This window comes from Microbacterium sp. NPDC007973 (genome assembly GCF_042958465.1).
In the GTDB taxonomy this organism is placed as follows: Bacteria; Actinomycetota; Actinomycetes; order Actinomycetales; family Microbacteriaceae; genus Microbacterium; species Microbacterium galbum.
Window position 1 is genome coordinate 737,408 of sequence record NZ_JBIBJJ010000003.1, and the last position, 55,379, is coordinate 792,786.

The 55,379-nt window shown below is 70.5% G+C and carries 56 protein-coding genes and 1 tRNA gene (2 of these 57 running past the window's edge); 23 read left to right on the plus strand and 34 right to left on the minus strand.

Going from position 1 to position 55,379, the window contains the following annotated elements:
* Positions 1-556, minus strand: the 5' portion of a protein-coding gene (locus ACFZA2_RS12465; protein WP_391405319.1) for an ABC transporter ATP-binding protein. 1,382 nt of this gene lie to the left of the window's left edge; only the first 556 of its 1,938 coding nucleotides appear in the window; it begins with the start codon at positions 554-556; the stop codon falls past the left edge of the window.
* A gap of 200 nt (positions 557-756) precedes the next feature.
* Between ACFZA2_RS12465 and ACFZA2_RS12470 the strand changes: the two genes are divergently transcribed.
* Positions 757-2,250 carry an MDR family MFS transporter gene (locus ACFZA2_RS12470; protein WP_391405133.1) on the plus strand — a complete coding sequence of 498 codons (1,494 nt, stop codon included), beginning with the start codon at positions 757-759 and terminating at the stop codon, positions 2,248-2,250.
* Between the two features lie 555 nt (positions 2,251-2,805).
* Complete coding sequence (locus tag ACFZA2_RS12475) at positions 2,806-3,354, plus strand: type 1 glutamine amidotransferase domain-containing protein (RefSeq protein ID WP_391405137.1); 549 nt, start codon at positions 2,806-2,808, stop codon at positions 3,352-3,354.
* Positions 3,355-3,812: 458 nt separating this feature from the next.
* Here ACFZA2_RS12475 and ACFZA2_RS12480 read toward each other — a convergent pair whose 3' ends face one another.
* Both ACFZA2_RS12480 and ACFZA2_RS12485 read right to left on the minus strand, forming a co-directional pair.
* The gene (locus tag ACFZA2_RS12480; RefSeq protein ID WP_391405140.1) at positions 3,813-4,640 is read right to left on the minus strand and encodes a DNA-formamidopyrimidine glycosylase family protein; all 828 of its coding nucleotides are present in this window, start codon (positions 4,638-4,640) and stop codon (positions 3,813-3,815) included.
* A 13-nt stretch (positions 4,641-4,653) separates the two neighbouring features.
* Positions 4,654-6,063, minus strand: a complete 1,410-nt coding sequence (locus ACFZA2_RS12485) for an SPFH domain-containing protein (protein WP_391405143.1) — start codon at positions 6,061-6,063, stop codon at positions 4,654-4,656.
* 173 nt (positions 6,064-6,236) lie between these two features.
* On the opposite strand from ACFZA2_RS12485, the gene ACFZA2_RS12490 reads away from it, so the two are divergent.
* The gene (locus tag ACFZA2_RS12490; RefSeq protein WP_391405146.1) at positions 6,237-6,647 is read left to right on the plus strand and encodes a glucose-6-phosphate dehydrogenase; all 411 of its coding nucleotides are present in this window, start codon (positions 6,237-6,239) and stop codon (positions 6,645-6,647) included.
* A 64-nt stretch (positions 6,648-6,711) separates the two neighbouring features.
* Here ACFZA2_RS12490 and ACFZA2_RS12495 read toward each other — a convergent pair whose 3' ends face one another.
* Positions 6,712-7,680 carry an aldose 1-epimerase family protein gene (locus tag ACFZA2_RS12495; protein ID WP_391405149.1) on the minus strand — a complete coding sequence of 323 codons (969 nt, stop codon included), beginning with the start codon at positions 7,678-7,680 and terminating at the stop codon, positions 6,712-6,714.
* Between the two features lie 98 nt (positions 7,681-7,778).
* The gene (locus ACFZA2_RS12500; protein ID WP_391405152.1) at positions 7,779-7,949 is read right to left on the minus strand and encodes a CsbD family protein; all 171 of its coding nucleotides are present in this window, start codon (positions 7,947-7,949) and stop codon (positions 7,779-7,781) included.
* A 172-nt stretch (positions 7,950-8,121) separates the two neighbouring features.
* On the opposite strand from ACFZA2_RS12500, the gene ACFZA2_RS12505 reads away from it, so the two are divergent.
* A complete protein-coding gene (locus ACFZA2_RS12505; protein ID WP_391405155.1) occupies positions 8,122-9,438 on the plus strand; it encodes a D-alanyl-D-alanine carboxypeptidase family protein in 1,317 nt (438 codons plus the stop codon).
* A gap of 141 nt (positions 9,439-9,579) precedes the next feature.
* Here ACFZA2_RS12505 and ACFZA2_RS12510 read toward each other — a convergent pair whose 3' ends face one another.
* Positions 9,580-10,329 (minus strand): hypothetical protein, encoded by a 750-nt coding sequence (locus tag ACFZA2_RS12510; RefSeq protein WP_391405158.1) that lies wholly within the window; start codon positions 10,327-10,329, stop codon positions 9,580-9,582.
* 517 nt (positions 10,330-10,846) lie between these two features.
* On the opposite strand from ACFZA2_RS12510, the gene ACFZA2_RS12515 reads away from it, so the two are divergent.
* From ACFZA2_RS12515 to ACFZA2_RS12525, 3 genes are read left to right on the plus strand one after another with little or no spacing between them, the layout of a single operon-like run.
* Positions 10,847-11,467, plus strand: coding sequence for a hypothetical protein (locus ACFZA2_RS12515; RefSeq protein ID WP_391405160.1), 621 nt, complete (start codon positions 10,847-10,849; stop codon positions 11,465-11,467).
* Positions 11,464-11,868 (plus strand): type II toxin-antitoxin system Phd/YefM family antitoxin, encoded by a 405-nt coding sequence (locus ACFZA2_RS12520; RefSeq protein ID WP_391405163.1) that lies wholly within the window; start codon positions 11,464-11,466, stop codon positions 11,866-11,868. Before ACFZA2_RS12515 ends, ACFZA2_RS12520 begins: the two co-directional genes overlap by 4 nt.
* Complete coding sequence (locus ACFZA2_RS12525; protein WP_391405166.1) at positions 11,865-12,131, plus strand: Txe/YoeB family addiction module toxin; 267 nt, start codon at positions 11,865-11,867, stop codon at positions 12,129-12,131. The genes ACFZA2_RS12520 and ACFZA2_RS12525 overlap by 4 nt, the downstream gene beginning before the upstream one ends.
* Before the next feature lie 206 nt (positions 12,132-12,337).
* Here ACFZA2_RS12525 and ychF read toward each other — a convergent pair whose 3' ends face one another.
* Positions 12,338-13,411 carry a redox-regulated ATPase YchF gene (ychF, locus tag ACFZA2_RS12530; protein ID WP_391405169.1) on the minus strand — a complete coding sequence of 358 codons (1,074 nt, stop codon included), beginning with the start codon at positions 13,409-13,411 and terminating at the stop codon, positions 12,338-12,340.
* 40 nt (positions 13,412-13,451) lie between these two features.
* On the minus strand, positions 13,452-14,201 hold the full coding sequence (locus tag ACFZA2_RS12535) for a class I SAM-dependent methyltransferase (protein WP_391405173.1): 750 nt from the start codon (positions 14,199-14,201) through the stop codon (positions 13,452-13,454).
* A gap of 236 nt (positions 14,202-14,437) precedes the next feature.
* On the opposite strand from ACFZA2_RS12535, the gene ACFZA2_RS12540 reads away from it, so the two are divergent.
* Both ACFZA2_RS12540 and ACFZA2_RS12545 read left to right on the plus strand, forming a co-directional pair.
* The gene (locus ACFZA2_RS12540) at positions 14,438-15,031 is read left to right on the plus strand and encodes a 3'-5' exonuclease (RefSeq protein ID WP_315995313.1); all 594 of its coding nucleotides are present in this window, start codon (positions 14,438-14,440) and stop codon (positions 15,029-15,031) included.
* A 133-nt stretch (positions 15,032-15,164) separates the two neighbouring features.
* Positions 15,165-16,553 carry a DNA recombination protein RmuC gene (locus ACFZA2_RS12545; RefSeq protein ID WP_391405176.1) on the plus strand — a complete coding sequence of 463 codons (1,389 nt, stop codon included), beginning with the start codon at positions 15,165-15,167 and terminating at the stop codon, positions 16,551-16,553.
* 73 nt (positions 16,554-16,626) lie between these two features.
* Here the strand turns inward: ACFZA2_RS12545 and ACFZA2_RS12550 are convergent, their stop codons facing one another.
* Together ACFZA2_RS12550 and glpX are read right to left on the minus strand one after the other, a co-directional pair.
* Complete coding sequence (locus ACFZA2_RS12550) at positions 16,627-16,839, minus strand: UDP-N-acetylmuramyl pentapeptide phosphotransferase (protein ID WP_083708993.1); 213 nt, start codon at positions 16,837-16,839, stop codon at positions 16,627-16,629.
* Positions 16,840-17,091: 252 nt separating this feature from the next.
* Complete coding sequence (glpX, locus tag ACFZA2_RS12555) at positions 17,092-18,081, minus strand: class II fructose-bisphosphatase (protein WP_363392232.1); 990 nt, start codon at positions 18,079-18,081, stop codon at positions 17,092-17,094.
* Positions 18,082-18,258: 177 nt separating this feature from the next.
* Between glpX and fbaA the strand changes: the two genes are divergently transcribed.
* Positions 18,259-19,287 (plus strand): class II fructose-bisphosphate aldolase, encoded by a 1,029-nt coding sequence (gene fbaA / locus ACFZA2_RS12560; RefSeq protein WP_391405181.1) that lies wholly within the window; start codon positions 18,259-18,261, stop codon positions 19,285-19,287.
* Between the two features lie 65 nt (positions 19,288-19,352).
* Here fbaA and ACFZA2_RS12565 read toward each other — a convergent pair whose 3' ends face one another.
* The 6 genes from ACFZA2_RS12565 to ACFZA2_RS12590 form a co-directional block, all read right to left on the minus strand.
* The gene (locus ACFZA2_RS12565) at positions 19,353-20,642 is read right to left on the minus strand and encodes a hypothetical protein (protein ID WP_391405184.1); all 1,290 of its coding nucleotides are present in this window, start codon (positions 20,640-20,642) and stop codon (positions 19,353-19,355) included.
* 206 nt (positions 20,643-20,848) lie between these two features.
* Entirely contained in the window at positions 20,849-21,394 is a 546-nt protein-coding gene (locus tag ACFZA2_RS12570; RefSeq protein WP_391405187.1) for an MOSC domain-containing protein, read from the minus strand.
* A 42-nt stretch (positions 21,395-21,436) separates the two neighbouring features.
* The gene (locus ACFZA2_RS12575) at positions 21,437-22,138 is read right to left on the minus strand and encodes a zf-HC2 domain-containing protein (RefSeq protein ID WP_391405190.1); all 702 of its coding nucleotides are present in this window, start codon (positions 22,136-22,138) and stop codon (positions 21,437-21,439) included.
* Positions 22,135-22,641 (minus strand): sigma-70 family RNA polymerase sigma factor, encoded by a 507-nt coding sequence (locus ACFZA2_RS12580; protein WP_315995307.1) that lies wholly within the window; start codon positions 22,639-22,641, stop codon positions 22,135-22,137. Before ACFZA2_RS12580 ends, ACFZA2_RS12575 begins: the two co-directional genes overlap by 4 nt.
* Before the next feature lie 52 nt (positions 22,642-22,693).
* Positions 22,694-23,281 carry a DUF6264 family protein gene (locus ACFZA2_RS12585; RefSeq protein ID WP_391405194.1) on the minus strand — a complete coding sequence of 196 codons (588 nt, stop codon included), beginning with the start codon at positions 23,279-23,281 and terminating at the stop codon, positions 22,694-22,696.
* Positions 23,278-24,339, minus strand: a complete 1,062-nt coding sequence (locus ACFZA2_RS12590; RefSeq protein ID WP_363579539.1) for a 4-hydroxy-3-methylbut-2-enyl diphosphate reductase — start codon at positions 24,337-24,339, stop codon at positions 23,278-23,280. Before ACFZA2_RS12590 ends, ACFZA2_RS12585 begins: the two co-directional genes overlap by 4 nt.
* 127 nt (positions 24,340-24,466) lie before the next feature.
* On the opposite strand from ACFZA2_RS12590, the gene xseA reads away from it, so the two are divergent.
* From xseA to ACFZA2_RS12625, 7 genes are all read left to right on the plus strand, one after another.
* Positions 24,467-25,819 carry an exodeoxyribonuclease VII large subunit gene (gene xseA / locus ACFZA2_RS12595; RefSeq protein ID WP_363392242.1) on the plus strand — a complete coding sequence of 451 codons (1,353 nt, stop codon included), beginning with the start codon at positions 24,467-24,469 and terminating at the stop codon, positions 25,817-25,819.
* Positions 25,820-25,829: 10 nt separating this feature from the next.
* Positions 25,830-26,060, plus strand: coding sequence for an exodeoxyribonuclease VII small subunit (locus ACFZA2_RS12600; protein WP_391405199.1), 231 nt, complete (start codon positions 25,830-25,832; stop codon positions 26,058-26,060).
* Positions 26,060-26,692 (plus strand): DUF4245 family protein, encoded by a 633-nt coding sequence (locus tag ACFZA2_RS12605; RefSeq protein ID WP_363392244.1) that lies wholly within the window; start codon positions 26,060-26,062, stop codon positions 26,690-26,692. Before ACFZA2_RS12600 ends, ACFZA2_RS12605 begins: the two co-directional genes overlap by 1 nt.
* Positions 26,689-27,345 carry a carbonic anhydrase gene (locus tag ACFZA2_RS12610; RefSeq protein ID WP_391405203.1) on the plus strand — a complete coding sequence of 219 codons (657 nt, stop codon included), beginning with the start codon at positions 26,689-26,691 and terminating at the stop codon, positions 27,343-27,345. Before ACFZA2_RS12605 ends, ACFZA2_RS12610 begins: the two co-directional genes overlap by 4 nt.
* 74 nt (positions 27,346-27,419) lie before the next feature.
* A complete protein-coding gene (locus ACFZA2_RS12615) occupies positions 27,420-28,814 on the plus strand; it encodes a class II fumarate hydratase (RefSeq protein ID WP_391405206.1) in 1,395 nt (464 codons plus the stop codon).
* Positions 28,815-28,860: 46 nt separating this feature from the next.
* Positions 28,861-30,276, plus strand: a complete 1,416-nt coding sequence (locus ACFZA2_RS12620) for a sensor histidine kinase (RefSeq protein WP_391405209.1) — start codon at positions 28,861-28,863, stop codon at positions 30,274-30,276.
* Entirely contained in the window at positions 30,273-30,929 is a 657-nt protein-coding gene (locus ACFZA2_RS12625) for a response regulator transcription factor (protein ID WP_363392250.1), read from the plus strand. The genes ACFZA2_RS12620 and ACFZA2_RS12625 overlap by 4 nt, the downstream gene beginning before the upstream one ends.
* 313 nt (positions 30,930-31,242) lie before the next feature.
* Here the strand turns inward: ACFZA2_RS12625 and ACFZA2_RS12630 are convergent, their stop codons facing one another.
* Complete coding sequence (locus tag ACFZA2_RS12630) at positions 31,243-32,604, minus strand: PhoH family protein (protein ID WP_391405213.1); 1,362 nt, start codon at positions 32,602-32,604, stop codon at positions 31,243-31,245.
* A gap of 247 nt (positions 32,605-32,851) precedes the next feature.
* Positions 32,852-33,625 carry an isoprenyl transferase gene (locus ACFZA2_RS12635; protein ID WP_391405323.1) on the minus strand — a complete coding sequence of 258 codons (774 nt, stop codon included), beginning with the start codon at positions 33,623-33,625 and terminating at the stop codon, positions 32,852-32,854.
* A gap of 164 nt (positions 33,626-33,789) precedes the next feature.
* Between ACFZA2_RS12635 and ACFZA2_RS12640 the strand changes: the two genes are divergently transcribed.
* The gene (locus ACFZA2_RS12640; RefSeq protein ID WP_363392295.1) at positions 33,790-34,482 is read left to right on the plus strand and encodes a hemolysin III family protein; all 693 of its coding nucleotides are present in this window, start codon (positions 33,790-33,792) and stop codon (positions 34,480-34,482) included.
* Between the two features lie 90 nt (positions 34,483-34,572).
* Here ACFZA2_RS12640 and ACFZA2_RS12645 read toward each other — a convergent pair whose 3' ends face one another.
* Positions 34,573-34,848: a hypothetical protein gene (locus ACFZA2_RS12645; protein WP_315995297.1), complete on the minus strand. Its 276-nt coding sequence runs from the start codon at positions 34,846-34,848 to the stop codon at positions 34,573-34,575.
* 63 nt (positions 34,849-34,911) lie between these two features.
* Here ACFZA2_RS12645 and ACFZA2_RS12650 point away from each other — a divergent pair, with 63 nt between their 5' ends.
* Together ACFZA2_RS12650 and greA are read left to right on the plus strand one after the other, a co-directional pair.
* A complete protein-coding gene (locus ACFZA2_RS12650) occupies positions 34,912-35,307 on the plus strand; it encodes a DUF4307 domain-containing protein (RefSeq protein WP_391405217.1) in 396 nt (131 codons plus the stop codon).
* A 106-nt stretch (positions 35,308-35,413) separates the two neighbouring features.
* Positions 35,414-35,905, plus strand: coding sequence for a transcription elongation factor GreA (gene greA / locus ACFZA2_RS12655; RefSeq protein WP_295840371.1), 492 nt, complete (start codon positions 35,414-35,416; stop codon positions 35,903-35,905).
* Positions 35,906-36,345: 440 nt separating this feature from the next.
* Here greA and ilvA read toward each other — a convergent pair whose 3' ends face one another.
* Positions 36,346-37,575, minus strand: coding sequence for a threonine ammonia-lyase (gene ilvA, locus ACFZA2_RS12660; RefSeq protein WP_363392254.1), 1,230 nt, complete (start codon positions 37,573-37,575; stop codon positions 36,346-36,348).
* On the minus strand, positions 37,572-38,762 hold the full coding sequence (locus ACFZA2_RS12665; RefSeq protein WP_315995294.1) for an AI-2E family transporter: 1,191 nt from the start codon (positions 38,760-38,762) through the stop codon (positions 37,572-37,574). The genes ilvA and ACFZA2_RS12665 overlap by 4 nt, the downstream gene beginning before the upstream one ends.
* Before the next feature lie 69 nt (positions 38,763-38,831).
* On the opposite strand from ACFZA2_RS12665, the gene ACFZA2_RS12670 reads away from it, so the two are divergent.
* Positions 38,832-40,073, plus strand: coding sequence for a winged helix-turn-helix domain-containing protein (locus ACFZA2_RS12670; RefSeq protein WP_391405223.1), 1,242 nt, complete (start codon positions 38,832-38,834; stop codon positions 40,071-40,073).
* Between the two features lie 45 nt (positions 40,074-40,118).
* Here ACFZA2_RS12670 and ACFZA2_RS12675 read toward each other — a convergent pair whose 3' ends face one another.
* The 11 genes from ACFZA2_RS12675 to ACFZA2_RS12725 form a co-directional block, all read right to left on the minus strand.
* Positions 40,119-40,688, minus strand: a complete 570-nt coding sequence (locus tag ACFZA2_RS12675; RefSeq protein WP_315995292.1) for a LemA family protein — start codon at positions 40,686-40,688, stop codon at positions 40,119-40,121.
* A gap of 102 nt (positions 40,689-40,790) precedes the next feature.
* A tRNA-Leu gene (locus tag ACFZA2_RS12680) sits at positions 40,791-40,863 on the minus strand.
* A gap of 213 nt (positions 40,864-41,076) precedes the next feature.
* Positions 41,077-42,477 carry an NAD(P)/FAD-dependent oxidoreductase gene (locus ACFZA2_RS12685; protein WP_391405227.1) on the minus strand — a complete coding sequence of 467 codons (1,401 nt, stop codon included), beginning with the start codon at positions 42,475-42,477 and terminating at the stop codon, positions 41,077-41,079.
* Entirely contained in the window at positions 42,474-43,793 is a 1,320-nt protein-coding gene (locus ACFZA2_RS12690; protein ID WP_391405230.1) for a S8 family serine peptidase, read from the minus strand. The genes ACFZA2_RS12685 and ACFZA2_RS12690 overlap by 4 nt, the downstream gene beginning before the upstream one ends.
* Positions 43,790-44,308 carry a DUF501 domain-containing protein gene (locus ACFZA2_RS12695; protein WP_315995289.1) on the minus strand — a complete coding sequence of 173 codons (519 nt, stop codon included), beginning with the start codon at positions 44,306-44,308 and terminating at the stop codon, positions 43,790-43,792. Before ACFZA2_RS12695 ends, ACFZA2_RS12690 begins: the two co-directional genes overlap by 4 nt.
* 101 nt (positions 44,309-44,409) lie before the next feature.
* On the minus strand, positions 44,410-45,027 hold the full coding sequence (locus ACFZA2_RS12700; protein WP_391405234.1) for a septum formation initiator family protein: 618 nt from the start codon (positions 45,025-45,027) through the stop codon (positions 44,410-44,412).
* Positions 45,028-45,282: 255 nt separating this feature from the next.
* Complete coding sequence (gene eno / locus ACFZA2_RS12705) at positions 45,283-46,563, minus strand: phosphopyruvate hydratase (protein WP_391405237.1); 1,281 nt, start codon at positions 46,561-46,563, stop codon at positions 45,283-45,285.
* Positions 46,564-46,625: 62 nt separating this feature from the next.
* Entirely contained in the window at positions 46,626-47,306 is a 681-nt protein-coding gene (locus ACFZA2_RS12710; protein ID WP_391405240.1) for an O-methyltransferase, read from the minus strand.
* 31 nt (positions 47,307-47,337) lie between these two features.
* On the minus strand, positions 47,338-48,129 hold the full coding sequence (locus tag ACFZA2_RS12715) for a cytochrome c oxidase assembly protein (protein ID WP_391405243.1): 792 nt from the start codon (positions 48,127-48,129) through the stop codon (positions 47,338-47,340).
* A 123-nt stretch (positions 48,130-48,252) separates the two neighbouring features.
* Positions 48,253-49,062, minus strand: a complete 810-nt coding sequence (locus tag ACFZA2_RS12720) for an SGNH/GDSL hydrolase family protein (RefSeq protein ID WP_391405246.1) — start codon at positions 49,060-49,062, stop codon at positions 48,253-48,255.
* Between the two features lie 115 nt (positions 49,063-49,177).
* Positions 49,178-50,620 carry an MFS transporter gene (locus ACFZA2_RS12725; RefSeq protein WP_391405249.1) on the minus strand — a complete coding sequence of 481 codons (1,443 nt, stop codon included), beginning with the start codon at positions 50,618-50,620 and terminating at the stop codon, positions 49,178-49,180.
* Between the two features lie 122 nt (positions 50,621-50,742).
* On the opposite strand from ACFZA2_RS12725, the gene ACFZA2_RS12730 reads away from it, so the two are divergent.
* Positions 50,743-51,600 carry a helix-turn-helix transcriptional regulator gene (locus tag ACFZA2_RS12730; protein WP_363392271.1) on the plus strand — a complete coding sequence of 286 codons (858 nt, stop codon included), beginning with the start codon at positions 50,743-50,745 and terminating at the stop codon, positions 51,598-51,600.
* A gap of 45 nt (positions 51,601-51,645) precedes the next feature.
* Here ACFZA2_RS12730 and hisS read toward each other — a convergent pair whose 3' ends face one another.
* Both hisS and ACFZA2_RS12740 read right to left on the minus strand, forming a co-directional pair.
* Positions 51,646-52,893 (minus strand): histidine--tRNA ligase, encoded by a 1,248-nt coding sequence (hisS, locus tag ACFZA2_RS12735; protein ID WP_391405327.1) that lies wholly within the window; start codon positions 52,891-52,893, stop codon positions 51,646-51,648.
* Between the two features lie 127 nt (positions 52,894-53,020).
* A complete protein-coding gene (locus ACFZA2_RS12740; RefSeq protein WP_391405330.1) occupies positions 53,021-53,626 on the minus strand; it encodes a MazG family protein in 606 nt (201 codons plus the stop codon).
* A gap of 335 nt (positions 53,627-53,961) precedes the next feature.
* Here ACFZA2_RS12740 and ACFZA2_RS12745 point away from each other — a divergent pair, with 335 nt between their 5' ends.
* Positions 53,962-55,379, plus strand: partial view of a phosphoenolpyruvate carboxylase gene (locus tag ACFZA2_RS12745; RefSeq protein ID WP_391405253.1) — the 5' portion only. Its footprint extends 1,255 nt past the window's final position; only the first 1,418 of its 2,673 coding nucleotides appear in the window; it begins with the start codon at positions 53,962-53,964; the stop codon falls past the right edge of the window.

Below are 55,379 nucleotides of genomic sequence, written 5' to 3' on the forward strand. Positions count from 1 at the left end.
TGAGGATCATGGCCACGAGCGACGCGATGACGGTGACGGCGTTGCCGAGGATGCTGGTGACGGTGTTGGTCAGCACACCCGACACGCCGCCCACGTCGTTCTGAAGACGCGATTGGATGACGCCCGTCTTCGTGCGGGTGAAGAACCCGAGCTCCATGTTCTGCAGGTGCTCGAACAGGCGGGTCCGCAGGTCGCCGGTGACCCGGTTCCCCACGGTGGCCGTGAGCCAGGTCTGACCGACGTTGAGAGCCGCGGAGACGAGGAAGAGCCCGATCATGAGGCTCACGAGGATCGCGAGAAGGCGCAGATCGGGGCTCGAGCCGTCGACGGGGAACAGCGCGTCGTCGAAGATACGCTGAACGAGCAGCGGCGGGATGACCGCGACGGCCGCGCCGACGACGACCAGCAGCGCCGTGAAGGCGATGCGGGCGCGGTAGGGGCGGAAGAGCTCGACGACCCGACGGCCCAGATTCGCCACCCGCGGCGCCTGGGCGTTGCGCTTGCGCTGCACGTCGGCATCCACGCCGCGGAACATGCTCCCGCCCATTCCGCCCATGCTCATGCGGGCCAGCCTACGTCCGCCCACCGACATCGAGCCCCGGACGGCGATGTCGGAGCCCCTCGGTAGGGTCGCTACCGGATCGTCTTCGATCCGATCGTCTCGATATCGGAATACCTCGGGCCGCGGGCCCGTTGTGTCCGACGCAGTCGCCCTCCGTGGCGCCACGAAGCCCCCCGCGCGTAAAGGACCTCGTCATGGCCGCCACCGGCACCATCCCCGTCTCCCGACCGACGACCGCATCGACCCCGTCGATGCCGGCGCATCGCCCCGGCCCGGTGATCGCGCTGCTCGTGGTCGCCGCCTTCGTCGTCATCCTGAACGAGACCACGATGTCGGTCGCGCTGCCGGCGATCATGGCCGACTTCGGCGTGAGCGCGGCGACCGGCCAGTGGCTCACCTCCGCGTTCCTGCTGACGATGGCCGTCATCATCCCCCTGACCGGCTTCCTCCTCGAACGCTTCCCGATCCGCGTGGTGTTCTTCAGCGCGATGGGCGTCTTCGCCGTCGGCACGTTCGTCGCCGCGGTCGCGCCGGCGTTCGGCGTCCTGCTCGCGGGACGCATCATCCAGGCGATGGGCACGGGCGTCATGATGCCCCTGCTGTTCACGACAGTGCTCAACCTGGTCCCCGCCAACAGGCGCGGTCGGGTGATGGGCGTCGTCACCATCGTCATCGCCGTCGCACCCGCGGTCGGGCCCACGGTCTCGGGCCTCATCCTCTCGGCCCTCACCTGGCACGCGATCTTCTGGCTCATCCTGCCCATCGCGCTCGTGGCCATCGCTCTCGGTGCGCGCTGGGTCCGCAACGTGACCGAGACCCGCCCCGATGCACGTTTCGACGTCCTCTCGGTCGTCCTCTCGGCGATCGGCTTCGGCGGTCTGGTCTACGGCCTGAGCGCCATCGGCGAATCGGCCTCCGGCCACGCGTCCGTCCCGGTGTGGATCCCGCTCGCGGTGGGCGCCGTGTTCGTCGCGGTCTTCGTTCTGCGCCAGCTCCGCCTGCAGCGCTCGGACTCCGCTCTGCTCGACCTGCGCGTCTTCCAGAGCCCCTCGTTCCGGCTCGCCGTCCCCCTGGTCGCGATCGTGATGGCAGCTCTCTTCGGGTCGCTCATCCTGCTGCCGATCTTCCTGCAGCAGGCGCTCGGCCTCAGCAGCCTGACCGTCGGACTCATGCTGCTTCCGGGCGGCGTGCTCATGGGGGTCATGGCACCCGTCGTCGGTCGCCTGTTCGACCGCTTCGGCCCGACTCCCCTCGTCATCCCCGGGATGCTGATCGCCGCGGCCGTGTTGTGGACGATGGCGCTCACCTTCGGCCAGGGCACCCCGATCTGGTGGATCGTCACGGTCTACCTCGCCCTGAACCTCGGGCTGGGCCTCGTGTTCACGCCTCTGATGACCTCCGCGCTCGGTTCGCTCCCCCGCCGCCTGTACTCGCACGGCAGTGCCGTCGTCGGCACCGCTCAGCAGGTCGCCGGTGCCGCCGGCACGGCCGGCTTCGTGGCGATCATGACCGTGTTCTCGAGCATCGCCCTCGCCGGTGGCACCGACCAGGCCGGTGCCGTCGCGTCCGGCGTGCACGCGTCCTTCCTCGTCGGCGCGGTGATCGCCACGGCCGCGGTCGTCCTCGCGTGCTTCGTGCGCAAGCCCGCGGAGGCGGAAGAAGCCGGCGCGGCCATCGTCGCGCACTGACCGGCATTCGAGGCGGGCGCGCACCGCAAAGGCGAGCGCCCGTCTCGCGGACTGCGCTGGCAACCGGCGCCATCGACGTCGCAGCGAGACACCGCGCGGGCCCCGGCTCACGACCAGAGGGGGCGATCGACATCGCCGCGCGGGGCGCGGACGCGTCGCGTCAGAAAGACGTCAGCGAGCGCTCAGAGAGAGCACGAGCCGCCACCGCAGCACTGCGAGGCGGAAGGAGCATCGTCGTCGGAATCGACAGCGGGGGCGTTCAGCAGCGTGAGAAGCGGCGTGGACGCGGGGGTCGTGTCAGACGTGGAGTCACCGGACATGCGCTCCATGCTACGCCTGCGCGTGCGGGCGAGGGCCGGTGTCGCCCCGCCCTCCCGTCCCGCCGGGAGCGACCGGACCAACGCACGTGCGGGCACGCCCCGGCGCCCGCCGTCGTTCGACACGGCCGGCCCGCTTCGCGGTTAACCCCTGCGCGGGGCATCCGCAACCCCCGCCCTGTCCTCGTGTCTCGTTCCTAGCGTGGATAACCCCACGACAACGAAGAGAGGCGTATCCATGACCGATCTCAGCGGCAAGCGCATCGCATTCCTGGCCACCGACGGTTTCGAAGACAGCGAGCTGACGAGCCCGTGGGAGGCCGTGACCTCCGCCGGCGCCGAAGCGGTGCTCGTCTCGCCGAACGAGGGCAGCATCAGCGGCGAGAAGGGGCATGAGCAGAAGGTCGACCTCGCCGTTTCGGGCGCCTCCGCCGGCGACTTCGACGCGCTCGTCCTTCCGGGCGGCGTGCAGAACGCCGACGACATCCGCATCGTGAAGGATGCCGTGTCCTTCGCCCGCGACTTCTTCGACCAGCACAAGCCGGTCGCCGTCATCTGCCACGGCGGGTGGATCCTGACCGAGGCCGATGTGCTGAAGGGGCGCACGCTCACCAGCTACCCCACGCTGCAGACCGACCTCCGCAACGCCGGCGCCACCTGGGTCGACGAGGAGGTCCACGTCGACCAGGGCCTCGTCTCCAGCCGCAACCCCGACGACCTGCCGGCCTTCAACGCCAAGCTCGTCGAAGAGGTCGCCGAAGGAAAGCACTCCGGCCAGACCGCCTGAGCGCGATCGTTTGCAGGGCCCTGGACCGCGGTTCGGGGCCCTTTCGCGTGCCGCCGGGCTCTCGCATCCTCCGCGTTCGGCGCACAGTCAGCCCGGATGCTCGGTAACCGGCTGACCCTGCGCAGATCCCCAACCCTGCGCACATCCTCAACCCTGCGCAGATCCCCAACCCTGCGCAGATCCCCAATCCTGCGCACATCCTCAACCCTGCGCAGAGACCTGGCCCTGCGCAGATCCCCGACCCTGCGCAGATCCCCGACCCTGCGCAGATCCCCGACCCTGCGCAGATCCCCGACCCTGCGCAGATCCCCAACCCTGCGCAGATCACCGAATCGGTGCCGATCGCCGCGAGCGTCACGCGGGCACGGCGCCGATCTCGGCACGCACCGACCGGATGACGCCCCTCCGGGAACTGACCGAAACGCCCCCGGTCGGACACCCCGCTCCCGCTCCGCTCCTCAGCCGCCCTGACACGACGGGCACCACTGGCCGCCGCCCTTCGTCCCGGGGATGTCCTCGATCACGCCGCCGCACCCCGGACACGGCTCACCCGTGCGACCGTGCACCTTCATCGCCGCCACCTTCGCGGCCTTCTGCTCGGCGATCGGCACTCCGCGACGCGACGCCACAGCCTTGCCGAGCGTGTCGCGCAGTGCCCCGAACAGCCGCATCACCTCATCGTCCGTCAGCGACGAGGCGTGGGCGACCGGCGAGAGTCGCGCGGCGAAGAGGATCTCATCCGAGTACGCGTTGCCGATCCCGGCCAGCGTCTCCTGTTCCTGCAGCAGGGCCTTGAGCTGCTTGCGGCGTCCGCCCAGCGCCACCCGGAGCATCTCGAGCGAATAGTCCGGGTCGATGGCCTCTGGTCCGAGCTTCGCCACCGAGGGCACCTCGCGCGGCTCGTCGACGAGGTGCAGCTGGACGGACAGCCACTCCCCCGCATCCGTGATGCCCAGCTCGCCGTCGTCGAATACGACCCGCGCGATGACGGCGGCGGCAGGGGATGCCGCGGCCTCGGCGAGCTGTGGTGCGGCGTCGGCGTCGGTCCACGTCGCCCACCCCGCCCGGCCGAACCCGAGCGAGAGATGCGCACCGTCCAGGTCGAGGTCGATGTGCTTGCCGAATCGCGTCACGGCGATCACCCGGTGACCCACGAGCTGGTCGAGGGGACGGCCGCGGGTCTTCCACGCCCTCCCCTCGACGAGCTCGGTGCCGACGACCTCGCGACCGATCAGGCGCTCGCGCAGGAACAGCGCGAGCGCCTCGACCTCGGGGGCTTCGGGCATCGGCGGGTGCCGCTCAGACCCCGAGGTCCGACGCCGCGGGCGGCGCCGCGGGGGCGCTGGATACCGGCGCCTCGGACGCGGGGCGACGCGCCGACTCGGCGAATGCGTCGGCCACGGCGCGGCCCTGGATGATCTGCGTCAGGTCGATCCCCGTCGCCGCCTTCACGGCCTCGAACGAGGAGCGCAGGCCCGTCGCCGACTCGGTCGCGAGGTGGCCGCTCGCGCCCTCGCCGCCGAGAACGGTGACGTTGCCGACGCGGTCGTAACCCTTGGCGAACTCGGCCATCATCGGCACCAGCGCCTCGAGAGCGCGCTGGGCGAGCAGGGCTTCCTGGTTCTGCGACAGGGCCTCGGCCTCGGCGCGGATCGCCTCGGCGCGCGCCTCACCGGCCAGGCGCACGGCCTGCGCGTCGGCTTCGGCGCGCACGCGAACGGCGGAGGCCTCCTGCTCGGCGATCTGAGCGCGAGCCTCTGCGGCCTTGATCTGCGCGTACGCCTCGGCGTCGGCATCCTTCTGGCGCTGGTACAGGTCGGCGTCGGCCACGCGGGAGACCTCGGACTCGAGGCGCGCCTGCGTGTTCTGCGCCTCCTGCTGCAGAACCGCCTGACGACGCTCGGCGCGGGTGAGGGCCTCGGCCTGCTCGGCTTCGGCGTTGGCCCGACCGACCTCGGCCTTGGCCGCGGCGCTGTTCTTGTCGAGCTTCGTCTGCTCGATCAGGTTCGCCTCGTCGGTGGCGATCTGGCGTGCGCGGATCTCGCGAACCGCGTTGATGCGGGCGACCTCCGCCTCGCGCTTCACGCGCTCGACCTCGGTCGCACCGAGGGCGGCGATGTAGCCGTTGCCGTCGGTGACGCCCTGGATCTGGAAGGAGTCGAGGATGAGGCCCTGCGACGACAGGTCGCCCTTGATGCCCTCGGCGATCTGGTCCGACAGCCGCTGCCGGTCGCGCATGAGCTCCTCGACGGTCAGCGTCGCGACGACGCCGCGGAGCGCACCCTCGAGCTGCTCGGTCGTGAACTGCTCGATCGCCTTGTCCTGCGAGGCGAAGCGCTCGGCTGCGCGGCGCACCGACTCGGGGTCGGAGCCGATCTTGACCAGCGCCACACCACTGACGTTCACGGTCACACCGTTGGACGATTGCGCGGTCGGCTCCATCTTGATCTGACGCGCGCGCAACGAGATCATCTCGCCGCGCTGCGTGAGCGGGTTGACGATGGCACCGCCGCCGGTGATGACGGTGATGCGCGACGATTCTCCGTCCGCGCTCTTCTGGCGCTTGCCGACGATGACCAGGGCTTCGTCGGCCTTGGCGACGCGGTACCAGCCGCGGATCAAGCCCGCTATGACGAGAAAGACGACGATGACGACGACGAGTGCGATGACCACGACGATGCCGATCGCCCCCAGAGCAGCAAATTCCATGGTTCTCCTTCGACAGGCACCGCTGGAGGCGGCGCGGGGGAATTCCTTCCAACCTATCCGGGGTCCCGCGGGCGCTGTCCAGCCCCGGAGCGCACGATCGGCGTCCCCGAGGGGCTGGGGAGGAGCGTACCGTTGAGGGTGAGGCGGCCCGAACCGCCGAAGAAGGGTCCCCCATGAAGATCGTTTCGTCGCAGGACTGGCGGGATGCCATCCGCTTCGACGCCCCCGTCCTCGTCGCCGACGTCGTACCGGGCGAAGCCACCCGGTGCGTCGCGTGCGGCACCGACGGTCCGCTGTACGAGCGCACCGAGCTGTGGGCGGTCAAGCACCGCCACCCGAAGCACCACGGCGGATTCGTCCGCTTCTACTGCGAGGCGCACAAGCCGGTCGCCCCGCCCCCGCCGCCCGCCCCGACCATCGAGATGCGTCGCGTGCGTGCGGCCGCGCCGAAGGCCGAGCGCCGCAGCACGAGCCCCAAACCCACCCCGATCACCGACCGCCCCACGCGGGCGATGTGCCCGGACTGCTTCGTCGAGGTCTCGGCGGGCGGCGACTGCGGCATGTGCGGCGCGCAGGTGGTCTGACCCGCGGTCTTCACCAAAGAACCGCCCCGGAGCACTCCGGGGCGGTTCTTTCGTTTGCAGGGTCTCAGCGGGCCGAGATCGTCCAGCCGGCCTCGTGCGACGCGCCCGGATCGAGCGAGACCACGCCGGTGGCGAAGTCGTAGGCGTCATCGTTGAAGGCGTCGGGCGCGCAGGTCATCGGCTCCACCGCCAGCCCGGCGCGGTGCCCGGGCGTCCCGGGCCCGGCCGGGAGGTCGGCGGTGTGGATCTGCACCCACGAGCAGTCCTCGGCCCAAGTCATCGCCACTCCGGTGCCGGCGGGGTCGGTGAGGGTGACGGTGGCGCGGCCGTCGGCATCCCGGATCAGCCCGGTGTAGGCGTGGTCGATCTCGACGGCGCCGAGCACGCGCTCCTCGCGGTAGTCGAAACGGTCGGCGTCGACCTCGACGGATGCCAGGGCCACCGGCGCGAGACGATCGGGCGTGACCTCGAGCACGGTGTCGGCCGGGAGCGAGAGCGACCACTCGTCGAGCGCGGCCGGACCGGCGACGAGGTAGGGGTGCGGGCCGGTGCCCCATGGCGCCGGGGTGTCGGACAGGTTGGTCGCTCGAACGGTCTGCGTCAGGCCGTCGGCTCCGAGGCGGAACGTGGTGGACACGACGAGCCACCAGGGGTATCCGGCCTGAGCGGTCACGGTCGCGGTCAGGGTGACGGCGTCGTCGGAGGCGTCGAGCACGTTCCAGTCCACCCACGACAGCAGACCGTGCAGGGCGTGGCCGCGGTTCGGCTCGGTGAGCGGCAGCTGGTGCTCCTCGCCGTCGAAACGATGGATACCGTCCACCACCCGGTTGGGCCAGGGCGCGAGCGTTGTGCCGCGATAGGCGGGTCGCAGTTCGTCGGCGTCGAAGGGGACCACGAGGTCACGGCCGTCGAAGGTGAGCGAGCGGAGGGACGCGCCGACACTGGCGATCGCGGCTTCGTAGCCGTGGGCGCGGAGGACGACGGGGGTGCCCGAGACGAGCGTGGGCGTCTCGGTGGGAACGGCAGCGGTCATTCCGCCATTATCGCGAACGCGGGCGCCTGTCCCCGGCATCCGTTCCGGAAACGACGAATGCCCCGACCGCGAGGGTCGGGGCATTCGGGGAGGGCGACTTACTTGAAGGCGTCCTTGACGTTCTCGCCGGCCTGCTTGGCGTGGGCCTTGGTCTGGTCCGCCTGGCCCTCGGCTTCGAGGCGCTCGTTGTCGGTAACCTTGCCCGTCGCTTCTTTCGCCTTGCCCGCGATGTTCTCAGCGGCGTTCTTGATTTTGTCGTCGAGTCCCATGTCGGCACCTCCCGTTAGGTTTCCGGGTATCTCCCGATGTGCGTCCACGCTAGATCTGCGCGCCCGACGCGGCGGGGGGCTTGAAATTCATGTGCGTGTGAGGCAAGCCGACGGGATAGGTTCGAGGCATGCGCCGGGGGGAAGCATCATTCGCGACGGGCGGTCGCATCTCATGACCGCGCCCGACACGCTCGCCGATTTCTCGAGTCTCCTCGACGAGGCACCGCGCGAGCCGGCACCGCCCGGGCGGGCCGGGCGGGTCGCGCTCATCGTCTTCCTCGTCGTTCTCCTCGCCACCCTCGGCGGTGGCGGCGGCTACGTCTGGTGGGCGTCGTCGGCGGCCCTGCCCGCCCCGACCGTCACCTCGCAGACGCCGAGCGTGAACGCGGCGGGCCCGGCATCCTTGGTCCTGCCCTCCTCCGGCTCGGTGCGGATGAGCATCGACGGCGGCGAACAGTATCTCGGACCCGACGCGGCCGGGGTCTTCGCGTCGTCGGGGGGCGACGACGCCCGTCCCATCGCCAGCATTGCGAAGCTCATGACGGCTCTGGTCGTGCTCGATGCGCACCCGCTGGGTGACGCCGCCGACCCCGGACCCACCATCTCCTTCACCGAGGCCGACACCGACCTGTACGACCGCTTCTACGTGCAGGGCGTCACGATCGCGAACATGCCCGATGGCACGCGCATGCCGTTGCACGACGCCCTGGCCACGATGCTCCTGCCCTCGGCGAGCAACTACGCGGTCGCGATCGCCCGCTGGGGCTTCGGATCGGAGGGCGCGTACGTCGACGCCGCTCGGTCCTGGCTGACCCGCAACGGCCTGAACGACACCCGCATCGTGGATGCCACGGGCATCGACGCGCGCAACACCTCCACGCCCGGCGATCTGATCGCCATCGCCCGCTTGGCCGCGGCGAACCCCACGATCGCCGCGATCACCGCGATGCGTTCGATCAGCGTGACCGGTGCGGGCACCGTGACCAACACGAACGACCTGCTGGGCACGCTCGGGATCGACGGACTCAAGACCGGCAATCTCGGCGACGGCACGTTCAACCTGCTGTTCACGGCGTCCCTCGATGTCGGCATCGGCAGCCCGCTCGAGATCACGGGCGTGCGCCTGGGCGGCGAGACCCACGACAGCACCGACGACGACGTGGCCCGCCTGCTGCAGAGCATCGCCGACGGGTTCCACGATCTGCAGGTCGGCAGCCTCGGCGAGACGATCGGTACGATCAGCACGCCCTGGGGGTCGCAGGCGGAGCTCGTGCTCGCGAAGAATGCGGAGGTGCGCACCTGGTCGGACACCCCCGTGACCGTGACCCTCGACACCGAGACGCCGCGCACCTACGCCGATGGCGAGACGGTCGGGACCGTCACGTGGACGGCGGGTCCGCAATCGACCTCGGCCGACGTGAAGATCTCCGGCGCCATCGAGGAGCCCACGCTGCTGTGGCGTCTGACCCACCCGGGCGAACTCGGCTGACACGCGTCACCGCAGGTGGTCGCCCGCCCACAGCGCCGCCGGATGGCCGGGGGCTCTGTCGTGTTCCGCGCGGGGCGCTTTCCGTGATCCCCGCTCCGCCGGCGGACTGCGGCGTCGTCGGTCGCCTGCCACCGTCCGCGGTCAGGAGCCGGCGACGCCCTGCGGCCCCACCGTCGTCGGCGCGAACCCGGCGAATCCGTCGATGCGCTGCTGGGCCGCGGTGGTCCCCAGCTCGGCGCGCAGATGCGGGTGCGTCCAATAGAAGTGGGCCGCGGCGTATACCGCGCGGGGCGCCGCGTCGAGCGCGAACGTGGCGATCTGCCACGACCGCAGCTCGCCCGAGGCGAGGTCGACGTCGCGCTCGATGCGCAGGACCGGGATCTTCACCGGGCGCGCCTGCTGCACCCCGGAGTCGTTCGTTGTCGTCGCGACGACGGCCTTCACTTCGGACCACGGGATGTTCGTGCCCACGCCCTGGAACCGCACCGCGATGCCGCTGCGCCCGACCGCCACGCACTGACGGTTTCCCCACGATGAGCGGCTCCGCGAGGCGAGGAGCAGGCTGATGAACGAGATGAGGAAGAACAGCCCGATGAGCCCGAAGACACCCGCGATCACGTACGGGATCGGGCCCTCCATCGCCGGGGTGGTGCCGGCCTGCATCAACACGGCGACGACCACCCACCCGAGGAACAGGGTGATGACACCGGTCACGACGGTCAGGAACAGCGGAGGTTTCTTCAGCGGGGCGACGTGCAGCCAGTCGTCGGGCGCGCGCTCGAAGGTGCGATTGAACATTTCCGCGGGCAGAAGCGACAACCGCTTCTTGGATGCCGCCGGCCACACCCACCCGGGCGGAACATAGGCGATGCGGGCGTCGGGGGTGTCCATGGAGCCCAGTGTAGGGAGCGAGCCCCGGGCTCAGATGTGCTCGCATAGCGCATCCAAGACGCAGGGCACCCCGCCGCGCATCGCGATGGCCGCGATGAGTGTCACGGTGAGCAGCACCGTCCAGTAGACGATGAAACCGGGGCCGCCGCCGGCACCGGTCGCGTGACAGACCAGGGGCGCCGTGCCGCCGCACAGAGAGTTGCCTGCTGCGAAGCCGAATCCGACCCCGAGCGCCCGGGTGTCGACACGACGAACGCGGCAAGGACGACGCCGCTGGTGGCGCACTCTGCTCCCGCTCCCCCGGCCCCGAACGCGGCCTCCCACACGATGTACGGCACGGCTACCGTCGCCGTGTAGAACGCGGCGCTTCCTCTGGTGGTGAGCAGGATCACCCTGCAGGCGTTCAACACGGATCCTGCCAGAATGGTCCGCTCCGCCGAGTGATTTTCGTCGCTGCAGGAGCGAAAGCGCTGTTCGCGCCGACCGTGTCCTGTCGTCCCGTGCCTACGTTCGATCCGTGAACATCTTCAATCTCGAATGGGGAACGATCGCCGACTGGGTCGCCGCGGTCGCCGCAGCCCTCGGTGCCGGTCTCAGCATCGCCGCTCTTCGACATGCGCTCGCTGCAAACCGAACGGCGGAGCAGACACGGCTGGATGCGGTGCGAGCCGCCGCTGCCACCGACGCTCGCGAGCGTGCCCGCGACGACACCGACCGCAACCGTGAGCGGCGTGCCCTGGCGGGGAGTGTCGCCGCCTGGTGGGCGGCGGACCGCGCGGAGACGGGGCGTCGCTACGTCGTCGTCGTCTCCAATCAGAGTCCGACCTCGGCTGTTTTCCACGACGTGGACGTGACGGTCGCTGGCTGGCGCGGCACGACCCATGTCATCCACATGAACATCCTCCCGCCGGGGAAGTTCTTCATCGAGCAGAGCATGGACGGCGGTCAGCCACGATGGACGCGCATCCCGCTACCTGTCGGCCGCGACGACGTTCTCGACCCCTTCACCGTGGCATCCGATCGATCCATCGTGCAGCTCGAGTACAACGATGGGCTCGGGACCCGTTGGCGGTGGACTCCGCGCGACGGACTCGCCGAGATCGAGCGCGTCGACGTTCCCGCAGTGCTAGGCGGATGACCCACCTGCAACGAGTGCCGAAGGGCCCCGAAACGCGTGCTGCCGTCGCGACCGCCCGCTGCCCGCAGGTCAAGACCACCTTGTCACGCGGCGGACCCGTTACTCGGCATACGGCGAGTGGTACGCTTTTTGGTACAACTCCGGGAGGACTCATGGCCATTACGACGAGCGAGGCACGCCGCGACCTGTTCGGCCTCATCGAGCGGGTCAATCTCGACCACACGGAGATCGAAATCACCTCCAAGCGCGGCTCCGCCGTGCTCATGTCGAAGGACGAATACGACTCCCTCGTCGAAACGAGCTACCTGCTCCGCTCCCCCGAGAACGCCCGCCGCCTCCTGAGCGCCCTCGCAAGCGTTCGCGACGGCAAAATCGAAGAACACGACCTCCTCGAACCGTGAGCGAACGCAAGCTCGCCTGGACAGCCGAGGGGTGGCACGACTACCTCTACTGGCAGACCCAGGATCGCAAGACCCTCCGCCGGATCAATCAGCTCATTGCCGACACGCTGCGCGGCGATCCATTCGAGGGGATCGGCAAGCCCGAAGCCCTCAAGCACGCCCTCGCCGGCGCCTGGTCGCGCCGGATAGACGAGGCGAATCGCCTCGTTTACGTCGCGAGTGACACCCACATCACGATCGTGCAGGCGCGCTACCACTACTGACCCCGCTACATGCGCTTCATGGCGCTTACCTACTCAGCTCGAGAAGGGGCGGCCACAACGCTGAACCCGTACAGCCATTCGTGGCCCACGGCCGACGACAGCACGGGCCGCGACGAGCACTCTCGTCGAGAGCGTTCTGCGGACCTTCATGGGCTCGGGCGGACGAGCTCGCCACCCTCCGCGTAACTCCGAGGCAGAAATCCCGCTCAATTGTTGAACCGGAACTCCACCACGTCGCCGTCCTGCATGACGTAGTCCTTGCCCTCGAGGCGCGCTTTGCCCTTCGCGCGGGCCTCGGCGACCGAGCCGAGCTCGACGAGGTCGGCGAACGAGATGACCTCAGCCTTGATGAAGCCCTTCTCGAAGTCGGTGTGGATGACACCGGCCGCCTGCGGGGCCTTCGCGCCCTGCGGGATCGTCCACGCGCGGGCCTCCTTGGGGCCGGCGGTGAGGTAGGTCTGCAGGCCGAGCGTGTCGAAGCCGATACGGGCGAGCTGGTCGAGGCCCGACTCGTCCTGACCGGTGGATGCCAGAAGTTCGGCGGCATCCTCGGGGTCGAGGTCGATCAGCTCGGACTCGATCTTGGCATCCAGGAAGACGGCCTTCGCGGGCGCCACCAGCGCCGACAGCTCGTCCTTGCGAGCCTGGTCGGTGAGCACCGCCTCGTCGACGTTGAAGACGAAGATGAAGGGCTTGGCGGTCAGCAGACCCAGCTCGCGGATGGGCGAGAGGTCGAGACCGGATCCCGAGAGCAGCACGCCGCGCTGCAGGGCGTCCTGCGCGGCCTTGGCCGCGTCGAGGACGGAGGGGTCGAGCTTCTTGCCCTTGACCTCCTTCTCATAGCGCGTGATGGCCTTCTCGAGGGTCTGGAGGTCGGCGAGCTGCAGCTCGGCGTTGATCGTCTCCATGTCGCCGGCGGGGTTGACCGCACCGTCGACGTGGACCACGTCGTCGTCGGCGAACCCGCGGACGACCTGTGCGATGGCATCCGCTTCACGGATGTTCGCGAGGAACTGGTTACCGAGGCCCTCGCCCTCGCTCGCGCCGCGCACGATGCCGGCGATGTCGACGAACGACACCGCGGCCGGCACGAGCCGCTCGCTGCCGAAGACGTCGGCCAGCTGCTGCAGGCGTGCATCGGGAAGGTTCACGACCCCGACGTTGGGCTCGATCGTGGCGAACGGATAGTTCGCGGCGAGCACCGAGTTCTTGGTCAGGGCGTTGAAGAGGGTCGACTTTCCGACGTTGGGAAGGCCGACGATTCCGATGGTAAGAGCCACGGGAGTCCAGGTTACCCGGCCCGGGCGGCGCCCACCCGCCTCACGGCCGCCGCGCGCGGAACGCGTGAGTGACGTACGGCAGCGCGACCGTGGCCCCGTCGGCCAATCCGGGGACGGATGCCACGACCCCATCGACCGCGGCATCGATCCGCGCGCGGGTCTCGGGGTCGGCCGTGATGACGTCGCTGCGCGAGGAGACGAGCTCGCGCAGCAGGGGAAGGGTGATGGGCCGCTCCCAGCGCCACTGCTCGTGCTCGAGCGGCGCGAAGGGCTCCGCGACCCGTGGGCCGGTGGTCGCGAGGAGCACCTCGGCGTTCGACCCGCCCATCGCCGCGGTGAGACGGCGCACCCAGTCGACGGCGTCGTCGCGGATGTTCCAGATCAGACCGAGGGACCCGCCGCTGCGCAGCACCCGCCCCATCTCGCGCGATGCCGCGTCGACGTCGACCCAGTGCCACGCCTGACCCATCACGACCGCATCGAGACCGGCATCGGGCAGCGGCAGACGCTCCGCCGTGCCGGCGAAGGTCGGCACGCCGTGGACGGAGGAGCGCAGGGCGGCGAGCATGTCGGCATCCGGGTCGATCGCCACCACGTCGGCGCCGAGCTCGACGACCGCCCGCGTGAGCTTTCCCGTGCCCGCCCCCACGTCGGCCACGCGCAGGGCGCGCCCCTCTTCGCGCACCGGAGCCAGCAGCCAGGCCACGGCTTCGGCCGGGTATCCCGGGCGGCCCGACTCGTACGCGGATGCCGCCTGCCCGAACGACGTCGACTTCTCACTCCCCGTCATGGCCTCGACCCTACGCCGCCCCTCCGACACGCACTCCATGCTCCCGCGCGCCGGCCTGCCCGGGAGCCACGGCCCCCACCGCGGCCCCGGATGCCACGGGCTGGCATGTCCGCCACGATCCTTGTGCGGCGCCAGCGACGCGCGGTCGCGCCACGAGGACGTCTCCGCACGCCCGTGCGACGCCGACCGCGGCGCGCCTCCCTCCCGACGCGGTCCCGGCGGCGCAGGGTAGATGCGTGGCTCTGGATTTCACCGCGATCGACTTCGAGACGGCGAACTCCAGCGGTGCGTCCGCGTGTGCCGTGGGCCTCGCCCGCGTCCGCGGAGGACGCGTGGTTGCGACCGCGGCCTGGCTCATCAAGCCGCCGCCCGGGCACGACCACTTCGCGCCGATCAACATCGGCATCCACGGCATCCAGCCCGCCCACGTCGTGGACGCGCCGTCGTGGAGCGCCCAGCTCGCACGGCTCACGGCCTTCGCCGGCTCCGACGTGCTCGTGGCGCACAACGCCGGGTTCGACATGTCGGTGCTCCGACGGGCGTGCGCGGCGACCGGCGACGAATGCCCGCCGTACCGCTATCTCTGCAGCGTGCAGATGTCGCGCAAGACCTACACGCTCGACTCCTACCGGCTGCCGCTCGTCGCCGCCGAAGCGGGATGCTCGCCGTTCGCGCACCACGACGCGCTCGCCGACGCGGTGGCGTGCGCGGAGATCACGATCGACTGCGCCCGCCGCGCCGGGGTCGACGACGTGCAGGGTCTCGCGGCGCATCTCGGCGTGCGCATCTCGCAGATCGCCGTCGAACCGGCCGAGCGCGCCGTCGCCTGACCCTGTCCGGACAACGCCCTTCGGTCAGCCGCACGCGCGCTCGCGGCCCGAGACCGCCCGCCCACTCCGCTCCACCCGAGACCGCCCGGCCCGTCTTTCCGGCGATGTCGGAGGTGTGGGGCATGCTGACCCCATGGATGCCATCACCCTCGTCCTCGTGATCCTCGCCCTGGCGCTCGGCGTCGCCGGCGGCTGGTTCATCGCCGGTGCCCGCACGTCCGCGCGGAGCGCCGCTGAGCAACGCGGTCTCGAGGCTCGCGCGGTCGCGGCCGAAACCGCGCGCGCCGGGTTGCAGCAGCAGCTCGAGCATCAGGCGGCGATGTATCGCGAGCTCGTGGGCCAGTCCCGGGCCGATCAGGCCGCACGCGAAGAACGAGAGCGTCGCGAGCAGACCGTGCTGCGCGCCCTCGACCCCGTCCGCGAGACCCTCGACGCAATGCAGCGCAAGGTCGACGGGCTGGAGCGCGACCGGGTCGAGCAGTACTCCGCGCTCGGCGAGCAACTGCGACTCTCCCGCGAGGCGGACGAAGCGCTGCGCGCCACCACCGAATCGCTCGCCTCGGCGATGCGATCGGGCACGACGCGCGGAGTGTGGGGCGAGACGCAGCTGCGACGCGTCGTCGAGGCCGCCGGGCTCACCCGCTACGTCGACTTCGACCTGCAGGCGGCGATCTCGAGCGACGCCGGCGCGGGCCGCCCCGACATGGTGGTGCGTCTTCCCGGCGGCAAAGCCCTCGCGGTGGATGCCAAGGTCCCCCTCGAGGCCTACCTCCAGGCCAGCGCGATCGCGGTCACCGCGCACGGCGACGAGGGCGCGCGCCGCGCCGCCCTCCTCAGCAAGCACGCCCGAGCGGTGCGGGCGCACGTCGACGCCCTCGCGAAGAAGGCGTACTGGGCGGGCCTGACCACGAGCCCCGAGTTCGTGGTGTGCTTCCTGCCCAGCGAGTCGCTCCTGGCCTCCGCCCTCGACGAAGACCCGACCCTCCTCGAGTACGCCTTCGCGCGACGCGTCGCCCTGGCCTCCCCCGTCAACCTCTGGGCGGTGCTGAAGACGGTGGCCTTCACCTGGACGCAGCAGGACGTCTCCGACGAAGCCCGCACGCTCTTCCACCTCGGTACCGAGCTGTACGAACGCGTCGGGGTCCTCGCCGGTCACGCCAACGACCTGCGTCGCGCGATCGAGAAGACGGTCGACAGCTACAACCGGTTCGCGGGGTCGCTCGAATCGCGTGTGCTCGTCACCGCACGCAAATTCCCCGGCATCGACGAGACGAAGCTCGCGTCCGTCGCTGCTCCCCCCGCGCTCGACGCCGCACCGCGCCGCTGGACCGCGCCGGAGATGCTCGACCTCGGCACCGCCACGGGCGATGACGACTCCGCCGGTGACGCATCACCCTCCCGCGTGCCGCCCGTCGACGCGTCGCCCGCCGACACCGGCGCGTCGTCCGCGTACGCCGATCTCGGTGGCGTCCGCGCGCGAGCCGGGTTGCTCGACGAACCCGGAAACCGCTCCGAGCCCTGAGCGCCCCGCTGCCGCCCCTGCACGCGAAACCGGGCCGCCCCCAAGGGATCGACCCGGTGCGAGAACGTGAGACTCAGGCCCCGCCGGGAACCCAACTCAGCAGGCTGACCACGGCGGCGGAGACGGCGACGAACGCCCCGACCATCCACCACGCGCTGACTTCATGACCCTCATCGCGACGGACGCGAAGAAGGACGTCGGGACGTCGAGCCGGGTCGACGGCGCTGGCGATGACCGCCTGCGCACCTGTCTGAGGTGCGGTCTGATTCGTCGGAGCTGTTGCCATGGACGATCCCCCTTCGGGTCTCGGAAGAACACAGCGTCGCCGTTGACACTCCTTGAGATTCTGCCAGACGAGGTGCGCGCGACCGGTCACGCTTGCGCAACGACACGCCCGGCTGTAGCTGCACGTCGAAGCGGTCAGGCGCACCCGCCGCGGACAACGCCTCGCGTCTCCCGGGCCGTCAGGCGCACCCGCCGCGGGCAGCACCCCCCGTCCCGGGCCGTCAGGCGCGTCCGCCGCCGACGGCGCCCGGCGTCAGAGCCACTTCGACGTCAGGTGCTCCGACGAGATCCGGCGGAGCGTGCCCGAAGCCCCGCGGAGAACGACGCTCTCGGTGTAGATGAAGTCGCCGTCGCGCCGCACGCCCTGCACGAGCTGACCGTCGGTCACACCCGTGGCGACGAAGATCGTGTTCTTGCCCTTCACCAGGTCGTCGGCCTCGTAGACCGTGCCGTCGATCTTCAGGCCGGCATCCTGGCCCTTCTGCTTCTCGTCGTCGGTGCGGGGCGCGAGCACGCCCTGGATGTGACCGCCCAGGGCCTTGATCGCGCACGCGGTGACGATGCCCTCGGGGCTGCCGCCGATGCCGACGCACATGTCGGTGCGGGCGTTGTGCCGGGCGGCGTTGATCCCCCCGGCCACGTCACCGTCGCTCATGAGGCGGGTTCCGGCGCCGGCCTCGCGGATGTCCGCGATCAGCTGCTCGTGACGGGGTCGGTTGAGCACAGACACCACGATCTCGTCGACGGGCTTGCCGAGCGCCTTGGCCAGCAGACGGATGTTCTCGCCGATGGGTAGGCGGATGTCGACCACGCCGACACCGGCGGGGCCCGTGACGAGCTTGTCCATGTAGAAGACGCTCGACGCATCGAGCATCGTCCCCTGGTCGGACACGGCGATCACCGAGAGCGCGTTCTGCCGCCCGGCAGCGGTCAGCGACGTGCCGTCGATGGGGTCGACCGCGACGTCGCACCGGGGTCCGCGGCCGCTCCCGACGCGCTCCCCGTTGTAGAGCATCGGGGCGTTGTCCTTCTCGCCCTCGCCGATGACGATCGTGCCGTCGAAATTCACGGTGCTGAAGAACGCGCGCATCGCGTCGACCGCCGCACCGTCGGCCGCCTCCTTGTCGCCCCGCCCGATGAAGGGAACGGCGCGGATGGATGCCGCCTCCGTCGCCCTCACCAACTCCAGAGCCAGGTTGCGGTCGGGGTGCAGAGGACTCATGTCGGCAGTCAGGCTCACCATGGGCCCACTGTATCCAGCAGAGTCGACACATTCGGCGGTTTTCCACCGCCCAGACCCGAAGGAATCAACGTTCTTAACGAATCGACAGAACTGCCCGGTTCCTGTCGCACCGACACCGTCACGATCCGGCGCCTTCGCTAGGCTGACGGTGTCCCGACAACACCAAGGAGCACCTCCATGCCCGTCGCTTCCCCTGAGCAGTACGCCGACATGCTGGACCGCGCGAAGGCCGGCGGCTTCGCGTACCCCGCGATCAACGTCTCGAGCTCGCAGACCATCAACTCGGTGCTCCAGGGCCTGACCGAGGCCGGCTCCGACGGCATCCTCCAGGTCACCACCGGTGGTGCCGACTACTTCGCCGGTCACACCGTCAAGGCTCGCGCCACCGGCGCCCTCGCCTTCGCGAAGTACGTGACCGAGGTCGCGAAGAACTACCCCATCACCGTCGCGCTCCACACCGACCACTGCCCCAAGGACGCCCTCCCCGGCTTCGTCCTCCCCCTGCTCGAGGCCTCCGAAGAAGAGGTCAAGGCCGGACGCAACCCGATCTTCCAGTCGCACATGTGGGACGGCTCGGCCGTTCCCCTCGACGAGAACATCGACATCGCCGCGGAGCTCCTCCCCCGACTGAAGAACATCAACGCCATCCTCGAGATCGAGGTCGGCGTGGTCGGCGGCGAAGAAGACGGCGTGCAGCACGAGGGCTCGAACGAGGCTCTCTACACGACGGTCGCCGACGTGACCAAGGCCGTCGAGCGCCTCGGCCTCGGCGAGAACGGCCGCTACATCTCGGCCCTCACCTTCGGCAACGTCCACGGCGTGTACAAGCCCGGTGGCGTCAAGCTTCGCCCCGAGCTGCTGGGCGAGATCCAGGAGGGCATCGCTGCGAAGTTCGGCACCGGCCCCAAGCCCCTCGACCTGGTCTTCCACGGCGGCAGCGGATCGACCGACGAGGAGATCGCCCTCGCGGTCGCCAACGGCGTCATCAAGATGAACATCGACACCGACACCCAGTACGCCTTCACACGCTCGATCGCGGGCTACATGTTCTCCAACTACGAGGGCGTGCTGAAGCTCGACGGCGAAGTCGGCAACAAGAAGCAGTACGACCCCCGCGCGTGGGGCAAGGTCGCCGAGTCGGCCATGGCCGTCCGCGTGGTCGAGGCCACGAAGCAGCTCGGCTCGTACGGCCAGTCCCGAAGCTGACCCCTCGCCGCGTGGACGAACGCCCCGGTCCTCGACCGGGGCGTTCGTCGTTTCTTTGAAATCGCTCACCCCGTCAGGATCCGCCAGCTGAGGTTGTTGTTGAAGAACGCGTCGAGTCCGGCAGTCCACACGACTGCGCTGCACTTGCGGGTAGCGGTCGCCGGGTTCCCCGCGCAATTGTCCGATGCATCCTGCACAGCACTGATGATGCCCGTCGCGTAAGGCTTGTTATCCACGATCCGGAGCACCGGACCACCACTATCGCCGTTACCCGCCGCAGGTTGGTTGAAGACCTGCACCGAGCGATAGGCGTTCGTGTAGGTGTGGACTGTTCCAGACGAGTCGTGAGCGTTGAGAGAGACAGGTCCGTCAGTGATTGTATTACTGCAGATAGCCCCCGACTGCGACCCGTTCATGCACACCGATTGACCGACAAGAGGAACACTGTAGCCTTTCACCCACACGGCGGAATTCGATGTCGGGCCTCCTGCGAAGTTGGCACCGTAATATTTGACGTCTCCCGTCAGCATGCGGATGTCCGCCCCTCCCGTAGCCGTCGACTGCCCCGTACCGAAATACGGGCTGTCGACGTACCTACCGGACACCCACGTCGTCCCCTCTCCGCCGCAGTGATCAGCTGTCAGCATCGCTGTCTTGCTTGTCGGTACGCCATCCTGCACGATTGCAAAGCCGGAGGAGCAGGAGCTCAGATATCCCCCGGAGCGTGTCGTAATAAGAGCACCCCCAATATATGGCTCCGTGTGATATTGCCTGTCGATCAGTGACGCGCCTGACGCTTCGTACACGAACTCCACCCCGAAACGACTACCAATGACGGAGGCGATCTGCTCTCGCATACTTTCTTCATCGATCGAACCGGCCTGCGCCAGTAGCGCCACGCGCAGACCCGTTCCATCTATCTTCGCGGCGGCCCATGACACAGGGACGTCGCCGATATTCCCCTCTCGTGCGACTTGGTTGGCCGCCTCCCTCAAAGATTCCGCGGGAAACTCATCAGCGGCAACCTCCCACTTGACTGCGGGGAGAAGGGCCGCTATCTGCCCGATATCGACAGCGCTTCCTTTTGCAACGTGAAGAATTAGCGCACGCTTCTCAGAATCCCACTCGTATGCCCCGATCGAGCGGGCAATCTGCGCTCTCTCGAGACGGGCGAGGGCTTCCGTTACTTCCCCGGTCATGTTGTCGCCTGGCCCTGACATCGACGCAGCCCAGTCCTCGATGTGGGGCACCGACGCTTTCTCGTCGTCGGCTGGCACCGACCACGCCCCCAACAGAAGGGCCGTGACCATCGTCGCCAGGACAAACGTCAGATGCAATCGAGCGCGCTTCACCATCGTCGTCTCCTTCACGGTCCGGCCAACCGGACGCGACGCGTCGTGCGCCGCGGCCTACTGTTGACGTCGTCTCCGTCGATCTTGGGGAGAACACACAGGGAAAAGAAGAGGGCGGTCGCGAAGACCACCCGGCGGCACGATGCTCTTCACGAGCGCGACGGCGGGGAGGTCAATCCACCTTGCGGCCCCAGCCGACCAATCCGGCCTCAGCTGCGGTACACCTCGAGCACCGTGGGCGCACCCGCAGGCGACGACACGACCTCGATCGCATCCCCCGCCCGCACCTCGCCCGCCCGGCGCACCCGCAGGTACGCTCCCAGCCGGCCCTCGTCCGAGAAGCGCTTGACCCACCCGCGCGCCGCCGCGCCGCCGACCCAGCGCGCGAAGGTCGCGCAGGGCGTGCGGGGCATCGTCACCTCCACCTCGACGGTGTCGCCGATGCGCCACACCTCGCCGATGCGGGCGCCGTTGACGTCGAGGCCCTCCACGCGCAGGTTCTCGCCGAACCATCCCGCGTGCAAGGTGCGACCGAGCTCGCCCTCCCAGAACGCGGCGTCCTCCGCCGCGTAGGCGTAGACCGCTTTGTCGGGGCCGCCGTGGTGCTTCCTGCTCGCCTGCACGTCCGCGCGCACGCCGAGAGTGCCCACGCGAACGGCGCCCTCGAGCGCGCGCTTGTCGATCGCGGTCACGCCGACGGAACCGGCATCCGGGTGCAGGGAGTGGACGGCGCACACGGCGACGAGACGGGGCATGGATCGATGGTAGGGCGTCGGCGCCGAACGACCGTACCCGCGTCAGGGCGAGGTGAACTCACGCCGCATGACGACGGTGTCGCCGTCGAGGGTGCGGATCTCGACCGACCCGATGTCGGCGGCCGCCAGATCGGTGCCCGCGCTCAGCTCGGTCGTCGATCCCGGGCCCGCGCGCCAGGTCGACAACACGCTCGTCGATCCGGTGTCGTCGGTGATGGCGAGCGCGTACGGCCAGCCCCCGGGAGGAGCGTCGAGCACCTCGCCGGTGTACTGGCACACGAGGTCGATGCGCGTGCCCCACGGGGCAGAGGTCAGCTTGACCGACGCCTCCAGGGGCGCGCCCGCCACGCCGTCCAACGCGTACACCGTTCCCGATGACGACACGGCACTGTTCACCGCGACGACGCCGGGCACGGCGATAGCGACGAGGGCGATGGATGCCGCGAGCACCCACCCGGTCGCGCGGCGTCGACGCCGGCGTCTCGCCGTGTCCAGCACGCGGGTGCGCAGGGTCGGGTCCGGGGCGGCCAGGGGCACGGGGCCCGTGCTGGGGCTGATCGCGCGGGCGCGCTCGGCCGACAGGCGGGACAGCAGTCCCGCGGTCGGCGCGAGCTCGGCGACCGCGGCACGGCACTCCGCGCACACGACGAGGTGGGCCTCGAACTCCGCGCGATCCGGAGCTGAAAGCGCTCCGAGTACATAGGCGCCGTCCCAGCTCGACAGACGCTCGTGGTCGACGTTCACCGGGTCACCCCTCTCTCCTGCAGGGCGAGCCGCAGCGCTCGCACCGCGTAGTGCAGTCGCGACTTGACGGTCCCGGAGGGGATGCCGAGCTCCTCCGCCGTCTGAGCGACGCTGCGTCCGCCGTAGTACGCGCTGACGATCACCGCCCGGTGGTCGGGCGTGAGCGTCGCGAGCGCCTCCTCGACGAGGAGCGCGTCGAACATGGCATCCGTGTCGTCGTCCCGCGCCGTCTCGGGCAGCTCGTCGACGGGCTGCTCGTGCCGCCTCCGGGCGCTGCGGGCCTCGTCGATCACGAGGTTGCGGGCGACCGTGTACATCCACGACCGCAGCGATGCCGGATCGTCGCTCATCACCCGCGGCGTCCGCCACGCCCGCAGCAGGGTCTCCTGCACGATGTCGTCGGCCCCGGCGTGATCGCCGGTCAGGCTCACGACGTAGCGCCAGACGGGGGTGGCGTGCGCGTCGTACAGCGCCGTCAGCTGCGCGTGTTCGTCTCTCGCCACGGCATCCCCTCTCCCTCGCTCACAGGGGACACGGGATGCCGGGCCTCGCGGTTCAGTTCGGAACGCCGTCGAGGATCGCCGACATGAAGGTCGCGTCGCCGACGAGGGCCATCGTCACGCAGATGCCGGCGATGAGCGCCGTCGCGACGAAGCCGACGAGGGGGATCCAGAACGCGATCCGGCCGCGTCGCAGACGCCGCCAGGTGAACACGGCCGTCAGCAGCCAGCCGACGCCGTACACGAGGGCGGCGGCGGCACCCCAGACGTACCCGGCCGAGAGGTTCGTGAACGTCGCCGTCACACCCAGCATCTGGGCGCCGCGCTCGGCGTACTCGGGGAAGTTCAGCAGCTGCACGATGGTCGTGACCACCGAGAACAGGCCGTAGAAGAGCAGCCCGAAGGTGACGATGCGATCCACGCGCGCCCCGCGCGTGGCGGGCGCGACGAGGCCCGCAGGCGCGTCCGCGACGGGGGCGGGCTGCGGCTGCGGCTGCGGCGCGACACCGGCGTCGAGCGCCTCCGTCACCTCGGGCCGCTGGATGCGGGCGCGCTGCTCCTCGGCCGTGGCGTATTCGCCGTACTGCGGGCGGGGACGCTCGACACCGCCACCCTCGCCCGACGAGCGGGAGTCGTCGCTCACGCGCGACCCCGGCCGCCGAGGGCCCGGCTGTCGCGCTTGCCGGTGGCATCCTGGCGCAGCTCCTTGGGGAGCGAGAAGATCAGGTCCTCCTCGGCGGTGCGCACCTCTTCGACGTCACGGTATCCGGCACCGGCGAGCTCCTCGAGCACCTCGGTCACGAGCACCTCGGGCACCGAGGCGCCACTGGTGACGCCGACGGTCTGAACGCCCTCGAGCCACTCCTGCTTGACCTCGTCGACGTAGTCGACGCGGTAGGCGGCCTTGGCGCCGTGCTCGAGGGCGACCTCGACGAGACGCACGCTGTTGGAGGAGTTCGCCGACCCCACCACGATCACGAGATCCGCGCCGACGGCGACCTTCTTGATCGCGACCTGGCGGTTCTGGGTGGCGTAGCAGATGTCGTCGGAGGGCGGGTCCTGCAGTTCGGGGAAGCGCTCGCGCAGGCGCCGGACGGTCTCCATCGTCTCGTCGACCGAGAGCGTGGTCTGCGACAGCCACACGACCTTCGACGGGTCGCGCACCTCGATGGTGTCGGCGTGGTCGGGCGAGTTGACGACGGTGACGTGCTCGGGAGCCTCTCCGGCCGTACCCTCGACCTCCTCGTGTCCCTCGTGACCGATCAGGAGGATCTCGAAGTCGTCGCGCGCGAACCGCACGGCCTCGCGGTGCACCTTCGTGACGAGGGGGCAGGTCGCATCGATCGCCTGCAGACCCCGATCGGATGCCGCCGAGACCACCGCCGGCGAGACGCCGTGCGCGCTGAAGACGACATGCGCCCCGGAGGGGACCTCGTCGACCTCCTCGACGAAGATCGCCCCCTTCTTCTCGAGCTCGGTGACGACGTGGATGTTGTGCACGATCTGCTTGCGCACGTACACCGGCGCCCCGTAGCGCTCGAGCGCCTTCTCGACGGCGATCACGGCGCGGTCGACGCCCGCGCAATACCCGCGGGGCGCGGCCAGCAGCACCTTCTTCTGTCCGTTGACGGGGATATCCTGGAGCCGCCCGCGTCGACCCGGGATACGGGGAACGGGCAGGTGGACGGCAGGTGAGCTCACCCCTCGATTCTACCGGGGCGCCCCTGGACACCGGCCGAACCTCCCCCACCGCTAGCCGCACGGATACGATGACCCCTTCCCCGCCCCGCCCCTCCCGCCGACGTCGGCATGCATTCGAGCGGATCTCATGACCTCCTTCCAGCCCGAGACCATCCCCGGCCAGGCCCCACCGGCCGACAGCGTGCACCCCCGCGATTCGCGGACCGATGCGCCCACCTCCGTCTCGCGCTTGAACGACACCATCCGCGGCTTCATCGAGCGGTGGGGCTCCGTGTGGGTCGAAGGCGAGATCACCTCGTTCAACCGCCGCGGCGGCAACGTCTTCGGGCGGTTGAAAGACCTGGGCACCGAGTCGACGGTGTCGTTCCGGATCTGGTCGAGCACGCTCGCACGCCTGCCGAAAGACCTGCAGGTCGGCGATCACGTCGTGGCGTGCGTCAAGGCCGACTACTTCCCCCGCACCGGCGACTTCTCGTTCGCGATCTCGGCGATGCGCCACGTGGGCCTGGGCGAGCAGCTGGAGCGTCTCGAGAGGCTGCGGGTGCAGCTGCGATCCGAGGGGCTGTTCGACCCCGCGCGCAAGAAGCGCCTGCCCTTCCTCCCCCAGTGCATCGGCCTCATCACCGGCGAGAATTCGGACGCCGAGAAAGACGTGCATCGCAACGCCGAACTGCGCTGGCCGCGCGTGCACTTCCGCACGAAGCATGCGGCAGTGCAGGGCGACCGGTGCGTGCCCGAGACCATCGCCGCCTTGAAGGCGCTGGATGCCGACCCCGAGGTCGACGTGATCGTCATCGCGCGCGGCGGCGGCGATCCCCAGACCCTGCTCGGCTTCAGCGACGAGCGTCTGCTGCGCGCGGTGGCTGCGGCATCCACGCCGATCGTCAGCGCCATCGGCCACGAGAACGACCGCCCGCTGCTCGACGAGGTCGCCGACGTGCGCGCCTCGACGCCGACCGACGCGGCCAAGCGCGTCGTCCCCGACGTGAGCGAGCAGCGCGCGCTGGTGGCCCAGCTGCGCGCGCGGCTGACGGGGCGCCTGACGCAGCGCGTTGTCCACGACATCGCCCAGTTGGAGCAGATCCGCTCGCGTCCTGCTCTGCGCACCCCGCACGCCATGCTCACCTCCCGCGCTCAGGAGCTGTGGATGCTGTCGAACCGCGGCCGCGACATCGTCGATCGCCGCCTCGAGAGCGAACGACGGCGCACGCGCGAGCTGAGCGCGGGGCTGCGCGCCCTCTCGCCCGTGGCCACCCTCGCCCGGGGGTACGCCATCGCACAGCTGCCCGACGGGGCGGTGCTGCGCGATGCGGCCGACGCCCCCGCGGGGACCGCGCTGCGACTGACGCTCGAACAGGGCACGGTCGCGACGACCTCGGAGGGCGTCGTCCCGGATGCCGTTCCCCACGGTCCCTCCCCCGCCGCCGCTCCGTTCGACGACGAGGCACCCGACGCCGGCTCCGCCGGCGGGGCCGCCTAGAATGGATGCCATGACCGCGACGACCCCCGGCTCCGCTGCCGACGTCGCCTCCCTGTCGTTCGAGCAGGCCCGCGACGAGCTCGTGCGTGTGGTCGCCGAGCTCGAGCAGGGAGCCCCCACGCTCGAGGAGTCCCTGGCTCTCTGGGAGCGCGGCGAGAAGCTCTACGCGCGCTGCGAGGAGTGGCTACTGGGGGCCAAGCGCCGCCTCGACGCCGCACGCGGCGAAGGGGACGACGACTGATGGCCCGCGTCGTCGCCCATCTCGGCCGCCCCGAGACCCCGCAGGAGACCGCCGACCGCAAGGCGGAGTCCTCGCGTCGGTACCGCTCGAGCAAGACCTTCCGCAACCTCATCGCCGCCCTGCTGGTGACGGTCGCCGTCGTGTTCGTGGTGGTCGCGGGCGTTCCGCGCGGTGAGCCGACGCCGCCGCCCGCCCCTGACGTGCCCGCCCTCGCGGCCGGCATCGAGGCCGACCTCGGGCGCCCCGTGCTCTCCCCGTCGCTCGGCGACGGGTGGCGGGTCAACCAGGCCACGACCGAGGGCGTCGGCGGCACCGAAGCGTGGACGATGGTCTACGTCCGCTCCGGTGAATCCGGGTTCCTCCGCGTCGCACAGGGGTTCGACGCCGATGAGAACTGGGTCGGGCAGGTGCTCGACGGCACACGCAGTACCGAGACGGTCGACATCGACGGCATCACCTGGAACGTCTACCGCCCCGCCAACCCTTCCGGGACGGGCAACATCGACTACGCCCTGGCCACCCCGGCCGGCCCCGACTACGTCCTCGTGTACGGCGATGCCGCACCCGAGACCGCGGCCCTGGCGGCCGCATCCGTGACGTCGCAGATCGAGCAGTTAAGAGAGGTCCCGTGAGCGAGCGCATGACCCCCCGTCAGGTGTGGCAGCAGATGGTGCAGGGCAACCGACGCTTCGTCGCCGGCGAACCCGCCCACCCCCGTCAGGACGTCGAGCGTCGCGCCGAGCTCGCCAGCTCGCAGCACCCGACCGCAGCGCTGTTCGGGTGCTCCGACTCTCGTCTCGCCGCCGAGATCATCTTCGACGAGGGGCTCGGCGACCTCTTCGTCGTGCGCAACGCCGGGCAGGTCATCTCGGACTCCGTCATCGGCAGCCTCGAATACGCCGTGGGCGTGCTCGAGGTCCCGCTCATCGTGGTGCTCGCGCACGACGCCTGCGGCGCCGTCGGCGCGGCCATCGACAGCACGGGCGTCGACGCCCCGACCCTCCCCGCCTACATCTGGCGGCAGATCGCCCCGATCGTGCCGGCCGTGCGCCGTGTCCAGCGCGAGAACGCCGTCGACGGGCACCTGCCCGCCCACGTCGACCCCGAGCTGGTGGGCCGTGAGCACCTCCGCCACACCGTGGCCGACCTGCTGCGCGCCTCGGAGCTGATCAGCGAAGCTGTGGCCGAGGGCCGCACAGCCGTCGTGGGCGCGAACTACCGTCTCGACGAGGGGGAAGCCTTCCCCGTCGTCATCGTGGGCGACGTCGACGACGCGCGCATCTGAGAACCGCGCACCCGAGACGCGCCCGACCACCGCGCACCTGAGAAACCGAACGACTGACCTGGAGGAACGACGACGTGACCGACACCGAGTACCGCATCGAACACGACACCATGGGTGAGGTGCGGGTACCCAAGGACGCCCTGTACGCCGCGCAGACCCAGCGCGCGGTCGAGAACTTCCCGATCTCGGGCAAGGGTCTCGAGTCGACCCAGATCGCCGCCCTGGCGCGCATCAAGAAGGCCGCGGCGCTCGCCAACAAAGACCTCGGCACGCTCGACGGCGCCATCGCCGACGCGATCGCGCAGGCCGCCGACGAGGTCGTCACGGGCCGCCACGACGCGCACTTCCCCGTCGACACGTACCAGACCGGTAGCGGCACGTCGTCGAACATGAACATGAACGAGGTGCTGGCGACGCTGGCCACCGGCATCCTGGGGTCGACCGTCCACCCCAACGATCACGTCAACGCCTCACAGTCGTCGAACGACGTCTTCCCGACCTCGGTCCACATCGCCGTGACCCAGGCGCTCATCACCGACCTCATCCCGGCACTCGAGCACCTCTCGGTCGCCCTCGAGGCCAAGGCCGATGCCTGGAAGGGCATCGTGAAGTCGGGTCGCACCCACCTGATGGATGCCACTCCCGTCACGCTCGGTCAGGAGTTCGGCGGCTACGCGCGGCAGATGCGTCTGAGCATCGAGCGCGTGCAGGCGGTCCTCCCCCGCGTGGGCGAGGTGCCCCTCGGCGGCACCGCCGTCGGCACCGGGATCAACACGCCCCTCGGCTTCCCGCAGAAGGTCATCGAGCTGCTCGCGGAAGAGACCGAGCTGCCCATCACCGAGGCGAAGGACCACTTCGAGGCGCAGGCCAACCGCGACGGACTCGTCGAGGCCTCCGGCGCCCTCCGCACGATCGCGGTGTCGCTGACGAAGATCAACAACGACATCCGCTGGATGGGTTCGGGCCCGAACACCGGTCTCGGCGAGCTCCACATCCCCGACCTGCAGCCCGGCTCCTCGATCATGCCCGGCAAGGTGAACCCCGTCGTGCCCGAGGCCACCCTCATGGTGTGCGCCCGCGTCATCGGAAACGACGCCACCGTCGCCTGGGCCGGCGCGTCCGGTTCGTTCGAGCTCAACGTGGCCATCCCCGTCATGGGCACCGCGCTGCTGGAATCGATCCGCCTCCTCTCGAACGCGATGCGCGTGCTCGCCGACAAGACCATCGACGGCCTCGAAGCCAACGTCGGCCGTGCCGAGGCGTTCGCCGGGATGTCGCCGTCGATCGTGACGCCGCTGAACAAGGTCATCGGGTACGAAGCGGCCGCCAAGATCGCCAAGCACTCCGTGGCGAAAGGCATCACCGTCCGCGAGGCCGTCATCGACCTCGGCTTCGTGGAGCGCGGCGAGATCACCGAAGAGGTGCTCGACGCGAAGCTCGACCTGCTGTCGATGACCCACCCGGGCTGAATCGACACGCACCACCTCCGACGCCGAGGCGCGCCATAATCGAAGGATGAGCCCCGCGACGAGACCTGTCTCGACGCGGGCGCGACTCCTCGGGGCGCTCCTCGGCGTCGTGCTTCTCGGCATGATCGTCGCGGGCGGGGTCACCTTCCTCGTCCAGCGCGACCGGGTGCTCGCCAACGCGCAGCGCCAGCTCGACGGGTTCGTCGCCACGGTCGCCACCAGCGACGAGACCGCGGCCGACCTCGTCGACGCGGTGATCCCCGGCCGCACCGACGGCACTCTCGCCGTCGACGGCGCGCGCGTGCTCGCCGCGACCCCGTCACCCCCCGGTCTCGCCGTCGGGGATGACCAGGGGCTCGTCGACGCGCTCGATCGCGCGATCACCGACGGGCGCCTCGCCGGCCGCCTCGACAGCACCCGAGGACCGGTCATGTACGCCGCTGCGGCGGCATCCGGCGGCTATGTCGTGCAGGTCATCTCGATCGACCAGCGCATGGAGCTGGTGGCGTTGTCCTCCGTCACCTATGCCTCCACGGCCCTCGCCGTGCTCGTCGTGGTGGGCGCGGTCGGGTGGTTCGTCACCGGACGGCTCTTCTCCCCCCTGAGGCGTTTGCGCGACACAGCGGACTCGATCACGATCGACGACCTCGGCACGCGCTTGCGCGCGCACGGCAACGACGAGATCTCCGATCTGACCACGTCGGTCAACTCCATGCTCGACCGCCTCGCGATGTCTGTCGAGGCGCAGCGTCAGTTGCTCGACGACGTGCGCCACGAGCTGAAGACGCCGATCACCATCGTCCGCGGCCACCTCGAGATGATGGACCCGGCCGATCCGCACGACGTCGAGGAGACGCGTCAGCTCGGGATCGCCGAGCTCGACCGCCTCACTCGTCTGGTCGACGACATCGACACGCTCGCCGACGTCGAGGCCAATGCGTTGTCGTCCGAGGTGATCGACGTCGCCGCTCTGACCGACCGCGTCGCGGAGCTCGCCGCCGCTCTCCCGGGTCACCCCTGGAGCGTGGCGCAGCGCGCACGCGTGCGCATCGCGGGCGACGCCGACCGCCTGGTCCAGGCGTGGCTGCAGCTCGCCGACAACGCCGCGAAGTACACCCCCGAGGCGACACCGATCGAGATCGGCAGCACCGCTGACGACACCGCCGCGCACCTGTGGATCCGCGACCACGGTCCCGGCATCCCCCCGGCCGCGAGGCATCGGGTGTTCCGGCGGTTCGACCGCCTGTCGACGCGGCGCGGCGTCGACGGCTCGGGGCTCGGGCTCTCGATCGTGGATGCCATCGCCAAGGCGCACGACGGTCACTGCTCCATCGGCGACACGCCGGGAGGCGGCGCCACCTTCACGCTGCATATCCCGCTCACGGGAGCGCAGTCCCCCGCCGCGCTGCCGACGCCCGTGCGCGCCGGCGACGTCGTCATGCAGAGAGAGGCCACCGGATGACCCGCATCCTCATCGCCGAGGACGAAGACCGCATCTCCGCGTTCGTGGCGAAGGGCCTCGAGTCGGCCGGTTACCAGACGCTCATCGTCGATGACGGCGCCGACGCGCTCGACACGGCCCTCTCCGGCGAGGTCGACCTCGTGCTCCTCGACGTCGGGCTGCCCTCTCTCGACGGCTTCGAGGTGCTGCGGAGCCTGCGCGGTCAGGGCTCCACCCTGCCGGTCATCATGCTCACGGCTCGGACCAGCACGCGCGACACCGTCGACGGTCTCGACGCGGGAGCGAACGACTACGTCGCGAAGCCGTTCAAGTTCGACGAGCTCCTGGCCCGCGTGCGGTCCCGGCTGCGCGAGCCCGTCACCCTCGGCACGATCACGGTGGCGCACGGCGACGTGTCGCTGGACGTCCTCGCCCGCCGCGCGACGGTGGGCAGCCGCGAGGTCGATCTCAGCGCCCGCGAATTCGCCCTCGCGGAGGAGTTCATCCGTCACGCGGGCCAAGTGCTCTCGCGCGAGCAGCTGCTGAGCCGGGTCTGGGGCCTGGATTTCGACCCGACGTCGAACGTCGTCGACGTGTACGTCCGCTACCTGCGAGCCAAAGTGGGGCCCGCCCACATCGTCACCGTGCGCGGAGCCGGCTACCGCTGGGAGTGAGCCCGAACCCCCGAAAACCCCCGGCGGGGGGATCGACCGGGGGTTTTCGAGAGAGATCGCGTCGGTGGTCTTCCGACTCACCCGAAGAGCGGTGACCTGCGCGAACGGACCTCGTTTTTTCTTAGGGGGAACCGCCGGGGCGGTGGCGAGGTCTCCCTCGCCGATGTGACCACTCTGTCTGGCGTTCGTGAGAAGCCGGAGAGCCCAAGATGAGAACCCTCTCATCTGCAGCGCTTCGCGGCACGCTTTGGCAACCCGGCTCGCGCACGGAGGAGGGCCGGGATGCCACGGCATCCCGGCCCTCCTCCGTGGTTCACGACAGTTCGCCGGCCTCCAGCAGCTCCGTCACCAGCGCGGCGATGGCCGAGCGCTCCGAGCGCGTGAGCGTGACGTGCCCGAACAGCCCGTGACCCTTGAGCGTCTCGATCACCGAGGCGACGCCGTCGTGACGCCCCACGCGCAGGTTGTCGCGCTGCCCGACGTCGTGGGTGAGCACCACGCGGGAGTTCTGTCCGATGCGGCTGAGCACCGTGAGCAGCACGTTGCGCTCGAGCGACTGCGCCTCGTCGACGATCACGAACGCGTCGTGCAGCGAACGACCGCGGATGTGCGTCAGCGGCAGCACCTCGAGGAGCCCCCGCGCCAGCACCTCTTCGAGGACGTTGCCCGAGACCACCGAACCCAGCGTGTCGAACACCGCCTGACCCCACGGGCCCATCTTCTCGGCCTGGTCACCCGGGAGGTAGCCCAGCTCCTGCCCGCCGACCGCGAAGAGCGGGCGGAACACGATGATCTTCTTCTGCTGCTGGCGCTCGAGCACGGCTTCGAGCGCCGCACACAGGGCGAGCGCCGACTTCCCGGTGCCGGCCCGGCCGCCGAGAGAGACGATGCCGACCTCGGAATCGAGCAGCAGGTCGAGGGCGATCCGCTGCTCCGCCGAGCGCCCGTGCAGCCCGAAGGCGTCGCGGTCGCCGCGCACGAGGCGGTACTGCCCCTTGCCCGTCACGCGGCCCAGGGCCGATCCCCGCTCCGAGTGGATGATGAGCCCGGTGTTCACCGGGAGTCCCACCACCGCGTCGCTGACGGCGACCTCACTCTCGTAGAGGTCGGTGATCTCGTCGCCCGAGACGTCGATCGAGGCGATCCCGGTCCAGCCCGAGTCCATCGCCTGCTCGGCGAGGTATTCCTCCGTCGCGAGACCCAGGGATGCCGCCTTCACGCGCATCGGCAGGTCTTTCGACACCACGGTGACCTCGACGCCGTCCTTGGCGATGTTCATGGCCACCGCGAGGATACGGCTGTCGTTGCCGCCGGTGCGCATTCCGGACGGCAGGACGGACGGGTCGGTGTTGTTCAGCTCGACGCGGAGCGTGCCCTCGTCGCCGACCGGCACGGGGAAATCGAGACGCCCGTGCTCGATGCGCAGTTCGTCGAGGTGGCGCAGGGCCTGGCGGGCGAAATAGCCGATCTCGGGGTCGTGACGTTTGCCCTCGAGCTCCATGATCACCACGACGGGGATCACCACGGAGTTCTCCGCGAAGCGGAAGAACGCCCGCGGGTCGCTCAGCAGGACGGAGGTGTCCAGGACGTATGTGCGCAGGGCCTGATCGGCTCCGGCTTCGGACTCGGTGCTCTCGACGACGTGACGCTGGTCGTACGGTGCTCGTGCAGTCACAACCCACTCCCGACCCGGGTGATGCACCCGGTTGTCACGAGTCGACCTGTGGGTCACGAGTCGCGATCCGAAGGTCGACTCGACCGGACTCCGTGTCCGATGTGATCACCGTACGACCCCGCGACACCCACGCGGGTCGTTAACACGCCGCGAATATGACGAGTTCGTGAACAGCGCGTTCGCGGCCTTCGCCGGTCGCAGATCGTTCACCGGATGCCGAGAACCCGGCGTCGCGTGTCGGCCCGGGCTACTGCCCGAAGCGGCGGTCGCGCGCCGCGAAGTCGCGGATCGCCCGAAGGAAGTCGACCTCGCGCAGGTCGGGGCCGAGCGCCTCGACGAAGTAGAACTCCGAGTGGGCGGACTGCCAGAGCAGGAAGTCGCTCAGGCGCTGCTCTCCCGAGGTACGGATCACGAGATCGGGGTCGGCCTGACCGCCGGTGTACAGGTGCTCGCCGATCTGCTCCGGAGTGAGGCTGTCGGCGAGCTCCTCGAGCGACCCGCCCGACTCGTCGTGCTTGACGATGATCGACCGGACGGCATCCACGATCTCGCTGCGCCCTCCGTAGCCGACGGCGAGATTCACGTGCAGACCCTTGTGACCGCGCGTGCGCTCGGTGGCCTCGTGCAGCACCTCGGCCAATTCCGGCGGCAGGCCCTCCGCCCGCCCGACGTGCTGGACGCGCCAGTCGGGCTCGCGCGAGAGCTCGCCGGCGAGCTCGGCGATGATCTCGAGCAGATCCTGCAGCTCTTTGCTGTCGCGCTTGACGAGGTTGTCGTTCGAGAGGAGGTAGAGCGAGACCACCTCGATGCCGAGATCGTCGCACCAGCGCAGGAACTCGTGCATCTTGGCCGCTCCGGCGCGATGTCCGTGCGCGGCGCTGTCGTAGCCGAGTTGCCGTGCCCAGCGCCGGTTGCCGTCGATCATCATGGCGACGTGGTGCGGCACGGTGGCCGGCATGCGACGACGTAGGCGCGAGATGTAGAGACGGTAGAGCGGTCCCCGCCCCTCGTTCTTCCACACGCGCGCCACCCGCCTACGCTACCGCGTCGGGCGCCTCCGACCGCATCGGATCGGGTGGTGCTTCCTGGGGGAAAGGTGAGCGCTGCCCCCATGTTCCTCCCGGGGCATGGGAGCGGACGTACTGTCGAGGAGTGATCCCCCGAACCCCGGCCGACGGACCCGAGATGCCCCAGCTCCCGCTGCTCGAGGCGGGAGCCGTGGGGGCGCAGGCCGAGCTGAAGCCGACCTGGCGCGGCTGGATCCACGCCGGCACGTTCCCCGTCGCGATCGCCGCCGGGATCGTGCTCATTGCCCTCGCGCAGGGCGCTCCCGGCAAGTGGGCCGCCGCGGTGTTCATGGCGACCTCGATGCTGCTGTTCGGCAACTCCGCGCTGTACCACCGCTTCCACTGGAAGCCGCGGACCCTGGCGGTGCTCAAGCGCATCGACCACGCGAACATCCTGCTGCTCATCGCCGGCACCTACACACCGCTCGCGGTGCTGGCCCTGCCCACACCGAAGACCGTGCTGCTGCTGTCGATCGTGTGGGGCGGCGCGCTGCTCGGCATCCTGTTCCGGGTGTTCTGGATCAACGCCCCCCGCTGGCTCTACGTCGCCCTCTACCTCGCCCTGGGCTGGGCGGCGGTGATGTACCTCGGCGACCTGCTGGCGGCGAACGTCGCCATGATGGTGCTCGTCGTCGTGGGCGGCCTGCTCTACACCGCGGGCGCCATCATCTACGCCCTGAAGAAGCCCAACCCCTGGCCCGGGCACTTCGGGTTCCACGAGATCTTCCACGTCTGCACGGTCCTGGCGTTCCTCTGCCATTGGACCGCGTGCCTGCTGATCGCCCTCGCTCCGGCGTATCACGGGGGCTGACCGCAGAGTCGCCGGATCACGTCGCTTCCGAGCGACCGTTCCTGGCGACTGATTCGGAGGCTCCGGATGCCGCGGGCTCGCGGCCGCGGGTCAGCGGCGCGGAGCGGCCGGGTCGATGTCCTCGTCGTCGACGTCGCTGGCCCGCTCCGCTGCGAGCGCCTGCTCCTCGGCGTCCAGTTCCGCGTTGACCTCTTCGCGGTAGCGGCCGCGACGGATGCGACGCAGCATGTCCCACACGAGGAGGAACACGGCGATGCCGATGAAGGCGATCGCGGCGAATCCGAGCGGCCCGGGCGTGACGATCGACTCGTCGGGGGTGACGGCCGGGGAGGGCGTTGTCGCGAGAGCGACGATCACGGGGTGCATGGAGACCTTCTATCCGGGCGGAAGCGCGTAGCCTGGAAGTCCAGCCTAAAGCCCGGAGAGAGCATGACGACGCACGCCCGACTCGACGACCGCTACGGGCGCACGCGCTCTCCGCGACGACGTATCGTCGGCTGGTCCATCGTGGGCGTCCTCGCCCTCGGCGCGATCGGCTTCCTGGGCTGGACGACGGTCTCGAGCAGCCTGAACTCGGTGACCGCCGCCGACACCGGCTACACCGTGGTGGACGACCGCACCGTCACCGCCACGTTCCAGATCACCGCGCCCACCGGCCGACCCGTCGCGTGCGCCCTCGAGGCCCGCGACGAAGAGCACGGAACCGTGGGCTGGCGCGTCGTCGAGTACCCGGCATCCGAGGACCACACGCGGGCTTTCACCGAGGAGATTCCGACGCTGTCGCTCGCGACCACGGGTTTTGTCAACGCCTGCTGGGTGCCGTAAACTCGCGGAATCACGACGCGCCCCGGCACGATGCCGGGGCGTTCGACATATCCCCCGCCGACGGCCCGACACCGCCCGCCGTCAGCGCCTCGACGAAGGAGTAACCGTGTCCAACGACGCTCAGGTGACGTTCCTCACGCAAGACGCCTACGACCGCCTGGCCAACGAGCTCGAGCACCTCTCGACCACGGGTCGCGAGGAGATCGCCAAGCGCATCGAGGCCGCTCGCGAAGAGGGCGACCTCAAGGAGAACGGCGGCTACCACGCCGCGAAGGACGAGCAGGGCAAGCAGGAGGCGCGCATCCGCACGCTGCAGCAGCTGCTGAAAGATGCCAAGGTCGGCGAGGCCCCCGAGAGCCACGGTGTCGTGGAGTCGGGAACCGTCGTCACCGCCGTCGTCGCCGGCGGCGAGGAGAAGTTCCTCCTCGGCAACCGCGAGATCGCCGCCAATTCGGAGCTCGACGTCTACAGCGAAGCCTCGCCTCTCGGGGCCGCCATCCTCGGCCTCAAGGAAGGCGACAAGGGCTCGTACACCGCGCCCAACGGCAAGGAGATCTCGGTCGAGATCGTCAAGGTCGAGACCTACTCGGGCCAGTAAGCCCGGTCCGCCCGCGAGCCGCTCCCCCGCCACCGGGGTGGCGGCTCGCGGCGTTCGGGGCGGCCTGCCGCGCACGACGGCACCAATGCCCGTCGCTCGAGCGATCCACCCCCGCCCGAGCATGTGCCCTCGGTCCGTCGGCTGCCCACTTCCGCGATCCGCCCACGCTCCGCGATCCGCCCCTGCGGGTCAGTCGCCCAGGCTCAGCAATCTGCCTCCCCTCAGCCCGACTCACGGCCCTCCAACTGACCGAGTGCAGATCGCCGACGCTGCAACCCCCACGAGGCCCCACCAGAAATCTGCCACGCTCAGGGATCTACCCCGCTGTAGCCCGAGCCACGACCCTCACGGCAAACGAGCGCAGATCGCCGAGGCCGCCGACGACGATCTCCGCCGCACCGATCCCTCAGCGCGGATGACGAGCTCGACGTCCGCCGACGTCAGTCCGGGACGACGGTCGCGACGAAGCCGGCATCCTCGAGCGTCTTGATGACCAGCGCGCGGTGCTCGGCGCCGCGCGTCTCGACGCTCAGCTGCAGGATCACCTCGCTGATCTGCAGCCCCTGCCCGTGCCGCGTGTGCAGCACCTCAATGACATTCGCCCCCACCTGCGCGAGGAGCTCCGAGACGCGGGCCAGCTGGCCCGGGCGGTCGGGAAGCGGAATGCGCAGCGACATATAGCGACCGGATGCCGACAGCCCGTGCGCCACGACGCGCTGCAGCAGCAGCGGGTCGATGTTGCCGCCCGAGAGGATCGTGACGGTGGGACCGCTCGCCCTGACCTTGCCCGCGAGGATCGCCGCGACACCCACGGCGCCGGCCGGCTCGACCACCTGCTTGGCGCGCTCGAGCAGCACGAGCAGAGCGCGGGCGATGTCGTCCTCGGTGACCGTGACGACCTCGTCCACGTACTGCCGGATGAGCTCGAACGGGAGGTCGCCCGGCCGCGCGACGGCGATGCCGTCGGCGATGGTCGGGGTGGTCTCGACCTGCATCGGGTACCCGGCGGCGAGAGAGGAGGGATAGGCGGCGGAGTTGTGCGCCTGGACGCCGATGACGCGCACCTGGCGCCCCTCCGCGGCCGCCCGCGCTTTGACCGCCGCCGCGACACCCGCGGCCAGCCCGCCGCCGCCGATACCGACGATGACGGTCTCGAGGTCGGGCATGTCCTCGACCAGCTCGAGCCCCAGCGTCCCCTGCCCCACCACGATGTCGCGGTGGTCGAACGGATGGATGAGTACCGCTCCGGTGCGCTCGGCGAATTCCGCGGCCAGACGGAGCGGGGTCTCGACCGTCGCCCCCTCGAGGATCACCTCGGCGCCGTAGCCGCGCGTCGCGAGGAGCTTGGGCACGGGAACACCCAGGGGCATGAAGATCGTCGCCGCGATCCCGAGCTGCTGCGCCGCCAGAGCGACACCCTGCGCGTGGTTGCCGGCCGACGCGGCCACGACTCCGCGGGCGCGCTCCTCGGCCGTCAGGCGCGACAGCCGGTATGTCGCCCCGCGGATCTTGAACGAGCCGGTGCGCTGCAGGTTCTCGAGCTTGAGGTTGACGGGCACGCCGAGCAGGTCGGTCAGGTGAAGCGACTCGTCGAGGGGCGTGCGCGTAATGATGCCGCGCAGAGCCTGCGCGGCATCCTCGAACTCGGCCAGGGTGGGAGTGTCGTTCATGATCTCCTTCCGCGCTCACGCGGGACGGTCTGCCAGATGAGATCTCGGGATGCCAGGGCCTGCCCGTCGTGCTGCCAGGCCTTCGAGCTGAGGTAGACGGCGACGACGTTGACGAAGGCCGCGAGGGGCACGGCGAACAGGGCACCGGCGATCCCGCCGATCATCGCGCCGCCGGCGACGACGAGCACGACGGCGAGAGGATGCACCTTGACTGCGGAGCCCATGAGGATCGGCTGCAGCACGTGGCTCTCGATCTGCTGGACGCCGAGGACGACGATCAGCATGAACAACGCGACGAGCGGACCGTTGTAGACGAGGGCGATGAACACCGCCAGGGCCCCGGTGGCCACGGCTCCCACGAACGGGATGAACGCGCCCAGGAACACGAGCACGCCGATCGGGATCGAGAGCGGAACACCGAGGAGGAACGCGCCGAGCCCGATGCCGATCGCATCGATGGTGGCCACGAGCAACTGCGTGCGGGCATAGCTCTTGACGGTCCGCCAGCCCGCGCGACCCGCGCCGTCGACCGCCGGTCGGGCGACACGGGGGAACAGGCGCGTGGTCCACCGCCAGATCCCCCCGCCGTCGGCGAGCAGGCACAGCAGGATGAACAAAGTCAGCAGCACTCCCGTGCCGACGTGGCCGAGAGTCGTCCCGATGGCGAGGGCGCCCGTCCACAGCACCTCGGCCTGCTGCTGCAGGAAGGTACCGGCCTGCCGCAGACCGTCGTCGATCTGCTGCGCGCTCAGGTGCAGGGGCCCGTCGATCAGGTACTGCCGGAACTGCGAGACGGCGTCGACCGTGCGCTCTCGGACCGACCCGAACTCGCGCGTGATCTGCCAGACGGCCAGCCAGACGAGTCCGGAGATGAGGGCGATGGTGCCGAGCACCGTCACGACGATGGCGAGCCACTTGGGCCACCGGTGGCGCAGGAGGAAGGAGAACGCGGGCCACACCAGCGCGGTCACCAGGATCGCCACGAGCAGGGGCACCACGAGGAGCTTCAGCTGGATGACGAGGAAGATCACGACGCCGAGAGCGGCGGCGATCACGAGCAACCGCCAGGCGTACGCGGTGGCCTGACGAAGCGCCGGAGGGACCGGGGGCTGAAGGTCGCTGGAGACGGTGCGCCGCTTAAGGGCGTCGAGGAACGATCCGCGGGGTTCGGGATCGGTTCCACTCATCCCGTCAGCCTACCGCCGCGCACCCCCGGCGAACGCTGGATGTCGGAGGCGGTGGATACGGTGAAAGGCATGACCACGACGCTCCGTCGCGCCGATGCGCGCCGCATCGCCCTCGCCGCCCAGGGCTTCGCGAGACCGCGGCCCGAGACGGTCGGCACGCGCCAGATCACAGCGACCCTGCGTCGCATGCGCATCCTGCAGATCGACTCCGTCAACGTCTTCTCCCGCTCGCACTACATGCCGTTGTTCGCGCGCCTCGGTGCCTACGACACGGCCCTCCTCGACGCCCTCGCCTTCTCGCGCCGCCCGCGCTGGGTGGAGTCGTGGGCGCACGTGGCATCCCTCGTCTCCGCGGACGACTGGCCGCTCCTGCAGTTCCGCCGCGACGACCTGCGCCGCAAGTACGGCGACGACGCGTGGGCGCGGGCCAACGAGCCCCTCCTGCAGTGGTTGCGCGACGAACTCGCCGAGCGGGGGCCGCTGCGGCCCGCGCAGATCGATCACGACGCCCGCCGTGGCTCTCGCGGGTCGTGGTGGGGCTGGGACGACGTCAAGAACGGCCTTGAGCGCCTGTGGCTGTTCGGCGAGGTGGCCATCGCGGGGCGCCGCGGATTCGAGCGACGGTACGCTCTGGCATCCGACGTGCTGCCTGCGGCCGCGCTCGAGACGCCCGTGCCCCGGGCCGATGCCATCCCCGAGCTCGTTCGGAGGGCGGCGGCGGCCTACGGCGTGGCGACGGCGTCCGACCTGGCCGACTACTGGCGCATCCGCGATCGACCGGCGGTCATGGCGGCCATCCACGACCTCGTCGACGCGGGCGAGCTCCAGCCCGTGCAGGTCGAGGGATGGTCCATCGCAGGCCGCCCCGCCAAGGCATGGCTGCATCGCGACGCGGCACGGCCCCGCACGGTCGACGCCACCGCGCTGCTCACGCCGTTCGATCCCGTCGTGTGGTTCCGCGATCGCGCCGAGCGCCTCTTCGATTTCGACTACCGCATCGAGATCTACACCCCGGCACCGCAGCGCCGATTCGGCTACTACTCGCTTCCGGTGCTCGTCGGCGACGACGTCGTGGGCCGCCTCGACCTCAAAGCCGACCGCGGGGCGAGTACCCTGCGGGTGCAGTCGGCGTGGTGGGAGCACGGCGTCTCCCCGGATGCCGCGGAGCGCGTCGCCGCCGAGCTGCGCACCGCCGCGCGGTGGCAGGGCCTGGAGCGGGTGACGGTGTCGCGATGGGGAGACGCCGCCGACGCGATCGCCGGCGCGCTCTCGGCCGAGCGGCACGAGCACCCCGACGGGCGCTCCACGTGAGATGCGCCCCCTCCGACGAGCGGAGAGGGCGCATCTGCGAGAAGGTCAGAACTGCACGCGAGGCGGCTCGGAGATGGCCGCGCCGTCGATGACCTCGAAGAACTCACGCTCGTGGAAACCGAGCTGACGGGCGAAGAGGTTGTTCGGGAACACCTTGATCTTGGTGTTGAGCTCGCGCACACCGCCGTTGTAGAACCGGCGAGAGGCCTGGATCTTGTCTTCTGTGTCGACGATGGCCTGCTGCAGCTTGAGGAAGTTCTGGCTCGCCTGCAGCTGCGGGTAGGCCTCGGCCACGGCGAACAGCGATTTCAGCGCCTGCTGCATGTGGCCCTCGGCGACACCCGCCTCGGCGGGGCTCTCGACGTTCAGCGTCTCGGCGCGGGCGCGGGTGACGTTCTCGAACACCGCCTTCTCGTGCGCCGCATAGCCCTTCACCGTCTCAATGAGGTTGGGCAGCAGATCGGCGCGACGCTTGAGCTGTACCGTGATGTCACTCCACGCCTCATCGACGCGCACGTTGAGCGAGACGAGGGCGTTGTAGGTGGCCCACAGGTAGATGCCGGCAATGACCAGGATGCCGACGATCACGATGACCGGTACGAGCCACTCCCACATAAGTCCCCACACTCCGTTCGAGAGATTGCCCTTCAGTGTAACGGCGGGCCGGGCGGCGTGACGGAGCCGGGCGGCGACTCCCAGCGGATGCGATGGATGCCGTACCCCCGGTGGGACTCGAACCCACACTGAAGCGATTTTAAGTCGCCTGCCTCTGCCATTGGGCTACGGGGGCCCGGCATCCACCGTAGCGCGGGGTGGCAGCGTGGCCGTCGTCCCGCGGACAGCGGCCTTCACCGACGAACCCGGATGCCGCGACCCGGCGCGCCCGTCACGACGTCCGTAGAACGGCCGCGCCTCGGCGCGCCCGCGGCGTCAGACGGCGGCAATCTTCAACGCCGAAACCCCCGCACCCACACGGGGCACGGGGGTCTCGAAACCGATGACGTTACTTCGCCGCGACGGGCTCGGCCTTCTTCTCGGCCGGGGCCGGGGCGTCGGCCGCGGGAGCCGCCGGGCGCGGGCGTGCCGCGAACTCCTCGAACGCCGCGCGGGGCTTCTGCACGGCCTCGAGCGACACGACCTCACGGCCGTGGACGAAGTTCTGCATCCAGTCGCCGATCACGCGGAACTTGCGCTCCCACGTGGGCATGGCCAGACCGTGGTAACCGCGGTGGGCGAACCAGGCGATCAGACCGGTCAGGGCGATGTTGCCCGACTGGAACGCGCCGTTGTACAGGCCCAGACCGGCGACGGCGCCGAGGTTCTTGTGGTTGTACTGCTTGGGCTCCTCACCGCGCAGCACGGCCACGAGGTTCTTCGCCATCAGCTTGCCCTGACGCACCGCGTGCTGTGCGTTGGGAACGCAGAACCCGCCGACGCCGCCACCCGACAGGTCGGGAACGGCCGAGACGTCACCGGCGGCCCAGGCACCCTCGACGATCTCCTCGTCGGTGCCGACGCGCAGGTCGGGACGGGTGCGGATGCGACCGCGCTCCTCGACGGGGAGGTCGCTGCCGCGCACCACCGTGGGGTTCGCCATGACGCCCGCGGTCCAGATGATGAGGTCGGTGGGCAGCTGCTCACCGGTGGACAGCTCGATGACGCCGTCCACGGCGCCCTTGACCTGCGTGTCGAGGTGCACGAAGGCACCCTTCTTCGCGAGGTCGGCGAGCACCCACTCGCTCGTCTTCTGCGACACCTCGGGCATGATGCGGCCCATGGCCTCGATGAGGTGGAAGTGCGTGTCGTCGAACGACAGCGTGGGGTACTGCTTCAGCAGCGACGACGCGTAGGCGCGCAGCTCGGCGAACACCTCGATGCCGGCGAAACCGCCACCGACGACCACGACCGTCAGAAGGCGGTCGCGCTCGGGACCGGCGGGCAGCACCGACGCCTTGTCGAAGTTCGACGTGAGGCGGTCGCGGATGGCCACGGCCTCTTCGATGGTCTTGAGACCGATCGCGTTGTCGGCGATGCCGGGGATCGGGAACGTGCGCGAGACGGCACCGGCGGTCACGACGATCTGGTCGTAGCCCTGCTCGAAGGTCTCGTCGCCCGCGATCGGGGTGATCGTGGCGGTCTTGGTCGCGTGGGAGATGCCCGTGACCTTGCCCGCGATGACGGTGGTGCGCTTGAGGTGGCGGCGCAGGCCGACCACGACGTGGCGCGGCTCGATCTCGCCGGCGGCCACCTCGGGAAGGAACGGCTGGTACGTCATGTACGGCAGCGGGTCGACGAGCGTGACTTCGGCCTCGCCTCGCCCGAGGAGCTTCTCGAGCTTCCAGGCGGTGTAGAAACCTGCGTAGCCCCCACCGACGATGAGGATTCTGGGCACGGTAGTGGTCACGATGGGAGGGACTCCTCGTTTGTGGTGCGGCTCGGCTCGCGGGAGGTGCGCGCCTGTCGGATTCGCCGGGCAGCAGCACTGACGCCGAGCGCAATCATTATAGCGGCCAGCGTGGCACCCCCGAGCGGCAGCGATCCGTAGAGCACGCTATCGCGTGAAGGCAGCAGAGGCGAACCGGCCTCGGGTGCGCTTTCCACCGGCGGCAGAGCGGGGATCTCGACAGGGCTCGCCGTCGGTTCGGGCGCCGGCTCCGCGTCGGCGCGACGGTAGAGGCGGATCCACTCCTTCAGACTGCCCAGCGGGTTCTCGCTGACGGTATCGACCCTCGCCGACACCGCGCCGGCGGCATCCACCAGTCCGTAGCCGTACAGCTTGTCGGGAACGCTCGTCGCCCCGGCCGCGGGCTTCGCGGTCTGGATCAGCCGGTTGAGCACGTTGTTCGCGTCGAGGTTGGGGTGGGCCGAGCGCACCAGCGCGGCGATGCCCGCGACGATCGGCGCCGCCCCGCTCGTCCCGTTCCAGCCGACGAGGGTGCCGTCGGAGGAGACGCCGATGAGTCGCTCGCTGGGGGCGGACAGCCCGATCGTGATGCCCTGGGTGGAGGCGCTGCTGCTCGCGGTGCCGTTCGGGTCGACGCCGCCCACCGCGAGGACGCCCGGGATGGTCGCCGGGGCGCCCACGCGGTCGGTGCCGCTCCCCCGGTTGCCTGCGGCGACGACCACGACCACGTCGTGATCGAAGGCGTACTCGAACGCGGTGTCCCAACTGGTGTCCCAGTCGAGGGTGTTGGTGGTCAGCGAGAGGTTGATGACGGTCGCGCCGTTGTCGACCGCCCACGTCATCGCCTCGGCGATCTGCTCCGAGAACGGCTTCGTGCTCGACGCGCCGAATCCGACCGAGATCGACAGCAGCTCGGCCTCGGGCGCCACGCCGATCATGCCGCGTCCGTTGCCCGTGCCGCGCGCCGCGGCGAGCGAGGCGACCCAGCTGCCGTGGTTGGCATCCACCGCTCCCACCGGCGTGCGCCCGTCGGACGCACCCACGCCGGAGACGTCGGTGCCGCCGGCCACCGCGCCGGTGAACTCGGCGGGACCGCGGGCGATCCCGGTGTCGATGATGGCGATCTTCTGCCCCGCGCCGCGCGTGGTCTTCCAGGCCTCCCGCACGCCGTACTGGTCGAGCCAGTACTCCGACGCGCGCACCGAGTCGGTGGGGTCTTCCGGCACTGGGCCCTGTGTCGCCGCGGGAGACGCCGTCGCACCGGTCATCACCGCCATCAGGATGACGGATGCCACGGCTGCGACGACGCGCTTCATCCGCCGGCCCCGGGGCTTTCGCAGACGCAGCGATCGGGCGACCAGGTGCCGCGCTCGAGAGCCCGGTCCCCGATCGGGTTGACGCCCGGGCCGGCCGCCAGGGCGTGCCCGGCGAGAGCGTGCAGGCACTTCACGCGTGTCGGCATCCCCCCCGCCGAGATGCCCGCGATCTCCTCGGGCTCGCCGTACGCCGCGCGGTCGCGCAGGTAGGCCTCGTGCGCGAGACGGTAGTCCTGCTGCAGCTCCTCGTCGGAGGCGAGTTCGTCGGAGAACTCCTTCATCACGTGGCCGGCCTCGAGCACCGACATCGCCGCGGTCGCTGCGGGGTGCGTCAAGTAGTAGAAGGTCGGGAACGGGCTGCCGTCGTCGAGCCGCGGCGAGGTCGCCACCACGGTCGGATTACCGCACACGCATCGCGCGGCGATGCCGATGACCCCGCGCGGAACACGGCCGAGCTGCGCCTGCAGAACGGCGAGGTCGGCGTCGGAAGCGGGGGGAAGAGGTGCGGTAGTCATCCCTGACAGGGTACCCGGCGCGTCCGACACCGCACCCGGTACGGGCGGCGCCCCGGCGCGGCGGCGGCTGGACCCGGCATCCGGGGGCGACTGAGGGGCGATCAGCCGGCCGGCGCCTCGGTCGGGGCAGGGTCGGGCACGCCGATCTGGAGCGACGGGACGGCCACCTGCGCCGCACCGGACGCAGCCACCGAGCGCACGAGCTGCGCCATCCAGTCGGTGCGCGTCTGCCCGACGTCTTCGCTGACGTCGGCCTGCTCCTGGGGCGTCGCGGAGGCGGGCAGATCGTTGTCGATCAGGTAGACGACCTCGCCGGGGAAGGTGTACCCCAGCCGCTCACGCGCCTGGGTGCGGATGTACGCCGGGTCCGACCACCGCTCGCGCTGCGTCTGCAGGTCGGCGACCTCCGACTGGCTGAGGGCGACGGCGCTGCGCAGTGCCTGGATCTGCTGGCGCTGATCCATGTATGTGCCGACGGTGGGCACGAGCACGAAGGTGCCCAGCACGACCAGACCCAGCATGATCACGACGAAACCCGAGATGCGCACCTTCCCGAGCCACTCGCGCACGTCGACGCGCGGTCCGCTCACCGACCGGGGCGGGGCCGTCGGGCGCCGCGAGGCGGTCGGATCGGGCTGGCGGCGCGGCGCCTTCTTCCCGGCGGGCGGCCGGGGGGCGGTCGTCTTGCGGGGAGGCAGTGTCGGTCGGTCCACGTCCATCCCCTCTCATCAGCCGGTGCACGCATGCCCGGACCGCAGGCGAGTCTACGTCGGCGGTCTCGGCGTTCCCGGTGGGCCACGCCGCGTGCTCGGTGGCCGGTGCCACGGGGTCGGCCGCCGCGCGCGCCACCTGAAGCGGATGCCACGAGGTCGGGCTCGCGAACGCGTCCCCACCCCGCGGGGCGACATCGTCGTCGCCCGGAAACGACGAAGGAGGGGAAGCCCGTGGGCTCCCCCTCCTCGGATGTCAGACGCTCAGCCCTTGAAACGGGGGAACGCCGAGCGGCCCGCGAAGACCGCGGCGTCGCCGAGGTCTTCCTCGATGCGCAGCAGCTGGTTGTACTTCGCGACGCGCTCGCTGCGCGCCGGGGCACCGGTCTTGATCTGGCCGGCGTTGACCGCGACGGCGAGGTCGGCGATCGTGGTGTCCTCGGTCTCGCCCGAGCGGTGCGAGAGCATCGAGGTGTAGCCCGAGCGGGTCGCCAGCGAGATCGCGTCGAGCGTCTCGGACAGGGTGCCGATCTGGTTCACCTTCACCAGCAGCGAGTTGGCGACACCGAGGTCGATGCCCTGCTGCAGGCGCTTGGGGTTGGTGACGAACAGGTCGTCGCCGACGAGCTGCACCTTGGAGCCGATGGCATCCGTCAGCTTCTTCCAGCCGTCCCAGTCGTCTTCGGCGAGGGCGTCCTCGATCGTGACGATCGGGAAGTTCGCGACGAGGTCGGCGAAGTAGTCGACGAGCGTGTCGACGCTCCACTCCTTGCCCTCGACGGTGTACACGCCGTCCTTGTAGAACTCGGTGGCGGCGACGTCGAGGCCGACGGCGATGTCCTTGCCGGGGGTGAAGCCGGCCTTCTCGATCGCACGGATGAGGAAGTCGAGGCCCTCGCGGTTGCTGGGCAGGTCGGGGGCGAAGCCGCCCTCGTCGCCGAGACCGGTGTTGTAGCCCGCGGACTTCAGCTCGCCCTTGAGGACGTGGTAGACCTCGGTGCCCCAGCGCAGCGACTCGCCGTAGGTGTCGGCGCCGATGGGCGCGAGGAAGAACTCCTGGAAGTCGATGCCGTTGTCGGCGTGCTCGCCGCCGTTGATGACGTTGAACAGCGGGACGGGCAGCAGGTGCGCGTTCGGTCCGCCGAGGTAGCGGAACAGCGGCAGATCGGCGCTGTCGGCGGCGGCCTTGGCGACGGCGAGCGAGACGCCGAGGATGGCGTTGGCGCCGGTGCGCGACTTGTTCTCGGTGCCGTCGGTCTCGATGAGGATCTCGTCGATGATGCGCTGCTCGCTGGCCTCGACGCCCTCGATGGCGGGGCCGAGCTCGTCGACGACCGCGGCGACGGCCTTGAGCACGCCCTTGCCGCCGTACCGGCTCTTGTCGCCGTCGCGCAGCTCGTAGGCCTCGAACGCGCCGGTGGACGCGCCGGAGGGGACGGCCGCCCGCTGGACGATTCCGTCGTCGAGGAGCACCTCCACCTCGACGGTCGGGTTACCGCGCGAATCCAGGATCTCGCGCGCGTTGACAGCCTCGATAAGTGCCACGAAGGACTCCTCGTTGGTTCTTGGGTGGAAGAGGGTGGAGCGTCGTCGGTCCACCGTCGAGTCTAGTGACCCGTCCCGCCGGGCGTGGGGTCGACGACGATCGCCACCGCGATCCCGTCCCACCCCTTGCGATCGAGGGTCTGCAACGCCGTCGCGTCGAAGCGCGGGTCGCTTCCGAGCATCTCGACGCCCCGACGCGCACCCTGCACCTTCGAGTCGGCGGTCCCGGCATCCGCCACCTCTCCCCCGCGCACGACGTTGTCGAGCACGACGACCGTGCCGGGACGGCCCAGGCGCGCAGCCCAGTCGAGGTATCTGGTGTTCGACTCCTTGTCGGCGTCGATGAAGACGAGGTCGAAGGGGTCTCCCCCGTCGAGAGTCGGCAGCACGTCGGTGCCGCGACCGAGCAGGATGTCGACGCGCCCGGCCACTCCCGCCCGCTCCAGGTTCGCCCGCGCGACGGCGGCGTTGTCCGGTTCGGCCTCGATCGTCACGACGCGCCCGTCCGCCCCCACGGCCCGGGCGAGCCAGATGGTGGAGTATCCGCCGAGGGTGCCGATCTCGAGCACGCGGCGAGCGCCCGCGATACGCGCGAGCAGGTGCAGGAACTTCGCGTTCACCGGCGCGACCTCGATGGCGGGCATGCCGGCGTCGTGCTGTGCGCGCAGCGCCGCGTCCAGCGCGGGGTCGGAGCCGACGAGCGTCTCGGTCAGGAACGCATCGACGTCGTCGGAGGTGGGCACCCCTCCACCCTGGCGCGGCGGAGGATGCGGGTCAACGCTCGCCGCGGAGGTGCGCGCGGGTCATCTCGTCGTACTCGTCGTCGGTGAGGTCGTCGAAGCCCTTCGCCTCGACGCGGTCCGACCGCATCCACCGGATCATGAGGATGATGAGGATCGGCACGTCGGCGAACTCGGCGATGAACCAGATCATGTCGCCCGCGAGGTGCTGGTCGTGCAGCAGCGACGGCCACCACGACACCGCCTGCGCGGCATCCGGGACGAGATCCAGCACCGAGTCGTTCAGGCGCATCAGCAGCCCCGGCACCGAGTCGATGAGCAGCTCGACGAACGCGAGCAGGAACTCGATCGCGATGAACGTGCCGGTGTGGACCGCGCCGAGCGCCATCATGGGCAGCACCATCGCCGCCCCCACGAGCGGCACGACGACGCCGAGAGATGCCTCGACGACGGAATTCACGCGCAGGATGCCGGCCACCGGCGTGAGGAAGAGGCAGAACACCGCGGCGATGACCACGGTGGCCACCATCGCGTTGCCGAAGACGCGCGTGACCCGTGCGGCCAGGAAGCGCTCGCGCACACCCCGGGGGACGAGGTCGAGCGGGCGTCCGGCGGCGATCCCGGCGGGGACGGCGAAGATCAGCAGCGCGATGCGGGTCGAGAACGCCCACCGCAGCTGCCCCGAGTACACGCCGAGGAATCCGAGCTCGATCACGGCGTACGGCAGCAGCCCGAGGGCGAAGAAGCCGATCGTGCGCCGGAGCGGCCAGGGCTCTCCCCGGCGACGCGACCGCCGCACGGCGAGCAGATAGGCCGTGGATGCCACGAGCAGCACGCCGAGCGTGAGGGGATCGGCGCGCCAGGTGCGGAGGAAGACATCGACGGGAGGCGTGAGGGAACGCTAGGCCGAGAAGCTATGCGGGAGCCGGGACCCGGTCCCCCGCAGCCCTCAGCGCTCCGCCCTGACCACGACCGGCGCGACCTTCAGCGCCGCGAGGACCGCCGGCAGCAGCGCCTCCGCGGTACGGCGGTACCCCAGGGCGCTCGGGTGGAAGCGGTCGACGCTGAACATCTCGTCGGGACGCTCGGCGAAGACCGGCCCCACCGCTCGCGCCAGCGCGACGACGCGACCTCCGGACCGGTGCACGGCCGCGGCCTGCGCGGCGGCCAGCTGCCGCGACGATCGCGCGGCCAGCGCCCGGAGCGGCTGCGGGATCGCCCGCAGCGTGCCGAGGTCGGGGCAGGTGCCCACGACGACCGGGATTCCGCTCCCCCGGAGCGCGCGCACGATCTCCTCGAGCTGCCCCGCGGAGCGGGAGGCCGGGATGCGGTGCGTCACGTCGTTCCCGCCGACCACGATGACCGCGGCATCCGGACGGTACCCCTCGGGCAGCGCCGCGAGCTGTCCGACCAACGCCGAGGTCTCCGACCCCACGACCGCCTCGGTCCGCAACCGCACCGGTCGCCCGGCCGAGCGGGCGATGCCCTTGGCCAGACGCGCCCCGAGGGTGTCGCGCCGATGTGCGGCGCCCAAGCCGGCCGCGATCGAATCGCCGAGCAGCAGCAGCTCGACCGGGGGCCCCGGGTGCTTCTTGCGTCGCCAGACCCGGTCGGCGTCGAGCGCCTGCTCCCCCAGCGGTTTGCCGATGCGGCGCCGTGCGATCGCCGCCTGGCGGGCGATGAGGGTGCGCAGCCCCACGGCCCCGGCGCCCAGCAACGCGATCGCGGAGGCGGCGGTCACGGTCACCGGACGACGCATGCTCCGATGAGAACGGCCCGCGGTGAACGGCCGGTGGACGCACCGTGACGGCGCGGCGACGGCGGGCTCCCGGCATCCTGGGTCTTCTCCGGATGCCCGGGCCCGACGCACCGATTCAGCCGGCGACGCGAGCGCCCCGCGCCCGCAGCACGAGGGCGAGAGCCAGCACCGCCACCGCGAGACCGATGTCGAGCGCGAGACCGACGAGGAGTTCGTCGCGGCCGGCCGCGCCGGTGAAGGTCACGACACCCCCGATCACGATGACGCCGAACGACAGCGCGAGTTGCTGGGCGGTGCTGAACATCCCACCCGACAGCCCCGCCGCCTCGACGGGCACTTCGCGCACGACGAGCTGCGTGAGCGGCGAGAAGATGAGCGCCTGACCGACGCCGAGCAGCACGAGCGCCGGCTGCAGCCACAGCCCGATGTCGCTGCCCCACGCGACGCCGAGGGTCGCCGCCATCGCGATGAGGGCGACGATCTGCACGCTGACCCCCAGCACGAGCGTCGCGTCGCCCAGTCGGCTCTGCACCCGCGCGACCGCGAGCGACATGGCCGCGAACACCACGGCGAACGGCAGCAGCGCGAGCCCCGCCTGCAGGGAGCTGAGCCCGCCGGCCTCGACGGCGCGCGGGAAGACGTAGAGCAGAGCCGAGTAGCCCGCGAAGAACAGTGCGGCCGCGAGCAGGCCCAGCTGCAAGGGACGCAGGCGCAGCACGCTCGGCGGAAGCAGCGGCACGCGCCCCGACCGCTCGATGCCGTTCTGGTGCCGCCACATCGCCACGAGGGCGACGGCGGCGACGACGAGGGCGATCGCGACGGGCCACGACCAGTTCCACACCGGCCCGAAGGTGAAGGCGACCGAGGCCGCCAGGATGCCGACGGCGAGCGCCGCGGTGCCGACGAGGTCGATCGCGACCACCTCGTGCGAGCGGGAGCGGGGGGCGAGGGGCGCGAACGAGATCGCCGCGACCGCGATGAGGGCGACGACGACGAACACCGCACGCCACCCGTCGACGGGACCGAAGGACAGGGCCGCGAGCGCACCACCGGCCACCTGCCCCACGGCGGCGCCGATCCCGCCGCTCGCCCCGAAGGCGGCGATCGCGCGGGTGCGCGCCGCTCCGCGCGAGGTCGCCTGGATGGTGCCGAGGACCTGGGGCGTGCACAGCGCCGCCCCCACGCCCTGCACCACTCGGGCGGCGATGAGCGTCTCGATGGAGGGCGCGAGGGCGCAGGCGATCGCCGACACCAGGAACAGCCCCATCCCGAGCGTGTAGAGGCGGTGGCGCCCGAAGCGGTCCCCGAGTCTCCCCCCGAGGATCAGCAGGACCGCGAACGGGATGCCGTACGCCGCGATGACGAGCTCGAGGGCGACGTCGCCGGCCCCGAACCGCTCGCGGAGCGTGGGGAGGATCACGGTGACGGCGTTGAAGGCGAACGTGCCGGCACCGGGGCCGAGCAGGAAACCGAGGTAGCGCCAGGTCGGCACGTCGTCGGCCTGGGGGCGGATCGGCGTCGGGGCGCTGCCGGTCGCCGGTTGTGCGGAGGTGGTCATGGTGCCAGCATGGAGCGCGTCGCATCCTGGTACCAGGAGCCCGCTCATCCTGGTACTGCCACCACTCCTCACGGGGCGGATGCAGGACGGAGGCGGTTCTAGGATCGCCGGAGGAGGATGCCATGACACGGTCCGACGATGTCCGCGCGGAATTCGCCGCGTTCCTGCGGAGCCGCCGCGCGCGCCTGCGCCCCGCCGACGTCGGCCTGCCCGACGGGACGCGCCGCCGGGTCGCGGGGCTGCGCCGCGAAGAGGTCGCGCAGCTCGCCGGGGTGGGGCTGACCTGGTACACCTGGCTCGAGCAGGGGCGCCCGATCGCCGCCTCGGCCCAGGTGGTGACGGCGATCGCCCGCGCGCTGCTGCTCAGCGACGACGAGCGCGACCATCTCTTCGACCTGGCCGACCTCCCCCTCCCCGACCGCGCGACGCGGACGTGCGTCGGGCAGACCCACCTCGACCTGCTCGAGAAGCTCCTGCCCTACCCCGCCGCGGTGCAGACAGCGCGCTTCGACATCCGCGCGTTCAACCGTTCCTACCGCTACCTCTTCGACGACCTGGACGACCTGCCCGTCGACCGCCGCAACTGCGCCGTCCTGCTCTTCACCGATCCGGCGTGGCAGCGCGCCCACGTCGACCTCGACCACGCGCAGCGACGAATCGCCGCGCGCCTGCGCACCGCCTACGGCCGCCACCACGACGAGGCGTCGTGGCAGCGCTTCGTGGCCGAACTCGAGGCGATGTCGCCGCGCTTCGGTGAGCTGTGGCGACTGGGCGACGTGGGCGGGGAGCGAAACGCCCTCAAGCATTTGCTCCACCCCCGCGTCGGCGAGCTGCACCTCGAGATGTCGAGCCTGTGGATCGACGAGGCACTCGGCTCGCGCGTGGTGTGGTTCTCGCCCCGGGATGCCGCGACCGCCGAGCGCCTCGAACGGCTCGCCGCGGAGCGTCCGAGCGAGGCTCTGGTCAGCGTGGCGGCGTGAGGTCCCGGCGCGGCGCCGACCGCGGCCGGCCCGGCGACCCGAGCCTCACGACAGGGGCTTGAGCTCCAGCGACTCCGCCGTGGTGTCGGACCCCACGGAGGCGAACGCGGTGTACCCGTCGGCCGCCGACCGCTCCAGCAGGGCCTTCATGTTCTTCACCCGCTGCTCGAGACGCACGCGCGCCCCGTCGGCGATGAGGCGGCCCTTCAGCGCGACCAGCCGGTCGAGTGGAACGTCGCGGTCGTGCACGAGCACGACGGAGCGCTCCCCGTCGGCCTCGTCGTCGGGCAGCAGGTCCACGATGCGCTCGAAGCCGATCGAGAAGCCCACCGCCGGCACCTGCTGGCCGAGGAACCGACCGATCATGCCGTCGTAGCGGCCGCCGCCGCCGAGCGAGTAGTCGACGCTCGGGTGCGCGAGCTCGAAGATCGTGCCCGTGTAGTAGCCCATGCCGCGCACGAGGAACGGGTCGAACACGAGCGGTGCGTCCGCACCGCGCGCGGCTGCCACCGTCTCCCCCAGGGCGACGAGGTGGGCGATGACCTCGTCCGGGATGCCGTCGGGCAGGGCCGCGCGGATCCCCGCGTCGTCGAAGGTCGGCGCACCCGCCGGCCGATCGAGGTACGCAGCGAGGGCGTCCACGGCCGCGGGGGTCGCCGCGCGCTCGCGCAGCTCGGCGATGACGCCCGAGGGGCCGACCTTGTCGAGCTTGTCGATCGTGATGAGCACCCCGGGGCGCTCGTCGGGGGCGAAGCCGAAGACGTCCAGCATCGCGTCGAGCACGCGTCGGTCGTTCACGCGGATCGATCCGCCCTCGAGGCCGAGCGCGTCGAGCACGTCGAGGCTCGCGATCATGAGCTCCGCCTCGGCGCGCGCGGACGCGTCGCCGATGATGTCGATGTCGCACTGCAGGAATTGGCGGTAGCGCCCCTTCTGCGGGCGCTCGGCCCTCCAGACGGGAGCCATCTGGATCGCGCGGAACACCGTCGGCAGCTGCGCACGGTTCGTCGCGTAGAAGCGTGCCAGCGGAACCGTGAGGTCGTAGCGCAGGCCCAGGTCGGCCAGCGCCGCCGGGTCGTCGGCCGCGGCGCGGATGCCCTCGGCATCCATCCCCCGCTTCAGGATGCTGAACGACAGCTTCTCGTTATCGCCCCCGAGACCGGCGTGCAGACGCGAGTACTCCTCCATGACGGGCGTCTCGATCTCGTCGAAACCGTGCGCACGGTAGCGCTCGCGGATGACGGCGAGCACGCGCTCGCGACGGGCCTTGTCAGCGGGGAGGAAGTCGCGCATGCCGCGCGGCGGGTTCACGGATGCCACGGTCCCATTGTTCCAGGCTCGCGCGCGGTCGAACGCCCCACCGAGACCGCATGCACGTGCCGAGACCGTAGGCGGATGTCGCCCTGCGCCTGCGGTGTCGTCAACCGGCCGCGGTCTCGGCGGCCCGCACGTCGGCGCGAACGGTGCGCAGGCGCTCGCGCAGTGCGCGCTCGGCGTCCCAGCCGCGCTCCCGCGCGAGCTGGACGATGGCGAGCAGGGCGTCACCGAGCTCGGCCTCGGAGGCGGGATCGGCGAGGCGGTGATGCGGGGCGGGAACCCCGACCTGCGCGGCCTTGCCGATCACCTTCTGCGCGAGGCTGAGCGAGGGCATGTGATCGCTGACACCGTCCAGCACGCTCGTACGCTCGCGCTTCTCGGCCGCCTTCGCCGCGTTCCAGTGCACGAGCACCTCTTCGGGCGTGGATGCCACGGCTCCCGCGAAGACATGGGGATGCCGCCGCACCATCTTCTCGGTCAGACCGCGCGCCACGTCGTCGATGTCGAAGGGGTCGTCGGGGTCGCCCGCCGCGATCTCCGCGTGGAACAGCACCTGCCAGAGCAGATCGCCGAGCTCCTCCCGCAGGTCGGCGCGCGTGCCCGCCTCGACGGCGTCGATGACCTCGGCGCTCTCCTCGACGAGATAGGGCACGAGGTCGCGGTGGTCGATCTGCTGCGTCCACACGCACCGTTCGCGCACGGCGTGCATCGTCCGGGCGGCTTCTCGCAGGGCGTCGTCGCTCACGGTGTCTCCCTCCGCGGCCCCGACGGGCCCGCTGTCGACGAGTATGCCCCGCGGAACTCTCGCGCGGCGCGCTCCTCCCCCGATTCGTGGCCGTCGCGGTCGAGGCGGGGCCTGCGCAGCACCGCGCGAGGTCGTCGATATCGACGTGACCGGAAAGACGGATGCCGATCCCGGACCGGGCCGAAATCCTGCGGCCCTCGCGACCCTCAGCCGGATATTGTCCGGAATTCGGCGTGGGCGACGGCGGCCCCGCGTCACACGTGATCTGCGCGCAACAGGACGCGGATAATCTGGGGCGTGTGCGTGAACTGACCCCGACCGAGGCGATCGACCTCGTGGGCCGCTTCGAAGCCGGCCAGGAACTGCCCGAACAGATGCGCGCCGACGTGCGCCTGCTCGGGTCGCTCCTTGGCCGCGTCCTTCAGGAGAGCGGCTCCCCCGGACTGTACGACGACGTCGAGCGACTGCGCACGGCGACGATCCAGGCCTACACCGATGAGACGCCCGAAGCGTTCGAGCGGGCGGCGGCCATCGCCGACGGCTTGTCGATCGAGCGTGCCGACGAAGTGGCACGCGCCTTCACGGCGTACTTCCACCTCGTCAACCTCGTCGAGGAGCACCAGCGCGTGCGCGTGCTGCGCGAGCGCGGCGATCGCCCCTCGCGCGGCGGCACCCCCGACACGATCGCGACGGCGTTCGAGCGCCTCTCGAGCGAGGTCGGCGAAGAGACCGCGCTCGCGCGCCTGCAGGCCCTCCGCTTCCACCCCGTTTTCACCGCGCACCCCACCGAGGCCCGCCGCCGAGCGATCTCGACCAGCATCCGCCGCCTGTCCGAACTGCTCGCCGAGCACGACGACGCCGCCGGCAACGACAGCGAGAGCCGCCGTGCCGAGCGTCGCATGCTCGAGGAGATCGACACCCTGTGGCGCACCGCCCCGCTACGGCGCGAGAAGCCGTCACCGGTCGACGAGGTGCGCTCGGTCATGGCTGTCTTCGACGAGACGCTCTACACCGCGGTCCCGCGCGTGTACCGCCGTATCGACGACATCCTCCAGGGCGAGAACGCCGGCGCCCGCGCGCCGATCGTGAAGCCCTTCGTGCGCGTCGGCTCCTGGGTCGGCGGCGACCGTGACGGCAACCCGTTCGTCACGGCATCCGTCACCCGCAAGGCGGCCGCGATCGCCAGCGAACACGTGCTCCTGGGCCTCGAGCGCACCACGCAGCGCGTGGGACGGGGGTTGACCCTGGATGCCGAGACCACTCCGCCCAGTGACGCCCTCGTCGCGCTATGGCACCGTCTGCGCGCCGCCGACGAAGACGCCGCAGCGGAGATCGCCGAGCGCTCGCCCGACGAGCCGCACCGGCGCATCCTGCTGCTGCTCGCGCGGAAGATCGCCGCGACCCGCACGCGCAACGCCGACCTCGCCTACCGCGACCCGGAGCACCTGCTCACCGACCTGCGGACCGTACAGGACTCGCTCGTCGCCGCGGGTGCCGCGCGTCAGGCGTACGGCGCTCTGCAGCGCCTGGTGTGGCAGGTCGAGACCTACGGCTTCCACCTCACCGAGCTCGAGGTGCGCCAGCACTCGGCGGTCCACCGCAAGGTGCTCGACGAGTTGCGCGCGGGCGGTGCCCGCAGCGAGCAGGCTGACGAAGTGCTCGAGGTGTTCCGCTCGATCGCCTACGTGCAGGAGCGCTTCGGCCCCCGCGCCGCCGG

Excerpts from the sequence above, each read along its gene's own strand:
- ACFZA2_RS12640 (WP_363392295.1), top strand. The coding sequence starts at position 33,790 with ATGCCCCAGCTCCCGCTGCTCGAGGCGGGAGCCGTGGGGGCGCAGGCC.
- hisS (WP_391405327.1), bottom strand. The coding sequence starts at position 52,893 with ATGCGCGACTTCCTCCCCGCTGACAAGGCCCGTCGCGAGCGCGTGCTC.
- ACFZA2_RS12670 (WP_391405223.1), top strand. The coding sequence starts at position 38,832 with ATGACCACGACGCTCCGTCGCGCCGATGCGCGCCGCATCGCCCTCGCC.
- ACFZA2_RS12500 (WP_391405152.1), bottom strand. The coding sequence starts at position 7,949 with ATGGGACTCGACGACAAAATCAAGAACGCCGCTGAGAACATCGCGGGC.
- ACFZA2_RS12510 (WP_391405158.1), bottom strand. The coding sequence starts at position 10,329 with ATGGACACCCCCGACGCCCGCATCGCCTATGTTCCGCCCGGGTGGGTG.
- ACFZA2_RS12695 (WP_315995289.1), bottom strand. The coding sequence starts at position 44,308 with ATGACTACCGCACCTCTTCCCCCCGCTTCCGACGCCGACCTCGCCGTT.
- ACFZA2_RS12650 (WP_391405217.1), top strand. The coding sequence starts at position 34,912 with ATGACGACGCACGCCCGACTCGACGACCGCTACGGGCGCACGCGCTCT.
- ACFZA2_RS12740 (WP_391405330.1), bottom strand. The coding sequence starts at position 53,626 with ATGCACGCCGTGCGCGAACGGTGCGTGTGGACGCAGCAGATCGACCAC.
- ACFZA2_RS12600 (WP_391405199.1), top strand. The coding sequence starts at position 25,830 with ATGACCGCGACGACCCCCGGCTCCGCTGCCGACGTCGCCTCCCTGTCG.
- ACFZA2_RS12645 (WP_315995297.1), bottom strand. The coding sequence starts at position 34,848 with ATGCACCCCGTGATCGTCGCTCTCGCGACAACGCCCTCCCCGGCCGTC.
- ACFZA2_RS12570 (WP_391405187.1), bottom strand. The coding sequence starts at position 21,394 with ATGCCCCGTCTCGTCGCCGTGTGCGCCGTCCACTCCCTGCACCCGGAT.
- ACFZA2_RS12505 (WP_391405155.1), top strand. The coding sequence starts at position 8,122 with ATGACCGCGCCCGACACGCTCGCCGATTTCTCGAGTCTCCTCGACGAG.
- ACFZA2_RS12520 (WP_391405163.1), top strand. The coding sequence starts at position 11,464 with ATGACCCACCTGCAACGAGTGCCGAAGGGCCCCGAAACGCGTGCTGCC.
- ACFZA2_RS12490 (WP_391405146.1), top strand. The coding sequence starts at position 6,237 with ATGAAGATCGTTTCGTCGCAGGACTGGCGGGATGCCATCCGCTTCGAC.
- ACFZA2_RS12470 (WP_391405133.1), top strand. The coding sequence starts at position 757 with ATGGCCGCCACCGGCACCATCCCCGTCTCCCGACCGACGACCGCATCG.
- xseA (WP_363392242.1), top strand. The coding sequence starts at position 24,467 with ATGACCTCCTTCCAGCCCGAGACCATCCCCGGCCAGGCCCCACCGGCC.
- fbaA (WP_391405181.1), top strand. The coding sequence starts at position 18,259 with ATGCCCGTCGCTTCCCCTGAGCAGTACGCCGACATGCTGGACCGCGCG.
- ACFZA2_RS12690 (WP_391405230.1), bottom strand. The coding sequence starts at position 43,793 with ATGAAGCGCGTCGTCGCAGCCGTGGCATCCGTCATCCTGATGGCGGTG.
- ACFZA2_RS12475 (WP_391405137.1), top strand. The coding sequence starts at position 2,806 with ATGACCGATCTCAGCGGCAAGCGCATCGCATTCCTGGCCACCGACGGT.
- ACFZA2_RS12720 (WP_391405246.1), bottom strand. The coding sequence starts at position 49,062 with ATGCGTCGTCCGGTGACCGTGACCGCCGCCTCCGCGATCGCGTTGCTG.
- ACFZA2_RS12625 (WP_363392250.1), top strand. The coding sequence starts at position 30,273 with ATGACCCGCATCCTCATCGCCGAGGACGAAGACCGCATCTCCGCGTTC.
- ACFZA2_RS12605 (WP_363392244.1), top strand. The coding sequence starts at position 26,060 with ATGGCCCGCGTCGTCGCCCATCTCGGCCGCCCCGAGACCCCGCAGGAG.
- glpX (WP_363392232.1), bottom strand. The coding sequence starts at position 18,081 with ATGGTGAGCCTGACTGCCGACATGAGTCCTCTGCACCCCGACCGCAAC.
- ACFZA2_RS12620 (WP_391405209.1), top strand. The coding sequence starts at position 28,861 with ATGAGCCCCGCGACGAGACCTGTCTCGACGCGGGCGCGACTCCTCGGG.
- ACFZA2_RS12565 (WP_391405184.1), bottom strand. The coding sequence starts at position 20,642 with ATGGTGAAGCGCGCTCGATTGCATCTGACGTTTGTCCTGGCGACGATG.
- ACFZA2_RS12730 (WP_363392271.1), top strand. The coding sequence starts at position 50,743 with ATGACACGGTCCGACGATGTCCGCGCGGAATTCGCCGCGTTCCTGCGG.
- ACFZA2_RS12535 (WP_391405173.1), bottom strand. The coding sequence starts at position 14,201 with ATGACGGGGAGTGAGAAGTCGACGTCGTTCGGGCAGGCGGCATCCGCG.
- ACFZA2_RS12485 (WP_391405143.1), bottom strand. The coding sequence starts at position 6,063 with ATGGAATTTGCTGCTCTGGGGGCGATCGGCATCGTCGTGGTCATCGCA.
- ACFZA2_RS12550 (WP_083708993.1), bottom strand. The coding sequence starts at position 16,839 with ATGGCAACAGCTCCGACGAATCAGACCGCACCTCAGACAGGTGCGCAG.
- ilvA (WP_363392254.1), bottom strand. The coding sequence starts at position 37,575 with ATGAACGACACTCCCACCCTGGCCGAGTTCGAGGATGCCGCGCAGGCT.
- ACFZA2_RS12725 (WP_391405249.1), bottom strand. The coding sequence starts at position 50,620 with ATGACCACCTCCGCACAACCGGCGACCGGCAGCGCCCCGACGCCGATC.
- ACFZA2_RS12665 (WP_315995294.1), bottom strand. The coding sequence starts at position 38,762 with ATGAGTGGAACCGATCCCGAACCCCGCGGATCGTTCCTCGACGCCCTT.
- ACFZA2_RS12700 (WP_391405234.1), bottom strand. The coding sequence starts at position 45,027 with ATGGACGTGGACCGACCGACACTGCCTCCCCGCAAGACGACCGCCCCC.
- ACFZA2_RS12480 (WP_391405140.1), bottom strand. The coding sequence starts at position 4,640 with ATGCCCGAAGCCCCCGAGGTCGAGGCGCTCGCGCTGTTCCTGCGCGAG.
- ACFZA2_RS12675 (WP_315995292.1), bottom strand. The coding sequence starts at position 40,688 with ATGTGGGAGTGGCTCGTACCGGTCATCGTGATCGTCGGCATCCTGGTC.
- ACFZA2_RS12545 (WP_391405176.1), top strand. The coding sequence starts at position 15,165 with ATGGATGCCATCACCCTCGTCCTCGTGATCCTCGCCCTGGCGCTCGGC.
- ACFZA2_RS12495 (WP_391405149.1), bottom strand. The coding sequence starts at position 7,680 with ATGACCGCTGCCGTTCCCACCGAGACGCCCACGCTCGTCTCGGGCACC.